This is a genomic window from Gordonia sp. Z-3 (assembly GCF_036233855.1).
Lineage (GTDB): Bacteria > Actinomycetota > Actinomycetes > Mycobacteriales > Mycobacteriaceae > Gordonia > Gordonia tangerina.
Genome location: NZ_JAZARS010000020.1, coordinates 57,672 through 111,682 on the forward strand (window position 1 = coordinate 57,672; position 54,011 = coordinate 111,682).

Genomic DNA, 54,011 nt, shown 5'->3' on the forward strand with positions numbered 1-54,011 from the left:
CGGTCAGCGTCTCCAGGCAGCCGACCACCTCGCGGGTGACCTCCCGGGACTCTACGGCCTCGGTTACCTCGTCGAAGGTCGACGGGATGCCGGCCAGGCCGTAGTTGACGTCGCGTCGGGTTGCGGCCGTCTCCGACCGCACCCGGTCCACGGCGCGGCGGTGCGCGAGGGTGATCAGCCAGGACAACGCCGACCCGGCATGGGGATCGAACGACTGCGCCGATCGCCACACCTGCAGGAACACCTCCTGGGTGGTCTCCTCGCTGAAGCCCGGGTCACGCAAGACGCGCAACACCATTCCGTACACGCGGTCACACGTCAGGTCGTAGAAGCGCGCGAAGGCCTCGGAGTCGCCGGTCGCGATCCGATCGAGCAGGGCCGGCAGCACGGCCACGTCGGATGCGGGATCTGCGGTCACCGCGCACACTCGGTCGTCATCGTCGAACAGCCTAGTAGGCGCGCGGCCGACCCTCAACGACTTGGTGGGAGACAGTCGACCGGGCGCCGACCGGCCGGGTGCGAGCAGCATCATGGTGTCGACCCCGCCCGTGTCCGTGGTGGCAGCGGCAGAAAGTAGGACGTGCGCTGCTGATACTCGGGATAGCCGGGTCGTTTGCTCATCGAACGCTCCAGCAGTCGCGCCCCGGTCGCGAAGACAAGGAAGTAGGTCATCGCGACCGGCGACAGCACGGTCAGGACCCCGGGCCAGCTGCTGGCTGCGATCAGCCACACACCCCACCACGCGCTGGAGTCACCGAAGTAGTTGGGATGGCGCGTCCATGACCACAGGCCGCGGTCCATGATCTTGCCCTTGTTCGACGGATCGGCCTTGAATCGACGCAACTGCGCGTCGCCGACCGCTTCGAAGGTGAAGCCCACGAGCCACAGCGCCACTCCGGCCACCAACACGACCGTCCACACGCCTTCGGTGGGGCCGACCACCGCCGACACCTGGATCGGCAGCGACACGAACCATTGCGCGACGCCCTGGGTGGCGAAGATCTTGCGGGCCACGATGCCGATCTCGGTGCCACCGGAGCGTTCGAGCATCTCGGTGTAGCGAGGGTCCTCACCCTTGCCGGCCGACTTCTGGAACATGTGCCAACTCAGCCGCAGGCCCCACACGGACACCAGGGCAGCGAGCAGCCAGCGGCGGGTCGCATCACCGGGTCCGAGGATCAGCGTCAGCCAGGAGATCCCGACGAAGCCGAGCCCCCACGACACGTCCACCACGTTGTAGCGACCGATCCGATGGCCGATCGCCATCGTCACTGTGTGCAGCACCACCAGGAACACCACCGTGGCCGCGGTGATGATCCCGAAGGCCGCCCACGACGAGGTGCCGGCGATCATCGCCGGGCCTGTCGATCGGGGGCGTCCCGGGTGAACACCAGCTGGTGCACGTCCAGGTAGCCGGCCCGGAACCCGGCCTCCGAGTACGCAAGGTAGAACTCCCACATGCGCCGGAACGTGGTGTCGAAGCCGAGTGCGGCGACCTCGTCGCGGCGCGCGGTGAACCGCTCCCGCCACAGGCGCAGCGTCTCGGCGTAGTGTCGGCCCATCGCCCGCCGCTCGGTGAGCCGCAGCGAGGTGTGTCGTCGGGTGACCGCGTCGAGGGCCTTCAGCGACGTCAACTGGCCGCCGGGGAAGATGTACTTGTGCACCCAGGTGTAGGTGCTGCGGGAGGCGACCATGCGGTCGTGCGGCATGGTGATCGCCTGGATGGCGACCCGTCCGCCCGGAGCGAGCACCCGGTCGATGGTCTGGAAGTAGATCGGCCAGTACTTCTCGCCGACTGCCTCGATCATCTCCACCGACACCACGGCGTCGTACTCACCCTGCACCGCGCGGTAGTCGCACAGGTCGATCTGCACCCGGTCGGCCGCGCCGGCCTGGGCGACTCTCTGACGGGCGAGGGCCTGCTGTTCCGACGACAGGGTGACCGAGCGGACCGTCGCGCCCCGGGCGGCGGCGCGCAGGCACAATTCGCCCCAGCCGGTACCGATCTCGAGGAGGCGGGTGCCCGGTCCGACGCCGGCGGCATCCAACAGCCGGTCGATCTTGCGGTGCTGGGCGGCCTCCAGATCCGACCACGGCGGACGGGTGCCGCGGTCGAGGTCGGCGAACAGCGCGCTCGAGTAGGTCATCGTCTCGTCGAGGAACAAGGCGAAAAGCTCGTTGGACAGGTCGTAGTGCCGGGCGATGTTCCGGCGGGTGTTCTTCGCCGAATTATCCTCCGATTCCGGATGTTTCGGCAGCACGATGGAACGGAGAGTCTGCAGGGGACGCGGCACCAGTCGCGCCACCCGGGTGGCGAACGGGGTCAGGACGCCGACAAGGTCGTCGGTGGTCCAGTCGCCGGCCATGTACGACTCGCCGAAGCCGATCAATCCGCCGGCCCCCACCCGCCGGGCGAAATCGGCCGGCCGACGAATGATCATCCGCGGCAACACCCGATCGCCGTGGTTGCCCAGGACGGCGCCGTCGGGCAACTCCACCCGGACGTCGACGCCGCGCACCGCGTGACGGAACAGGCGCGCGGCCGCCGCGCTGCGGATGGCGGTGGATCGTCCCCGCGGCGGCGCAGCGACATCGGGCCAGCGTGCCGCCTCGGCGGGCGTCAGTTCGGAGACGGCGTCGGTTGCGCTGTGGTCGGCGGAGTCACCGGAGAGGTCACGGAGCGGAGCGTTCATCGTCGTCCTTTCGCGAGACGGGACACACCGGATGTGGTGCATCCGGCAACGGTCAGAGAAGTGTGGTGCGCAGGGCGCGCGATGATGGGGAGCCGTCGCAGCCACAGCCGGATTCCGTGTACCCGAATTCGCGCGGACACCACCAGGGGGGCCAGCGGCGCGCGTACCTGGGTCCGGACGATCTCGGCGGTGGTGGCCGGCCGGGCCCGGCCGGCCACGGATGCGGTGAACGGGTCCTGTCCCTCACGGTGCAGGGTCACCGACACCGCCACCCGGCCGTCGGCACCCGGTGACGGCACATGCAGTTGGTAGGTGCCGTCCACGTCGTTGAAGGGGGAGACGTAGAACTCCTTGGGCACCAACGCATCACCGTGCTCGTCCGGGAGCACCACATAGCAGTGTCGTTCACCGTAGGTGTTGTGCACCTCGGCGACAACGACGTCCGGCGTCCCGTCGGGACGGTGGCACCAATACACGCTGAGCGGATTGAACACATGCCCGGCCACTCGCGGTGACAGTAGCGCCACCACCGGGCCGGTGGGTGGTGCGATGTCGGCGGCGGCGAGCTGGGCGTCGAGCCGGCTGCGCAGCGTGTCATCGGGCCTGCTCGGTTGTGGAAAGTGGTCGGCGGGACGAAAGCGTGCGAACGGCCGCAGCCAGCCTCGGGGGTGCGGTGGGTGATCGACGTCGATCAGCCAGGCGACGCTGCGATGGGTGAAGGCGTGCCGAATCGGGGACGTGCGGGCGTGCCGGATGCGGGTGCGGACGATCGCCGGGGTGCGGGGTAGGTCGCGACCCACCTCCGCTCGGCCCTCGGGGACCGGGAGTCGGCGGCGTTCGCGGGCCCGCAATTCAGGGACCGACTGGGTTCTGGTCATACCGACACCTCGGGCTCGGTGGCCGGCCAGGTCGCGCCGAGATGGTGCGCCGCGCGCAGACCGGAGACGGCTCCGTCTTCGTGGAATCCCCACCCATGATAGGCGCCGGCAAACGCGATGCGGTCGGTGTTCGCGTCCGGGAGCAGCGCCTGGGCGGCAACCGACTCGGTGGTGTACACGGGATGTTCGTAGGTCATCTCGTCGATCACGGTGGATTCGTCGACGAGGTCGGTGCGGCCCATCGTCACCAGCATCCGGGGCTGATCGGTCGGCAGCCGCATGAGACGCGTGAGGTCGTAGGTGACGGCGACGTCGGAACCGTCCGGGCGGATCTGATAGTTCCACGACGCCCACGCCCGACGCGCACGCGGTAGCAGGGACGTGTCACTGTGCAGCACTGCGTGTTTGACGGAGTAGGGGATCGCGCCCAGGGTGCGCTGTTGCGCAGCGGTCGGCCTGGTGAGCATCGCCAGTGCCTGATGCGGGTGGGTCGCGACCACCACAGCATCAAAGGATTCGTGACCGGCGTCGGTGGTGACGCGGACCGCGTCGTCGTCGGAGGCGACCGCCCGCACCGGGGTGCTGCGGCGTACGGCGCCACCGGTCACGTCGATCCGGTCGGCGATCTTCGCCACATACTGCGCCGACCCGCCGACCACGGTGCGCCAGGTCGGTGAGCCGAACACCGAGAGCATGCCGTGGTGTTCGAGGAAGGTGAACAGGTAGCGGGCCGGGTACTCGGCAGCGACGTCGGCGTCACAGGACCACACGGCCGCCACCAGGGGCACGAGGAAATTGTCCACGAAGTACGGGGAGAAGCGTTCGCGGGCGACGAATTCCGACAGCGGCTCGTCCGAATCGGGGGTGTCGAGGAGGCGACGGGCGCTGCGGTGAAAGCGGGTGACCTCGCCGAGCATCAACAGATAGCGCCCACGGGTGAGGTTGCGCGCGCTGGGGAACAGGCCACCCAACCCGAGGGCGCCGGCGTATTCCAGACCGGTGAGCTCCGAGCGCACCGACATCGACATGTCGGTGTCCTGAGTCGCGACATCGAGATCAGCGAACAGCCGCAGCAGCGTCGGATAGGTGCGGTCGTTGTGCACGATGAACCCGGTGTCCACCGGAATCACCTGCCCGTCGGGCATCGGCACATCGTGCGTGTGGGCGTGCCCGCCGAGGCGGTCGTCGGCTTCGAAGAGGGTCACGGTGTGCTGGTCCGCCAACAGATGTGCGGCGGTCAGGCCCGCGACACCACTGCCGATCACCGCGACTGATCGGGACGAAGTTGTGGTCATGTGCGGTGTTCGGCACCGGGCCCCGATCGGATGGGTCACGCGCGCTGTGACCTGCCACCGAGCTGGTCGGTGTGGTCATCGCCACCCATTCAGTACGTCGGTCGTTGTGCGGGCGTGCCGGCGCTGTCGGTGGAGACGATGGTGGCGCCGAGCGGCAGCAGAGACACCGGCACCATCTTGAAACTCGCGATACCCAGTGGGATACCGATGATGGTCAGGCACATCGCCAGGCCGGTGACGATGTGGCCGATGGCCAACCAGATGCCGGCCAGGATCAGCCAGATGATGTTGCCGATCATCGACATCGCACCTGCGGTGGGTTTGCGGACCACCGTGCGACCGAAAGGCCACAGCGCGTAGTTGGCCATCCGGAAGGACGCGATGCCGAACGGGATGGTGATGATCAGGATGCAACAGATGATCCCGGCGACCGCATATCCGATCGCCATCCACACGCCGCACAGCAGGAGCCAGATCACGTTCAGGATGGTCTTCATCACGCCATTGTCCGCCACCGGCCGACCCGGCGTCGAGGAGTCCGGCGACCGGGGGCGGCAACCGACGATCTGTTCGCAGGCCCGTTACCCTGTCGCCATGGTCGACCGGGGACGCGAAGCGGTGTGGGCGGTGCTGACCACCGTCGTGCTCGTCCTACGCATGCTGGCGACCATCGCGCTGGTGTTGCTGGCGATCGGGTGGGCGGTAGCCGCGGTCGGTGACAGCGTGAACAACCAGTTCCTGTGGCCGGCCGTCATCACCGGGGCCGTGCTGCTGTTGAGCACCTACGCTTACAGCTTTCTCCGCGCGCGCCACCCCCGGCGCAACGGGTGGATTCCGTGACGAGCACTCAGACCGTACGCCCCAGCGTCGCCAACAGCCGAGTCTGCCGATCGGCGTCCGAGGCCACCTCGACGCCGGGCTTGCACACGCCCTCACCGTAGAGCGCCGGCCCGAATCCGGCTGCCGCGGTCTCCATCAGCGTCAGCTCATCGTCGGTGAAGCGCAGATCGTGGCCGACCGCGCTCGCCACATCCCAGCGGTGGGCGACCATGTCGAATCCATAGAAACGCAGCAGCGTCTCGCCGATCGTGGTGGGTCCGAAGTGGCCGTCGAAGGGGTGGTCGCCGACGGCGGGATCGTCGAGTCGGGTGGCGACGGCGGAGCGGTGGATGTGCCACGCGGCGGCCGGGTCGTCGAGGTCGGGGCGCCGGCCGAGGTCGATGCCGTGGCCGTCGAAGAAACTGCGCTGTGTGTCGATGACGTGGGCGACCACGTCGCGCGCAGTCCACCCGTCGCATGGTGAGTCCGCCGCCCAGCCATCGGCCGGGATGGTGTCGAGAACGGCGGCGAAACCGTCTGCGAGTGAGCGATAGCGGGCGCCCAGATCGGTGCCGGAGTCGTGTGCATTGTCGGTGGTGGCGGTCATGATGGAACAGTAACCAGACCGACCGGAGCGGGGATTGATGAAATCCGACAGTTCGGGGCAGCCCGCGGGGACCCGGATCGACGACATCGAACGGGCCCACCTCGTCGACCCGGCGGACACGTCGTTCGCGATCGGCCGCTGGGCGCCCACGCCCGATGTCGCCGACCTGATCAGGCGGTTCTGGGTGCCGATCTGGTCGGTGCCGCCCGGTGCGGAGGCACCGCAGCGGGTCCTGCAGTACCCGGTGTGTCTGGTGGTGGTGACCGCCGAGTATTCGCGGTTCTACGGCGTGACCACCGGCCTGTCGGAGACCGTGCTCTCCGGCGACGGATGGGCGATCGGGACGATGCTCGCACCCGCGGCGGGTGGGCTGATCACGGGCGGCTCGGTGGTGCAATGGACCGACCGGTTCGGTGATCTCTCGGAGGTCGGCGGATCGGCAGCGGTGACCCTCACGAGGGACGTGCGGGCGGTGATGGCGCCGGACCCGCACGATCCGGGTCGACAGCACGACGCCACTGACCTGGCGGAAGCGTGGATTCGTGGATTTGCCCCGGTCGACGACGATGGGCTGCTGATCAATGCGATCGTCGACTATGTCGAGGGCGACTCGTCGGTGACGTCGGTGACCCAGATCTGCGACCGCTTCCACGTCACCGAACGCAGCCTGCAGCGCCTCACCCGGCGCCGACTCGGACTGACCCCGAAGTGGCTGATCCAGCGCAGGCGCCTACGGGAGGCGGCCGAGCGGTTACGCAGCGCCGACGCCACGCTCGCGGTGATCGCGGCCGAACTCGGATACGCCGACGAAGCCCACCTGGTGCGGGACTTCCGCACCGTCACCGGGATGACGCCGGGCCGGTTTGCCGCTCGATTCTCTTAGAGAGATCTGGATCACGCTACGCTTACTGGGACGGGGGTCGTGTTGCCCCCACCACTCCGGGCGGCACGATCGGAGCAGATGAGACCGATTACGGAGGGCCGATGAGCGATTCTGTCTCGGCGTCCTCCCGTGTCCGCAGGGCCTACGAGGACTTTCTGTCCGGCATCACCCCCGCCGACGACTCGGTGCGTTCGCTGGTGCGGGACTCCTGGGCGCGATCGGTGAGTCGGGGTGTCAACCCGGGTGAGGCCGTCCCCGACAACGACACCGTCGCGATGACGGCGTCGGAGTTCGCCGAGTATCGCGCCGCGCACCCGATCACCGCGGTGCGTCCGCTGGTGCAGTCGCTGATGCTCGACGACATCGCCGACACCGGTGTGGTGGTGGCGCTCACCGATCAGTCCGGCCGACTGTTGTGGGTCGAGGGCGCCACCGACGCACGCGACAAGGCCGCCGACATCAACTTCGTCGAGGGCTCACTGTGGAGCGAGGAAGTGGTGGGCACCAACGCTCCGGGCCTGGCGCTGGCCGTGGATCGCGGGGTGCAGGTGGTGGGCCCCGAACACTTCGCCGGGCCCGTCCAGCAGTGGAGTTGCGCTGCTGCGCCGGTGCACGATCCCATCACCGGACACGTCATCGGTGTCATCGACGTGACCGGCGGACGCGAGGTCGCTGCGCCGTTCGCGCTGGCCGCGGTGCGTTCGGTGGTGGCCGCTGTGGAGCGCGAAATGCAATCCCGTGCGGTCGATCTCGCAGATCGAGCCACCTTCTCGCCGGCGCCGGTCGGAGCTCGACTGTCGGTGCTCGGTGCCGGTGGCTACGTGTGGCGAGCGGCCGGCGGCGAGCGTGGTCTGTCACGGCGCCACGCCGAGATCCTCCTGCTCCTGCAGGCGTTCCCCGAGGGACTCAACACCGAACAACTCGCGCTGCTGCTCGCCGAGGACGGGGTGGACCCGGTCACCGTTCGCGCCGAGATATCGCGGCTGCGTAGGGATCTGGGGACCGACGTGGTGGCGTCCCGGCCGTATCGGCTGACCGTCGAACTGATCTCGGATGTCTCCGAGGTTCGTGACCGCATCGCCGGCGGCAGCGACCTCGGTGGGGTCATCGACCTGCTCGGTCGCGGCGGATTGCTCGCCGAGTCGTCGGCGCCGGGTGTCGTTGAATTGTTCGAGGAACTCCGTGAAGACCTGCGGTCACGATTGATCGCGCAAGGTGATGTCGGCGCGTTGCGCAAGTGGACGTCGTCGACCCATGGTCGTGACGATCTGGTCGCATGGCGGCGACTCGAACACCGGTTACCCGCCGGACACCCGGACCGGGCCGTCGTCGGTGGACGAATCCGGCTGCTGGACAAGCGGTACGGCGTCTGAGGCGGACCGCACGTCACGCCCACTCGACGGGAAATGGCGCCCAGTCGACCGTCGCTGCTCGCCTCGGCTCAGCCGTCGCGGTGCGCGTGCAACACCACGTCGTGGGTGTGCGCACCACCGCCGGCGGCCACGCCACGTTCGCGGGTCTCGTTGGTGCGGATCGTCCACCCGTCGCCGAGGAGCGCCGCGACGTCGGCGGGCTGGAAGTAGTCGTCCGGGTTGCGGCCGTGTGCGCGCACGCCCTCGGCCTCATGGGAGACCATCAACAGTCGGCCGCCGGGGCCCACCGCGTCGACGATCCGGCGCATGGTGGCCTCGTCGGTGCGGGCGATCGGGAAGTACTGCAGCGACACCAGGTCGAAATCCCGGCCGGGGACGTCGTCGACGGTGAGGTCGGCCCGCAGCCAGGTGGTCGCCTCGCGGGGGTCGAGTTCACGAGACCGGTCAATGGCCACCTGCGAGATGTCGACGGCAATCACCTGCCAGCCCCGGTCGGCGAGCCAGCGGGCATCGGCGCCCTCACCGGAGCCGACGTCGAGTGCGGTGCCGGGATCGACGTCGGAGATCTCGGCGATCAGGGCCGGATTGACGTCGGCCGTCCATAGACGGTCGGCGCTGCTGTACCGCTCATCCCATTCGGCTGCGCCGTCCATGTCGCCGTGTGCGTGCTGGTCACTCATACTCCGACCGTACTTGTCACCCTCGCATGGGAACATATGTTCTATGCGGATCGAGCGCAAGGAGAGGCCGGAGGCCACGATCCTGCATGCCGACCTGGACTCCTTCTACGCGTCGGTCGAGCAGCGCGACGACCCGCGCCTGCGGGGACGGCCGGTCCTCGTCGGCGGCGGGGTAGTGCTGGCGGCCAGCTACGAGGCGAAGGCGTTCGGGGTGCGGACGCCGATGTCAGGGCGGGAGGCGCGGGCGCTGTGTCCCGATGCGGTCGAGGTGCGGCCCCGCTTCGACGCGTACTCCGAGGCCAGCCGCGCGGTGTTCGAGATCTTCGACGATGTCACTCCCATCGTCGAGGGTATCTCCGTCGACGAGGCATTCATGGACGTCGGCGGCCTGCACAGGATCAGCGGCACTCCGCTGAAGATCGCCGCTGACCTACGCAAACGTGTCGCCACCGAGGTGGGGCTGCCGATCACCGTCGGTCTGGCGTGTACCAAGTTCCTGGCCAAGGTGGCCAGTGCGGTCGCCAAGCCCGACGGGTTGCTGGAGGTGGCGCCGGGCACCGAACTCGAGTTCCTGCATCCGTTGCCCGTCCGGCGCCTGTGGGGTGTCGGTGCGGTGACCGAGGGCAAACTCGCCGACGCCGGCATCCGCACTGTCGGGGATCTCGCCTCGTTCGGAGAGCACGGACTGTGTGGCCTGCTCGGCGGGAGCGTCGGCCGGCATCTGTACGCGCTGTCGATGGCGCGTGACCCGCGGCGGGTCGAGACGGGACGTCGGCGCCGGTCGATCGGTTCCCAGCGTGCGCTCGGGCGTCGACCGAAGAACGAGGCCGACATCGAGGCCACGCTGGTCGCTATCGTCGAACGCCTCGGCAAACGCCTGCGCGGCGCGGACCGTGTCTGCCGCACCGTGGTGCTGCGGCTGCGGTTCGACGACTTCGGGCGGGCCACCCGCTCCCGGTCGTTCCTCGAATCCACCGACCGCACCGACATCATCATGGCGGTCGCGCGAGGCCTGCTCGACGAGGCGATGCCGCTGATCCGGGAGCGCGGGTGCACGCTGATCGGGTTGTCGCTGACCAATCTCGACGACCACGACAGCGTCCAGCTGAGCTTGCCGTTCGAGTCCGACCATGCCGCCGACCTGGACATCGCGATGGACGCACTGCGCAACCGGTTCGGCAGGGATGCGGTGACCCGGGCCGTGCTCGTCGGACGCCACCACGGTGACGATGCGCCGATGTTGCCGGACTGAGGGTGTGGTGCGGGGGTCTCGATACGCGGCCTCGCCCAGGGCTCGGACGCTACTCGACCAGCGGTTGGTTCGGTTGATCGAGGGGGTGGTGCGGGGGTCTCGATACGCGGCCTCGCCCGGGGGCTCGGACGCTACTCGACCAGCGGTTCGTTCGAGTAGGTGACGAGCGCAGCGAGGAGTGGTGTCTTTCTGCTGATCGAGTAGGTGACGAGCGCAGCGAGGAGCCGTATCGAGATCACCTCGCGTCCATGCACAAAACGCGCAAAAGACGAGTTATGCGCGCAAGCGTGATTGTGACCTGTATTACCCGCAGAGTGCTCTTGTAACGGCCGCGACCACGAGTCCGCACACCTCCGGCCGTCCCCCACGCAGAAAGAGCTTGGCAATGTTGGTAGCACTCGGCCTCGGTATGGTGGCCACCTTCATGTTCCTGATCATCACCAAGAGGGCGACCCCGGTGGTCGCGCTGATCCTGGTGCCGGTGGCGTTCGGTCTGTTCGCCGGCGCCGGCCTCGACATCAGCGACATGATCGTCGACGGCATCGAAGACCTTGCGCCCACCGCGGCGATGCTGTTCTTCGCGATCATCTTCTTCGGCATCATGATCGACGTCGGACTCTTCGACCCGATCATCCGATTCATCGTCCGCGCGGTACGCAACGATCCGGCGCGCCTGGTGGTGGGTACCGCGGTATTGGCGATGCTCATCTCCCTCGACGGCGACGGCTCCACCACCTTCATCGTCACCACCGCAGCACTGCTGCCGCTGTATCTGAAACTCGGTGTGAGTCCGGTGGTGTTGACGGTGGTCGCGGGCCTGGCCAACGGCACCATGAACATTCTCCCGTGGGGAGGGCCGACGGCACGGGCGGCGAGCGCGCTGGGCATCGACACCAATTCGGTGTTCCTGCCGATGGTTCCGGCACTCGCCGCCGGACTGATCGTGGTGTTGTTGTTCGCCTTCCATCTCGGTGTGCTGGAACGCCGTCGTATCGGGCAGATCGAGATCCGCGAGTCGGTGCTGGCGCCGCGCGACGAGGTGTTGGTAGCCGCCAGTGGCGGGTCGGGGACCGACGTGCCCCGCGGTGGCCGCGCCGGGCGAAGCGGTTCGGTCACAGGCGGTTCCGGCGACTCCGGTGACTCCGACGACTCCGAAGCGGCGACTCGCGACCTGCCCACCGCACCCGACGGCGCACCCGCCGACCCGGCGGCCTCCGCCTTCACCGGCATCCTCGATCCGAACCGGGACACGCTGCGCCCCAGACTTTTCTGGGTGAACGCCGGTCTCACCGTCGCACTGCTGGCGGTCCTCGGTCTGGACCTGGTGTCGATCCCGGTGTTGTTCATGATCGCCTCCGGTATCGCGCTGGCCGTCAACTTCCCCCATCTGAAGGATCAGCAGGCGGCCATCACCCGGCACTCGACGAGCATCGTGTCGGTGGTCGCGATGGTGCTGGCCGCCGCGGTACTGACCGGCGTGTTCAGCGGAACCGGCATGGTCGAGGCCATCGCGCACTGGTTGGCCTCGGGTATCCCCGACTGGATGGGACCGCACATGGCCGTCGTCATCGGCGTGCTGTCGATCCCGTTGACCTTCCTGATGAGCAACGACGCCTTCTATTTCGGTGTGCTGCCGGTGCTGTCGGAGACCGCGACCCGCTACGGCATCGATCCCGCCGAGATGGCTCGTGCCTCGATCACCGGTCAGCCCTTCCACATGCAGAGTCCGCTCGTGCCGGCGATCCTGTTGCTGGTGGCCCTCGCCGGCGTCGGACTGGCCGATCACCACAAGAAGGTGCTGTGGCGGGCCGCGGCGGTGTCGCTGGTGATGCTCGGCGTCGGCTGCCTGATCGGCGCGATCCCATTCTGATCTGAGCCCACCTCACCGGCGAATAGGCTGGCCGTATGCGATTGCGAATGCAGGTACTGCTCCTGCAACTCGCCGTCATCGCGGTCAGCCTCGCCGTCGGTTTCGGGCTGGTGCTCTCCGGCGCCGACGACCGGGTCCGCGACGAGTACGCGCAACGAGCGCTCGCCATCGCCCAGTCGGTGGCCGCCGACTCGACCATCATCGACGAGGTCGCCGTATGTCAGGGCGCCGTCCTCGACCCGGCACAGCTGGCGGCCGGTCCGCTGCAATCCGAGGCCAACGCGGTGCGGCAGCGCACCGGCGCGTTGTTCGTCGTCATCGGCAACGCCTCCGGCATCCGGCTGGCTCACCCCGACGACGACCAGCTCGCGCAACATGTCTCCACCGACCCGTCCAACGCCCTGGCCGGCAACGAGGAGGTGACCACGGACCGCGGGACCCTCGGTGAATCGGTGCGGGCCAAGGTGCCCATCGTCGACGACGGCCGAGTGGTCGGTTTTATCAGCGTGGGCGTGTCCACCGAGCGGCTGGCCGCCGAGACCCGTCGCGACATCGCCGCCACCGCGATCATCGCGCTGGTCGCGCTCGGGGTGGGGGCGCTCGGATCGATCCTGCTCGCCCGGCGCTGGCGCCGGCTGACCCTCGGCTTGGAACCCGACGAGCTGACCGAGCTGGTGCGCGAGCAGGGCGCAGTGCTGCACTCTATCTCCGACGGCGTGCTGGCCGTCGACAGCACCGGCGTCGTGCGCGTCGCCAACGACACCGCGCGACGACTGCTCGATCTACCCGACCCGGTCGGCACCGAAGTCGACGAGCTCTCGCTGAGCCCCCGGGTGCGGGGCGTGCTGGATCAGCCGACGCCCGACCCGGTCGCCGCGACCATCGGGGACCGGGTGGTGCTGGTCAGCTCGCACACCGTCGAAGCCGACGGACGCGACCTGGGGATGGTGCTGTCGGTGGTCGACCGCACCGACGTGGAGCACCTGACCCGCGAGGTGGATTCGATTCGTGCGATGAGCACGGTGTTACGGGCGCATCGACACGAGACGGCGAATCGGATGCATGTGCTCGCCGGCTTGCTCCGGCACGGACACACGGCCGAAGCCATCGATTACCTCGACGAGGTCAACGGCGTCGGCGGCCGGGGCGCGCGCCTGGCGGGCCTCGACAATGTGGGCGAGCCACACCTGGAGGCATTCCTGGACGCCAAGGCCGCCCATGCGCGCGAACGGGCGACCACCCTCACCCTCGGTGACCAGACCTGGGTGCAGGGCAGCTTGCGCGATCCGGTCGTGGTGACCACCGTGTTGGGTAACCTCGTCGACAACGCGATCGATGCCTCCGCGCGCCCCGAGACCGCCGGGCCGGGAGGCGATGGTCATGGCACCGTCGAGGTGGAGGTGATCACCGACGGGCACGACCTGATCATCAGTGTCGCCGATTCCGGTCCGGGTATCTCGTTCGACGACCCGGCGGAGATCTTCGCCGAGGGCGTGACCACCAAGGCGGATGCGGCCGTACCCGGCGGGCGCGGCATGGGGCTCGCGCTGTCACGGCAGATCGCCCGACGCATCGGCGGCGACATCTGGGTCGCCGACCCCGGCGGCGACGATGGCGGCGCAGTGCTCGTCGCCCGCCTGCCCGCGGTGTTGGAGACCGCGCAGACGGCCGACCAGGACGGAGAGGGAGACCGATGACCGACGAGTTGGGTGTGCTCATCGTCGACGACGATTTCCGAGTCGCCGCGCTGCACGCGAGCATTGTCGAGGCGGTGCGCGGGTTCCGGGTGATCGACCGTGCGGGCAGCATCGCGGCGGCGCGCTCCGCGTTGGCCAATCACGGCAGCGCCATCGACCTCGTGCTACTCGACGTCTACCTGCCGGACGGCTCCGGAATCGACCTCGTGGGCGAGTTGCCGTGCGACACCTTCATCGTGGGAGCCGAGACCGACGCGGGCGCGGTGCGTGCGGCGATGCGGGCCGGGGCACTGGCCTACATGATCAAGCCGTTCGATGACACCGAACTCGCTCGTCGGCTCGCCGGATACGTCCAGTACCGGCGGGTGCTGTCCGCCGACGTCGTCGATCAGCACGCGGTCGACACCGCGTTGTCGGCGTTGCGCTTCGGCACGCGGGCCGCCGAACGCGCCGATGCCGCGTCCCCCACCGAACATCGCATCCTGGAGTTGTTCGCCGATGCCGACGGCCCACTGTTCGCCGATCAGGTGTCCTCGGCGGTCGGGGTGTCACCGGCCACGGCGCGCCGACATCTCGCTCACCTCGTCACTGCCGGGCGGCTGAACATGGCGTTGCAGTACGGCAGCACCGGTCGGCCGCGCCAGGAATACCGGTTGCCCGGGTAGTGCCCTGCGATCGGCCTTGCGCCGGGATGTCGTCTGGCACGATGGAGGAGTCAAGGGGAACGAGGCCACACCCGGTAGTGCCATCGAAGGGGTCCTGATGACCGCAACTCGAACCGCCGACCACACCTACGACGACGCCGACCTGTCCGCCGACCTGCGGTGGTGGGATGCGGCCAACTACCTCACCGCTGCGCAGATCTATTTGCAGGACAACGTGTTACTGCGCGAACCGCTGACCGTCGAGCACATCAAACCGCGACTGCTCGGGCACTGGGGTACCAGTCCGGGGTTGTCCGCGATCTACGTCGTGCTCAATCGGGTGATCCGCGAGACCGACACGGACTGGCTCTACATCACCGGACCGGGCCACGGCGGTCCGGCGCTGGTGGCCAACACCTACCTCGAGGGCACCTACACCGACGTCTACCCGCACGTCACCCTCGACGAACGCGGCGTGCGCCGCCTGTGCCGCCAGTTCTCCACGCCCGGAGGCATTCCCAGCCATGTGAGCGTGCCGACACCCGGCAGTATCCATGAGGGTGGCGAACTCGGCTACGCCCTGGTGCACGCGGCCGGCGCCGCCTTCGACCATCCGGACCTGGTGGTGGCGTGTGTCATCGGCGACGGCGAGGCCGAGACCGGTCCGCTCGCGGGGTCATGGAAGCTCCCGGCCTTCCTCAACGCCGAACGCGACGGTGCGGTCCTGCCCATCCTGCATCTCAACGGCGCAAAGATCGCCGCCCCCACCGTATTCGGTCGAAGCGATGACGCCGACATCGCCGACTTCCTCGGCGGTCAGGGCTGGGCGCCGGTGTTCGTGGAGGGGGACGACCCACGCGCGGTGTTCGGCGACCTGAAAGCCGCCATCGATCACTCGCACAGTCTGATCCGCGAGATCCAGGCGGCCGCGCGGCACGGTGATCGTGCTGACGACATCCGATGGCCGGCCATCGTGTTGCGCACCCCCAAGGGGTGGACAGGGCCGTCCGAAGTGGACGGACGCCGCATCGAGGGCACCCATCGGGCGCATCAGGTACCGCTGTCCGGGGTGCGCGACAACCCCGATCACCTGCGCCAACTGGAGAGTTGGTTGCGGTCGTATCGGCCCGAGGATCTCTTCGACGACACCGGTGCGGTTGTCGAGGACATCCGAGATCTCGCGCCCCCCGGTGATCGGCGGCTCGGCTCGACGCCGTACGCCAACGGCGGCCGCCTGCTGACCCCGCTGAAACTGCCGCCCATCGCGCGCTATGCCGTCGACGTCGACAAACCCGGCGCCACCATCCATCCCACCACCACCGTCCTCGGCGAGTACATGCGCGACATCTACACCGAGAACACCACCCCGGATGGCGGTGGCACCTTCCGCCTGTTCTGCCCGGACGAGACGGCCAGCAACAAACTCGACGCCGTGTTCGACGTGACCGACCGGTGCTGGCAGCTGCCCACCACCGAGTTCGACGACGACCTCTCGTCGTCGGGACGGGTGATGGAGGTGCTCAGCGAGCATCTGTGCCAGGGCTGGTTGGAGGGCTATCTGCTCACCGGTCGGCATGGGCTGTTCGCCACCTACGAGGCGTTCGCGATGATCAGTGCGTCGATGGTCATCCAGCACACCAAGTGGCTACAGCACGCGTCGCACCTGAGCTGGCGGGAACCGGTGGCGTCGCTGAACATCCTGTTGACGTCGACATGCTGGCGCAACGATCACAACGGGTTCTCCCATCAGGGGCCCGGCCTGATCGACGCGGTGATGCCACTGGCACCCGACGTGGTGCGGATCTGGTTGCCGCCGGACTCCAACTCGTTGCTGTCGATCGCCGAGCACTGTTTCCGAAGCCGCGACCACGTGAACCTGCTGGTCGTCGACAAACAGCCGCACCTGCAGTACCTGTCGATCGAGGAGGCCGGGGAGCAGGCGGCGGCCGGCGCGTCGATCTGGGACTGGGCCGGAACCGAAGGGGACAGCGGCGATGACCCCGACATCGTGCTCGCGGGCGCCGGTGACGTGCCCACCCAGGAGATCCTCGCGGCGGCGCAACTGCTGCGGGAATGGGTGCCCTACCTGCGGGTACGGGTCGTCAACGTCATGGATCTGATGGCCCTGCTGCCACAGGCCGATCATCCGCACGGGATGACCGACGACGACTTCGCCGACCTGTTCACCGAGGACGGACACGTGGTGGTCGCCTTCCACGGTTACGCGCGCGCAGTACATCAGCTGTTGCACGGCCGGCCCGACGCCGACCGGTTCCACGTGCGTGGGTTCGCCGAGCAGGGCACCACCACCACACCGTTCGACATGGTGGTGCTCAACAAGATGAGCCGCTACCACCTCGTGCTCGAGGCGCTGCGCCGGGCGCGACGTGTGCCCGAACGCAGCGCGGAGCTCGCCGAGCACTGCCGTGGCCAACTGGCGCGCCACCACGAATACGTCCGCGAGCACTTCGAGGACCTCCCGGAGATCCGGGACTGGACCTGGGCCTGAGCTCCCGTCGGGAATGCGCGACGTCCCGACGTTGTCGATGATGATCGGGTGTGACGCCGACTCGGCCGTCATCGGTGTGAAGGGAGTGGCGCGGTGGTGGTGCGAACGCGGCGGTTGAGCGACTGGTTGCGGACCGAGACCGGCAGCGCCGCGCTGCTTGTCGCAGTCACGATCGCGGCGCTGATCTGGGCAAACCTGCCGTCGGACAGTTACGCCGAGCTGTGGCACACCGAGGTGGGCCTGAGCTTCGGTGCCCACGGCGTCGACATGTCGCTGCAGCACTGGATCAACGACGGCCTGATGGTGCTGTTCTTCTTCGTCATCGGGCTCGAGGTGCGCCAGGAGTTCTCCGTCGGATCGTTGCGCGACCGCCGTCGGGCGATGGTGCCGTTGGTCGCCGGGGTGTCCGGTGTGGTGGCGCCGGCGGTGATCTACCTGTTGATCGCCGGACGCGATGCCGCCGACGGCTGGGGTGTGGTGGTCGGCACCGACACCGCCTTCCTGCTGGGTGCGCTGGCCATCCTCGGCCCGCGGCTGTCGAATCAGCTGCGAGTGTTTCTGCTGACGTTGACCGTGGTCGACGACTTCCTCGCGGTGTCGATCATCGGCGTGGTGTATTCCGACGACCTCGATGTGGTCGCGTTGTTGATCGCCGTCGCCGGTCTCGTCGGGTTGTGGTTGCTGTCGCGCACCACGGTCTGGCGTAGCGCCCCGTACGTCACGCTCGTCGTGGTGGTGTGGGCGGCAACGCTGGCCTCAGGTGTGCATCCGTCGCTGGCCGGGATGGCGGCCGGTCTGCTGGTGCCGGCGCGCGCCACCGAGCGCGGACATGTCGAGTCGGCCAAGGCATTGTTCCGCGACTACTGGCAGTCGCCGGAGGCCACCGTCGCGCGGACGGCCCGCAGCGGACTGGCCCGGTCGATCTCGGTCAACCAACGTCTGCACGACGTGCTGCGGGCACCGGTCTCGTTGTTCGTGGTGCCCGTGTTCGCGCTCGCCAACGCCGGCATCGCACTCGGCGGGGGAGTCTTCACCGACGCGTTGGCCTCGACCATCACGTGGGGTGTCGTCGCGGGGTTGGTGCTCGGCAAGTTCCTCGGCATCTCGGTCGGGACCTGGCTGGCGGTGCGCGCGGGTCTCGGTCGGCTGCCGGAGGGTGTCGGGCGGGGCAGTGTTCTCGGCGGATCGGCACTGGCCGGCATCGGCTTCACCGTGTCACTGCTCATCGTGGGGCTGGCCTTCACCGACTCCACCCAGGCTGCAGAAGCCACCGTCGGCGTGCTGTTGGCGATGGTGCTCGCGGGCGCGCTGGGCTGGCTGATCTTCACCCGGGCCCGCGTCAAATGGGGCGAGACGACCGCCGACCTGCCCATCACCCTCGAGCCGCCGGTGGATCCCGAGGTCGACCATGTCCGCGGACCGGTCGACGCCCCACTCACCGTGGTCGAGTTCATGGATTTCGAATGCCCGTTCTGCGCGAAGACCACCGGCATGTGGAACGACGTGCACGCGCACTTCGGCAACGAAGTCCGCTACATCGTGCGGCATCTGCCGATCTACGAGTACCACCCGCACGCCTACCTCGCGGCACTCGCCGCAGAGGCCGCCGGCGAGCAGGGCAGGTTCTGGGAGATGCACGATCTGCTGTTCGCCAACCAGGCCGAACTGTCCTCCGAGCATCTGGTGGGCTATGCCGAGCAGCTCGACCTGGATATGAGCCGGTTTGTGCTCGACCTCGAGAGTGCCGAACTCGCCGGGCGGATCAGCGACGATGAGCGCAGCGCAGAGGCGAGCGGTGCCCGTGGGACCCCGACCTTCTTCCTCAACGGACGGCGCCACCGCGGCCCGCACGACGCCCGCACCGTGATCGCAGCGCTCGAGGAGAATCGCGACGCACAGTCGGCGGCGCGGCGGCGGTCGTAGTCGACTGCCGCCGGGCCCCGAAGATGTGGAAGGGCGTGTAACCTGCTCGCGCCCTCATGGCCTGCGCCGCTATGGTGACCTGCATGACGATGAACGTGGACGCCACCAACCCGGAACTGGTCACCGTGGGGGTGCCCACGCACTGGTACAACCTCGCGGCCGAACTCGAGAAGCCGATCCCGCCGCATCTGCATCCGGGCACCAAGGAGCCGGTGGGCCCCGAGGACCTCGCCGCCCTGTTCCCGGCCGGGTTGATCGCGCAGGAGGTCTCGACCGAGGCATACATCGAGATCCCCGAACCGGTGCGGGAGATCTATCGGATGTGGCGGCCGTCGCCGCTGATCCGCGCCCGCCGCTTCGAGGAGGCGCTGAACACGAAGGCACACATCTACGTGAAGTACGAGGGCGTCAGCCCGGTCGGTAGCCACAAGACCAACTCCGCGGTCGCGCAGGCGTACTACAACAGCGTCGACGGGGTGCAGAAACTGACCACCGAGACCGGCGCCGGGCAGTGGGGCAGTGCGCTCGCCTTCGCGGGCGCCCAGTTCGGTATCGACATCGAGGTGTGGCAGGTCCGCGCGTCCTATGACTCCAAGCCCTACCGCGGTCACCTCATCCGCACCTACGGCGGAACGCTGCATCCCTCGCCGTCGGATCTGACCGAGGCGGGTCGCGCGATGCTGGCCAAGGATCCGAACACCACCGGCAGCCTGGGGATGGCGGTCAGCGAGGCCGTCGAGGTGGCCGCCGCCGATCCGGACACCCGCTACGCGTTGGGTAGTGTGCTCAACCACGTGGTGCTGCACCAGAGCGTTATCGGCGTGGAGGCGGTCGAGCAGCTCAACGCCGTCGAGGAGGGCGCCGACGTCGTGTTCGGATGTGCCGGTGGCGGCTCGAACTTGGCCGGACTCTCGTTCCCCTTCCTGCGGGAGAAGATCCACGGTCGGTCCAACCCGCGCATCGTCGCGGCGGAACCCGCAGCGTGCCCGTCCATCACCCAAGGCGAGTACCGCTACGACCACGGCGACGTCGCCGGCCTGACCCCGCTGCTCAAAATGCACACCCTCGGTATGGATTTCGTGCCGGACCCGATCCATGCCGGTGGCCTGCGTTACCACGGCATGGCGCCTGCGCTCAGTCACACCGTGGAGCTCGGTCTGGTGGAGGGCGTGGCGATCAGCCAGCATGATGCGTTCAGTGCGGGTGTGCAGTTCGCGCGGTCGCAGGGCATCGTGCCTGCACCGGAGTCGACGCATGCGATTGCCGCTTGTGCTGCCCACGTCGCCAACAGCGACAAGGAGGAGGTCGTGGTGATCGGGTTGTCGGGCCACGGTCAGCTCGACCTGCCGGCCTACGCGGAATTCCTCGACGGGAAGTTCTGACGACCTCGTGTGACCGCCGGGAACCGATGCGCACCGTCGGAGTCGACCTCGCAGCGTCCCCGACGCGCACGGCGGTCGCGGTCATCGAGTGGGCCGACGGGACCGCGCGACTCGTAGAGCTGACGATGCCGGCCGACGATGCGCGGATTCGCGAACTCGTCGCGGGCGCCGAACGCATCGGCATCGACGCGCCGTTCGGTTGGCCTGATGCGTTCGTCGATCTCGTTGTGGCACAACATCACGGCAATCTCTCCGCCGGACGTGGGCTCGACGACATCGATCGCCGGCGACCGCTGGCCTATCGTCGGACCGACCGCGCCATCGCCGCAGCGAAGCTCGGCAACCCGCTGAGCGTCTCGGCCGACCAGATCGCTCATGTCGCCTTCCGCTGCGTCGGACTGCTGGCCGACCTGGGCATCGCCGACCGTGTCGACGGCTGGGCGGTGGAGGCGTATCCGGCTGCGGCGCTGAAACACTGGGGGTTGACGCATCGCGGATACAAAGGTGTTGCGCGTCGCGATGTACTCGCGGTGTCGTACGAGTCGCTGGTCGCGCGGGCCCCGTGGTTGGACCTGAGTGGTCACCGTGAGTTGCTCATGTCCGATGACAACGCCTTCGACGCGGTGATCACCGCGCTGATCGCGCGGGCCGCGGCGCTGGGGCGTACTCGGCTCCCGGATGGCGCGGACCTCGAGGTGGCGGCGCGGGAGGGATGGATTCACGTGCCGGAGTGCGCTTTGGGCGAGCTGGCGTGACGAGGTGGGTTCGGGTTGTCTGGTCTCGATACGCTTCCTCGGCTGGCGCCTCGGATGCTACTCGACCAGCAGTGAAGTGCGCTTCGTCGGCTGGTGCCTCGGACGCTACTCGACGAGCAGTGAAGTGCGCTTTGGGCGAGCTGGCGTGACGAGGTGGGTTCGGGTTGCCTGGTCTCGATACGCTTCCTCGGCTGGCGCCTCGGACGCTACTCGACCAGCAGTGAAGTGCGCTTCGTCGGCTGGCGCCTCGGACGCTACTCGACCAGCAGTGGGTTGCGGTGAGGCGACCATCGATGGGTTGCGGCGAGCCGACCCGCGATGGGTTGCGGAGTTCTCGTTGGATGCGACTACCGGAGGTCGAGTCGCATCAGGACTCGCGGGAAGCGGTTGAGGACCGAATCGGTGTCTGCCGCCCACTCGAAACCGCCGTCCTCGAACAACTTCCGCGTTCCCACGTACGCCATCGTGAGATCCACCTTCGCGCCGCGGTTGTCCGCCGGATAGCCCTCGACGGCCGGTGCGCCGTGGTCGCGGGCGAAGCCGACGGCCCCGGCCAACAGTGCGTGGGAGATGCCCTGTTTGCGATGGCCGGGGCGGACCCGGATGCACCACACCGACCACACGTCGAGATCGTCGACGTGGGGGATCTTGCGGTTGCCGGCGAAAGTGGTGTCGGCGCGTGGGGCGACCGCCGCCCACCCGACCACGTCGTCGCCGTCATAGGCGAGCACACCCGGGGCAGGCTTTCTTCGACACAACTTCCGCACGTACTCGCCGCGTTCTTCGCGCGCGAGCTCCTGGTTGAGCTTGTTCGGTATCCGGTAGCTCAGACACCAACACACGTTGGCATCCGGGCGTTTGGGCCCGATGACCGCGCGCACATCGGCGAAACGGGTAGCAGGGCGGACCTCGATGGGCATGGGTTCCACCCTGGTCGGGTCGGGAGCGGAGCGCAAGGCCAGTTGCACAGGGTCGAAGGCGATCTCAGATCGACACCGCCAGCTTTCCGCGCACCTGCCCTTCGGTGAGGTAGTCCATCGCCTTCGCGGCCTCGGACAGCGTGAACGTCCGGTCCAGGGTGGGGCGCAGTGTGCCGGCCTCGACCATCGACCTCAGCACGGCCAGGTCGTCGGCGCTCTCCTTGGCGATGATGCCGACCAACCGGTGCTTGACGAACGGCGACAGCAGCATCGCGCCGAGCTGACGTTGGATGCCGCCCAACAGGTTTCCACCGCCTTCGCCGCCGACGATGACGAGGGTGCCGCGCGAGGTCAGCAGGCGTCGCAGGGCCGAGACTTCTCGATTGCCCGCGATGTCGAGGATGACGTCGAATGGGCCGGCGGAAGCGTCGATGTCGTCGCGGGTGTAGTCGATCACCTGCGCAGCGCCCAACGACCGCACCCATTCGGATTTCGGACCGCTGGCCACGGCCACCACGTCGGCGCCGAACGCCGCGGCGATCTGCACGGCATACGAACCGACACCGCCGGATGCGCCGATCACCAGCACGCGATTCCCCGAGATCACCCGACCCGCGTCACGCACGGCCTGCAGCGCGGTCAGTCCCGACACCGGAAGTACCGCAGCCTCCTCGAAGGAGACGCCGGCGGGCTTGCGACCCAGGCGCTTGACCGGCACCACCGCGTACTCGGCCATCGACCCGCCCGCCGTACCGATCACCTCGTCGCCCACCGACCAGGCGTCTACGTCCGGGCCGACCTCGGCGACGACTCCGGCCAGGTCACGGCCGGGCACCGGCCACCGGGGGCGTCGCAGGCCGAGACCGAGGCGTGCGACGTAGGGCGTGCCCGTCATGAGGTGCCAGGTGCCGCGGTCGAGGCCGGCGGCATGCACCCGCACCAGGACCTCGTCCCGTTTCGGTACGGGTCGATCGACCTCACCCAGGCGCAGACAGTCGCTGGTGCCGTATTCGTGCTGGGTCATGGCCCTCATCGTCGCTCCAAGCTTACGCTGTAAGTCGATGGGTCAACGGTACGGCGTACGCCATAGGAGGGTCAAGGGCTGGTTGCGTGACTGTACGCAGGTGGGCGCGATCAGAGGCCGCATCAGCTGCGGAAGAACTCCAAAAAGTCGGCGTTGATGGTGTCCGCCTCCGTCGTCGGCATTCCGTGCGGGAATCCCGGATAGGTCTTCAGTGTGGCGTTCGGCAAGAACTCCGCGGATCGCACCCCGGCGTCCTGGTAGGGCACGACCTGATCGTCCTCCCCGTGCAACACCAGCACCGGGATCTCGATCTTCTCGAGATCCGGGGTGAAATCGGTCTGCGAGAACGCCACCACCCCGTCGTAGTGCGCTTTCGCACCGCCCATCATGCCCTGGCGCCACCAGTTGGCGATGACGCCCTGTGACGGCTGCGCACCCTCGCGGTTGTATCCGTAGAACGGTCCGGCGGCGAACTCCCAGAAGAAGTCGGCACGACGCTGCGCGACCTGCTGCTGGATATCGTCGAACACTTCCTTCGGCAGTCCGTCGGGGTTGCTGTCGGTCTTGACCATGATCGGGGGCACCGCGCTGATCAGCACCGCTTTGGCGGCGCGGTCGACGCCGTGCCGGGCCAGATAACGTGCGATCTCGCCGCCGCCGGTGGAATGTCCGACGTGAATCGCGTCGCGCAGGTCCAGGTGCTCGACGACGGCACGCATGTCGTCGGCGTAGTGGTCCATGTCGTGGCCGTCGGCGACCTGGGTGGAGCGACCGTGCCCTCGACGGTCATGGGCGACGACCCGATACCCGTGCTCGACGAAGAACATCATCTGTGCATCCCAGTCGTCCGACGACAACGGCCAGCCGTGACTGAACACGACGGGCTGTCCGGAACCCCAGTCCTTGTAGAAGATCTCGACGCCGTCCGAGGTGGTGACCGTGGGCATGGCAGTGCTCCTTCGCGAGAGGTAGTGGTCTTTTGACCAGCGCGTTCAGTGTGCGCCCGCTACGTCCTCCGCGGTCCCACTCGCTGCGCCACAAACACCCCCATTTGCGACCTCCGGATCACCCGGCGACTGCCCGGGTGGATGAGAAGCGTCGCTGGTACTTGCGTGGGGACACCCCGATGCGGGCGACGAAGGCGCGTCGCATGACCTCGGCGCTGCCGTAGCCGGCGGCGTGCGCTGCTGCGCTCACGGTGAACCCGGCGTGCAGTTTGTCGCGGGCGACCGCGAAGCGGGCGTCGGCGATGTAGCCGGCCGGGGTGGTGCCCAACTCCTCGCGAAAGAGTCGGGTCAGTTGTCGCGCGCTGACATTGACGTGTCGGGCGAGACTCGCGACCGTGTGCGGGACATGCAGGTTCGCGTGGATGTGGTCGGTGGCGCGACGTACCAGACCGGTGCGCGGAGCGGGGCCGGCAAGTGACGCGGAGAACTGCGATTGTCCGCCACCTCGTTGCATGTAGACCAGTAGGCCCTGCGCAGTCCGCCGAGCGACCTCGGCACCGTGATCCGCCTCGACGAGGGCCAGACTCAGGTCGATTCCGGCGACCACACCCGCCGAACTGTAGAGGTCACCGTCGCGGACGTAGATCGCGTCGCGGTCCACCCGCACCGCGGGGAAGCGGTGTGCGAGGTCGGCGGTGAACTTCCAGTGCGTCGTCGCCGACCGGCCGTCCAGTAGCCCGGCCTGGGCGAGCACAAACGAACCGGTGCACACCGACGCGAGGCGGCGAGTGCGTCCGGCGAGGTCGGAGACCGCGGCGATCAATTCCGGCGTCACGAACAACGGCGGCGCGATCTCGCTGCCCGCGATCATCACGGTGTCGAACCTTCCCGACCCTGTCACCGCGGCAGTGCTGACGCGCACGCCGATCGACGTCGTCACGTCACCACCCGCCGGAGACATGACGACGACCTCGTAGTCGCCACCGAACTGATTGGCCTCCACGAACACCTCTGCGGGTCCGGAGAAGTCGAGCATCTTCGCGCCGTCGAAGACGACGATCCCGATCCGGCGGTGGGTGCGCGTGCGGGGGAGGACACTCTCCATGAGGCGAATCTATGTCCTCGGTGACGTGGATGTCGTCACGAACGTACTCGTCAGGTTGGGAGTATGAGTGTCCGACAGCCGTGGATCGCCACGTGACGATCGTCGAGATGGCACCACGAGGCGGTCTGCAGGACGAGTCGGTGACGCTGTCGACCGTCGAGAAGCTCGACCTCGTGCGACGCGCGGTGGGTTCGGTGGGCGCACCGTCGAGGTCACGAACTTCTTGCACCCGAAGAAGTGCCGGCGATGGCCGCCGCCGAAGACGTGGTGGCCCGACTGCCGGACGCCGACGGCGTCACCTACAGCGCGCTGATCCTCAACGAACGCGGATTCGACCGAGCGCTCTCCGCCGGCGGCGAGCTGACCAGATCGTTCGTCCCCCTGATATTTGCAGGCCCCCTCTGAACTCGCGGAGGAGTTGGCGATACCCGGGGGACGAGTGATCCACCGGCCGGGCGGGCGGCGGGCCGGCGCGGTTCCGGCAGGTACGCTCGACCCATCATGGACGGAGTCGATGTCATCGTGTCGCACTGGGCGGTCGCGCGTCCCGAACTGGACGTGTCGGCACTGAAGGTGTTCGGCCGACTCCACCGCAGCTTTCTCGTGTACCGGGCGCGGATCGCGACGACATTCGAGGAACACAACATCAGCGAGGCCGGGTTCGACGTACTGGCGTGCCTGCGTCGCGCCGTACCGGATCACCGGTTGACCGCGGGACAGCTCGCCGAGCAGACGCTGGTGACCACCGGCGGTCTGTCACTGCGGGTCAAGCGACTCGAGGATGCCGGCTTGGTGGTGCGATCCAAGGACCCGCACGATGCGCGCGTGGTCTACGTCGAGCTGACCGCGGAGGGCTCGGCGCTGGTCGATCGCGTCGCCGACGAACACTTCGCCAAGCTGCAGACGATGCTCGGCGAACTGTCGACAGACGACGCCGCAGCGTTGGCCCGTCTGCTCGGGCAACTCGAACTCTCGTCCCGTGCGGCAGTCCTCGGTGACGGCCTGGATCCCGGTGAATCCGACCCGATCACCGTCGGCTGACGAAAAATTCTCAACCAATTTCGCGGAGCACGTGACCGCCGACACATGCAGTGTGACCTGCATCTCTAGCATTTCCACGGTGTAAATCGCCCGTTACAAACGCTTGTCCTGCGGCTTCCGCCCTTGACCTCTTTGCGCTAAGGCTTTAGAAATGTCTTAGCGCAAAGATATCTAGTCAAGCGCGCAGCCCCGAACAGTCAGTGGAACGGACCGAAGCATGTCGCTCCTCGCGAACACCTCAGCAGTCGCGGACCCCGCCGCAATCGGCGCCGACCCCGCCGATCTCGTGGACCGGATTCACGTTGCGGGCCGATGGGAGATCGGTACCGGCGAGAAGATCGAATCGATCGATCCGGCAACCGGGCGAGTGTTCGCGACCTTGCACGGCGCAACCGTCGACACCGTGGACACCGCAGTGCGCGAGGGTCTTTCGGCCGCCCGGGCCAGTGGGTGGGCGACCATGCTGCCGCACGAACGCGCCGCTGTGTTGCACCGGATCGGCAACGCGATCGACACAGCGCGCGACCGCATCGCCGCCCTGCAGACACTCGACACCGGCAAGACCCTCACCGAGACCCGGGCGCTGGCCGCCAGCGCCGCCAACACCTTTCGCTACATGGCCGCCGCCCTGGAGACCATGGACGGCACACTGACCACCCCGCGCGGCCCGTGGATCACGATGTCGACCCACCGTCCGATGGGCGTGGTGGGTGCCATCACCCCGTGGAACTCGCCGATCGCCTCGGACGCACAGAAGCTCGCGCCGGCACTGGCCGCGGGAAACGCCGTGGTGAGCAAGCCGCCGGTGTGGGCACCGTGGGTGACCCTGCTCCTGGCGCGGCTGTGCGAGGAGGCCGGCCTGCCTCGCGGCGTGCTGTCGGTGCTGCCCGGGCCCGGCCGCACCGTCGGCGAGGCGCTGGTGCGTCATCGGTTGATCAGCAAGATCAGCTTCACCGGCGGCACCACCACCGGCCGTCACCTCGCGCACGTGGCCGCCGACAAGCTCATGCCCATCACGCTCGAACTCGGGGGGAAGTCGCCGACGATCGTCTTCGACGATGCCGACATCGAACGTGCCCTGCAGGGTGTGCTGTTCGGCATCTTCTCCTCCAGCGGCCAGAGCTGCATCGCCGGATCGCGGGTATTTGTGCACCGCAGCATCTTCGACACCTTCACCGACGAACTCGTCGTCCGCGCCGAACGATTGCGACTGGGCGAGGGCACCGACCCTGCCACCGACGTCGCGCCCATGATCTCTCGATCGCATCGTGACTCGGTGGCGGCCATGGTCGACGACGCCGTGGCCGCCGGAGCCCAGGTGCGTTGCGGCGGAGCAATTCCCGACGATCCTCGACTCGATAACGGAAACTACTATCCGCCGACCATCCTCACCGGCGTCACCAACGGCGACATGATCTGCCGCGAGGAGATCTTCGGGCCGGTCGCGGTGGTGATCCCGTTCGACGACGAGGCCGACGTGATCGCCCAGGCCAACGACACCGACTACGGACTCGCCTGCGGCATCTGGACCGACGACTACCGCCGCGCCATGCGCATCGGGGAGGCGATCGACGCCGGCACCGTCTGGGTCAACACCTACAAACAGTTCTCCATCTCCACGCCCTTCACCGGCCTGCGCGACAGCGGACTGGGCACCGAGAAGGGACGCGACGCGGTCCGCCAGTACTGCGATCAGAAGAGCATCTACCTCGATCGCAGCGACGACCCCATCGCCTGGGGCGTACCCCGATGACCCGACACCCACCACAAGAGAGGAAACGCATGTCCACCCCTGTCGACACCGCGACCCAATCCGCCCACCCCTACAGCCCCGCCTACGCCGCTGCCGGCTTCGGATTCGTCTCCGGCGCTTTGTCCGTCGACGAGCATGGGCACGCCGTCGCGGGTGTGGAGCCCGCGCTCGACGCGGCCATCGCCCGACTCACCGAACGCCTCGCGACCATCGACATGAGCCTGGGCGACGTCGTGAAGACCACTTATTTCGTCACCGACGTGACGCTGCGGGACGCCGCCAACCGCCACTACGAGAAGGTCTTCGCCGCACCTCGACCGGCCCGCTCGTTCGTGGAGGTCGCCGCACTCCCGTATGGCGCGACGGTCGAGATCGAAGCCGTCGCGCACGTCGCCTGAACCCCCAACGCACGCACCCACCGAGAGGACACATCATGACCGCACCCGAGAAGACCACCGTCGACCTCGAGGCCCAGATCGACGCCGCCATCGCCAGCCGCGACACCCGCCACGAGGACTGGGACACCCTGGGATTCCAGGCGGCCGCAGGCGGTGACCGGTTCAAGCGGGCCCAGATCCGCTACATCGGTTCCGGAGCCACCGGCAACCACGACGGCGACAACCGCACCCTGCCCTCGGAACACTTCACCTTCTCCAACATGCGCCTGCCCGCCGGCGCCGTCGGCCCCGAGCACACCCACCACGACGTCGAAGAGGTGTTCTTCGTCCTCGAGGGTGAACTCGAGGTGGCCGTGCACGATGTGGAAGACGGCACCAAGAAGGCGGTACGCCGCCTCGGCTATCGCGATCTCATCCGCGTCCCCGCCGGCGTCCCGCGCAGCCTCGCCAACGTCGGCGACACCGACGCGCTGTTCTGCGTGATCATCGGCGCCAAGAAGCCCGAACTGCCCACCTATCCGCCGAGCTCGGAGATGTACGGCGTCACGCGCTGACCCGTTCGCACCGACCGAATTCATCGAGAAGGATCACCGATGAGCGCAGGAAACTCCAGAGTTCTTAGCGTCCAGCAGAAGACGTGGGAAGCCGCCGGCATCACCAGCGTCAGCCTCGTCGACCCGACGGGCGCTCCGCTGCCGACCTGGGAGCCGGGCGCACACATCGCCCTGCACCTACCCGGCGGCCTGGTCCGCGAGTACTCCCTCTGCTCGGACCCGCAGGACAGCACCCGCTGGACCGTCGCGGTGCTGCGTGCCGAACAGTCCCGGGGCGGTAGCACGGTGGTTCACGACCGATTGTCGGTCGGTGCGGAGATCGAGGTGGAGGGCCCGCGCAACGCATTCGCCCTCGACCCGGACGCCGACGAGCACATCCTGGTGGCCGGTGGGGTAGGCATCACCCCGATCGTCGCGATGATGCGCCACCTCCACCGTGACGGCTACGCGTGGCGGATGCTGTATGCCGGACGTTCCCGGCGCACCATGGCCTTCGTCGACGAAGTGGCCGCCCACGGCACAGCCACCATCCACGCCGACGACGAGACCGGCGGACTGCCCGACCTGGCGACTGCAGTCGCCACCGCGAAACCCGGTGCGGTCGTGTACTGCTGCGGACCGGCACCGCTGCTCGACGCGGTCGCCTGCCACGTACCGGACGGCGTCACCCTGCGCACCGAACGGTTCGCGGCTCCCGCCGCCGCGGCGCCGTCGGGCGACGACACCGCGTTCGACGTGGTGCTCGACCGCAGTGGGCAGCGCATCCCGGTCGGCCCCGACATCTCCGTGCTCGACGCCCTGCTCGACGCCGGCGTCGACGTACCGAGTTCGTGCACCGAAGGCATCTGCGGCACCTGCGAGGTCGGCGTCGTCAAGGGCGACGTCGACCACCGCGACTTCTTGCTCAGCGAATCCGAGCACGCCGCCAACACCACCATGTTCCCGTGCGTGTCCCGTTGCCGCTCGGCCGAACTCGTCCTCGACATCTAGAAGGAACATCGTGCTCTACTCACTGATGCCCGCTCTCACCGCAGCACCGGTCTGTCGACTGCGCAGCCTGCGGTCGGTGGCACTGGCCGTACCAGACCCCGCGGCGTCGGGCGCGTTCTATCACGAGGTGTGGGGGCTGACCACCGTCGAGGAGGACGGCGACCGGTTCTGGCTGCGCGCCACCGGCACCGAACATCATGTGCTCGACCTCCGCGCCGGTGACGTGAATGGCCTCGGCGGCATCAGTTTCGCCGTCGCCACACCCCGCGAGGTCGACGACGCCGCCCGCGCACTCGAACAGCTCGGTGTGCCGCTTCTGCGCGAGCCCGGGCTGCTCGACGATGCCGGCGGCGGCTACGGCCTGCAACTGGTGGATCCGGAGGGGCGCGTTGTCGAACTGTCCGCCGACACCTTCGCGGTGTCCGCACAGGAGCCCGCCGGACGTCGCGCCGTCCCCCGCAAGATCGCCCACGTGGTGCTCAACACCACCGACATCGAGCGCACCGCCCGCTTCTACACGCAGGTCCTCGGCATGCGCGTCTCCGACTGGTCCGAACGTCAGATGGCGTTCCTGCGTTGCAACTCCGACCACCACGTCATCGCGCTCAACCAGGCGCCCTGGCCGTCGATCAACCACGTCGCCTACGAGATGACCTCGCTGGATCACTTCATGCGCGGCATCGGCAGCCTCAAAGCCCACGGCATCGCCCCACAATGGGGACCCGGGCGGCACGGACCCGGCGACAACACCTTCTCCTACTTCACCGACCCGGCCGGACTGGTGTGCGAATACACCTCCGAGGTCGCCCAGATCGACGAGGACGCATGGCTGTGCCGTACCTGGCGTCGCACCCCCGAACTGTCGGACACCTGGGGCACCGCCGGCCCGCCCACCAGCACCATCCGCTCGGCGATGGCCGGGGTGCCCGACCTGGGTGCGCGGGCGCTGGTTACCCCGGACGACGCCGACTACTTCTACGGCGCATCCGAGATGGCAGGTGTCTCATGAGCACCGCCGCCGTCGCCACGTCGATTCGCGACCGCCTGCACGTGGTGGAACATGCCACCCACCGCGAGATCCGGTGCGCCCACACCGTGGTGATGCTGCACGGCATCGGCGGCTCGGCCGCATCCTGTGCGCCCCTGGCCGATCGGCTGGCCGCCGCCGGGATCTCAGCGTGGTGCGTGGACGCACCGGGCTACGGGGCATCGCCCGATCCATCCCCGACCACCGATGTCGTCGCCGACGTCATCGACCTGATCGACAGCATCACCCCCGACGCGCCCGTCGTGCTGCTCGGAACTTCGTGGGGCGGAGTGATCGCCATGTCCGCCGCGCTGCGCCGACCCGACCGGATCGCCGCCCTCGTGATCGCCGACAGCACCCGCGGATCCGGCACCACCAGCACCAAAGCCGCCGCCATGCGGGACCGTATCGTTGAACTGGCCGAACGCGGCGCCGACGCGGTCGCCACCGCACGCGCCCACCGACTCACGGCACCCACCGCAGACCCGACCGTGGCGGCCTCGGTACGCCGGTCGATGGCCGACGTCCGCCAACCCGGCTTCACCGCCGCCGCGGAGTTCATGGCCGCAACCGACCTCGGACCCGAACTGACGCGGATCGACTGCCCGACACTGGTACTGGTCGGCGCACACGACACGATCACCGGTGTCGACGAATCACGTCTGCTCGCCGACACCATTCCCGGCGCCGAACTGCATGTCCTCGCCGACGCCGGGCACGTGGCCATCCAGGAACGCCCGGATGCAGCAGCCGACCTCGTCGCCGACTTCGTGCGGGGCCTGTCATGAGCGCCGGGACGGTGGTCGTGACCGGTGGCGGACGCGGGCTGGGACGCAGCATCGCCGGACGCTGCTGCCGCGAGGGTCATCGTGTCGTGATCGCCGAACGCGACGCGCAGACCGCCAACAGCGCCGAGAGCGATCTGCGCGCAGCCGGATTCGACGTATCTGCGGTTGTCACCGACATCGCCGACGTCGCTTCGGTGCGTGCGCTGGCCGATCGTCTCGACCGCGACGGCGACCGGCTCGTCGGTCTGGTCAACAACGCCGCGATCGCCGACGGTGTCGGCGGTGCAACGTTCTTCGAGCTCGCCGACGACGAGTTCGGACGGCTGACCGACGTGAACGTCCGCGGCACCTGGTTGGTCACCAAATACCTGTGGCCGCAGCTGTCGGCAGCACAGGGTGCGGTGGTCAACATCGCCTCCGATGTCGCCATGTACGGCTCGCCGCGCCTGGTGCACTACGTGTCGTCGAAGGCGGCGGTGATCGGGATGACCCGGTCGATGGCCCGCGACGCCGGCCCCCACGGTGTGCGCGTCAACGCGGTGGCCCCCGGGCTCACGCGTGTCGAGGCCACTGAGACCGTGCCCGATGAGCGCTACCGCACCTACGCCGACGGCCGAGCTCTGACCCGGGAACAGACTCCCGACGACGTCGCCGGGGTCGTGAGGTTCCTGCTCTCCGACGACGCCGCCTTCGTCACCGGGCAGACCATCGTGGTCGACGGCGGATTCATCTTCCGCTGAACAACATTGCGACCCAGATCACCGACCACCCGACCAGCACACCACCAGACGATCACACCGACAGACGAGGGAGAAGCCATGGATCTGCAGCTCGCCGGCCGCAGCATTCTGATCACCGGAGCGAGCTCCGGGATCGGTTTGGCCACTGCGCGCATGCTCGCCGACGAGGGAGCCCGTCTGGCGCTGTGTGCTCGCGACGAACAGCGACTGCGCGAGGCCACCGCCGACATCGCCGCACGCACCGAGGTGGTCTACGCGGCGTGCGACGTCACCGACCGCGGCTCCGTTGACCGGTTCGTGGCGGCCGCCGTCGCGGAGTTCGGTGGCATCGATGGGGTGGTGTGCAACGCGGGCCGGTCGCTGATGCGCACCCTCGACGACACCACCGACGACGAGATCCGCGACGAGTTCGACCTCAAGATCTTCGGTGCGCTGCACGTCATCCGGTCTGCACGCAAGGCTCTCGCGACGTCGGATGCCGGGTCGGTGGTCGTGATCAACGCGATCCTGTCCCGGCAACCAGAACTGCGCCTGGCCGCCACCGCCGCCGCCCGGGCGGGCTTGCTCAACCTGTCCCGCTCGCTCGCCGGCGACCTCGCCGGCGACGGCATCCGGGTCAACTCGGTGTTGCTCGGCCTCATCGACACCGGGCAGTGGCAGCGCCGATTCGCCGAGGGTGACACCACCGCCGACTTCGCCGAATGGAGCGCGGAGATCGCCCAGGATCGCGGGATCGCGTTGGGTCGCTTCGGTACCGCCGAGGAGCTCGCCTTCCCGGTGACCACCCTGCTCTCACCCCGCAACAGTTACATGACCGGCGCCGCCCTCGAGGTCGGCGGCGGCGTCCACCGCTACGTCTGACCGTCCGCCGCCCAGGAGAACACCATGACAGACCAGCCCACCAGCCACCGCGCCACCGGCGGCGACGTCCTCGTCGACGTGATGCGCCGCCACGGCATCACCCATGCCTTCGGCGTCGTCAGCATCCACAACCTACCGCTCGTCGAAGCGGTCGACCGCGACCTCACCTTCGTGGAGATGCGGCACGAAGCGGCCGCGGTCAACGCCGCCGACGCTTTCGCCCGCGCCTCGGGTGGTATCGGAATCGCTCTGACCAGCACGGGAACCGGTGCCGGCAACGCAGCCGGGTCGATGGTCGAGGCCCTCACCGCCGGCAGTCGCGTTCTGCACATCACCGGGCAGATCGAGAGCGAACATCTCACGCCGGGACGGCCCGAGGTCAGCCGCGGTGTCATCCACGAGTTCCCCCGTCAGCCGCAACTGCTGGACGCGATCTCCGCCCATGCTGCGACGATCACCGACGCCAAGGACGTCGCTGCCGAACTCGAGGCGGCGATCGCACGGATCCGCACGGCGCCGTCGGGACCGGCGAGCATCGAATGGCCGTCCGATCTGCAGTATCTCGCCACACCGGACATGCAGCGGCCCAGCGACATTCACGCCGCCGAGGCCGTGCGCCCCGACGAGGACGCCGTTGCCCGGGCCGCCGAACTGTTGCGTACGGCGCGATCGCCCCTGATCTGGCTGGGCGGCGGCGCTGCCGGCGCCGGCGACCAGATCGCGCGCCTCGCACAGCGGCTCGGCGCAGGCATCCTCACCAGCAACAGCGGTCGCGGCATCGTGACCGAAGACGATCCGTTGGTGATCGGCAACTTCGCGACCACCCCCGCGGTGCGGGAACTGATCGGCGATGCCGACGTCCTGCTCGCCGTCGGAACGCATTTCCGCTCCAACGAGACCGCTTCCTACAGTTTGGAACTGCCGCGGCGACTGATTCAGATCGACATCGAACCGGCTACCGTCGGCCGAGTGTATCCGGCCGAGGTCGGGATCGTCGGCGACGCCGACCTGTCCGTCCGAGCGCTGGCCGAGAATCTCGCGGACATCCGCCCGTCTGAGTCCTGGACCGAGCGGGTCACCGCCGTACGAGAGCGTGTGCGTGCCGACCTCACCGGCTACGTCGGGGGATACGCCGAGATCTGTGACGCGATTCGCGCGGCGTTGCCGCGCGAGTCGGTGATCGCTCGCGACGTCACCATCCCCTCGAGTCAGTGGGGCAACCGGCTGCTGTCGATCCACGACCGCGCCACCAACGTCTTCCCCCTCGGCGGCGGCATCGGTCAAGGGCTCGCGATGGGTATCGGCGCCGCCCACGCCCGGCCTGACGTGCCGACACTGGTCATCGCCGGCGATGGTGGCCTGGCCGTGCACCTCGGCGAACTGGCCTCGCTCGCCGGGTCCGGCGCACACGTCGTCGTGCTGGTCTTCAATGACGGTGGATACGGAGTCTTACGGAACATGCAGGAGAAAAACGGTTTCCGACGCTCCGGTGTCGACCTGCACACGCCGCGGTTCGACCTGCTGGCCGCCTCCATGGACCTCCCGTACCGGTTGGTCCAGGGGCCCGGCGTCATCGCCGCCGCCCTCGACGACGCCATCGCCCACCGCGGACCGTCGCTCATCGAGATCGATGTCGAGGCGGTCCATCCCACGCCCGGCCCGTTCGTTCCGCCGGTCCACGTCCCGGAGGCGCGGCCATGATCGCGGCACAGCGCTGGTGGACAGACGGCGCACAAGCCGCCGTCGAAGGCGGCGAACCCACCCACGTGTTCGCCGACGATGCCGACGTGGCCGACGCCATCCGGCTGGCCGTCGCCCACCCGGACACCGTCCTGAGCCTCATCCTCGCCGAACCCGCCACTGTCACCGACGATGTCGCGGCATTACTGCCCGAGATCGAGGTACCCACCCTCGTCCTGGCATCGGCGCCGAAGGCCGATGCCGATCTCACTGTCGCCCAACAGCTCGCCGGCGAGATCGACAACGGCGTCTTCGTCGTCATCGACGGGGCCCCGAAACCGGTGCAGACCCAACGGCGGGAGTCCTTCGCCGAGTGGACCTCGTCGTTCGTCGCCATCGCCGAAGGTCTCGCCGCACGCGACGGCAAACTACTGACCCCACCCACCCCACTGATCGAACCCACCCCACTGATCGAAGGAGCACTCCGATGATCACTCGCCCAGCCCGCGAGCCCTATCTCGAAGTCCACCAAACCCATCCGGACGCCATCACACCGTACGAGCGCAAGCTCGCCGGATCGCTCACCGAGATCTTCACCGCCGGTGCCGCGACGCTGACCGAGGTCGTCGACGGCCTCAACACCCTGGGACTGCACGGACCCGACGGCGGCCCCTGGACCGAAGAGAACTTCCGCGCCGAGATGCGTCGATTGGGGAACTGACATGACCACCACCGAATCCGCCACCGCACCAACAGCCACGGCCACCACGCGCGCCGCTCGCGGCCGCCCGACCTTCGCCGTCGGCACCCGCCGCCACCTCGACGCCGACGAGATCGCCGCCACCGGCCTGCGGAACCGCTGGTATCCGATCCTCCCATCGCACATGGTCGACGCGGGAGCCACCGTCCCGGTCCGGCGACTCGAGGTCGACTGGGTGCTGTTCCGCGACGCCCGTGGCGTGGTGCACATGCTCGAGGACCGTTGCCCGCACCGCAGCGCACCGCTGTCGGTGGGCCAGCATCTCGGCGACCGCATCGCGTGCGCCTACCACGGCGTGCAGGTGGACGGCGACGGCACGGTCGTCTCGGTGCCGGGCATGCCCGGCTGCGCCCTCGAAGGCCGACGAGCGACCGTGTCGCTCAAGGTGGTCGAGGCCGCCGACACCATCTTCGCCTACATTCCGCTCACCGCCGAGTCGGTGCCGACGCCGTTCGTGCTGCCCGACCGGCTCAGCGACCCCGAGGTCAGTTGGTTCCCCAACTACGCCGAATGGGGCGGCCCGTGGCGGTTCTACATGGACAACGTGCTCGACCCGATGCACGGCGCCTTCCTGCACCGCAACTCGCACTCGATGTTCGGCGGCGACACCTCGGCCCGATTCCGCATCCGCGAGACCGACCGCGGCTTCTTCTTCGAGAAGACCGATCAGCGTGGCGTCAACTTCGACTGGGTCGAGTTCGTCCGCGGCTCGATGGATTACGTCGACCTGGAGATCCCGTACGGCCCCGGCGCAGGTCCGGGCGGTGTGTTCGGCATCGTCGGAATGAGCACTCCCATCGATCGCGAGTCGTCGGCGATCTTCCACTGGCGCACCCGCCGGGTGAGCGGCTGGGAACGCGAGACCTGGCGGTTCCTGTTCCGCACCACTTTGGAGGCCAAGCACTGGGAGGTCCTCGAACAGGATCGTGAGGTACTCGAGGCACTCGCCGACGACGCCGACCGCGAAGAGCACCTGTACCAGCACGACCTCGGGGTGTCCCGTATCCGGCGCATCTACCGGGCCGACGCCGTCGCCCAGGCCGAGATTCTCGCGAAGGCGAACGCATGAGCGGCGACGACACGATGCTGTTGACGGTGATCCTGCGCCACGACCAGTCGCAGAACCTGGAACAGCTCCAGGGCCGACTCGACGATGCCGACTGGTGGCACGGATTTCCGCCCGAGGGCTGCGACATCGTGTCCTGGGTGGTCGCGATGGGCATCGGGCAGATCGTCACGCTGCGATTGCCGGCCCACCGGCTGCCCGCGGTGAACGTCGAACTGGAACGCCGTGCGTGGGGCACCTTCACCACCGACTTCCACCCGACCTACGACTTCCTCCCGGTCCGCGAACGGCTGACCCGCGAATCCGACGAACGCCGGCGGGGGAGCGCAGCATGACCCGCATCGGACATCCCGCGGTGGCCGAGCCACCACGACCGGACATGTTCAGCAATGCCCGCATCGTCGGCGACCAGTTCTTCCTGTCCGGGATGCACGCCGGCAGCCCGGACGGCGTGGTCGGCGGCGCCGACACCTACGCGCAGGCGGTCGAGACGTTCCGGCGCGTGCGTGACCTCACCGAAGCGTGCGGCGCCACCGTCGACGACATCGTCGTCCTGCGGATCTACCTCACCGACATCGCCGACAAATCCGCCGTCGGACGTGCCCGGAGCACGGTGTTCTCCGGCGACTTCCCGTGCTCGACCCTCGTCGAGGTGTCGGCACTGGTGGAACCAGGCCTCAGAGTCGAGGTCGAAGCCCAGGGATTCCTCCCGACCGCCGCATCTGCGGCGCATTAGAATCACTCACACGGCGTCAGCCCACGCCGTCGACCCCGAGGACGCCATCATGAGCGGACCGACACAGAGTTCTGGCCCCACACCCGTCATCACCCGGCCCAACTGGCCGGTGCTCATCCTTGCCTTCGTCGCCGTCGTGCTCGACGGGTACGACACAATCGCGCTTGGACTGTCCGTCCCGGCCCTGTCCGACGACTGGGGCGTGGCCCCGTCGCACTTCACGCCCGCGCTGTCGCTGACCAGCCTCGGCGTGGCGCTCGGCTACATCGCCGTCGGTCGTCTCACCGCGCGCTTCGGCTGCCGGAACGTGGTGCTGGCCGCAGTCGGCGTCTTCACCATCGGCTCGCTGCTGACCGCATGGTCGGGCAACATCATCGAACTCAGCGTGCTGCGGCTGGTGACCGGCTTCGGACTCGGCGCCGTGATGCCGGCGGCGGTCGCGCAGGCCACCGCCTTGAACCCGGCCCGGTATCGACAGAACATCGCCGTCTTCGTGACGATGGGCATCTCGCTCGGCGCCCTGATCGCCGGCCTCGTCGGCGCCCGGTTGCTGGGGTCGTTCGGCTGGGAGTCGGTGTTCATCGCCGGTGCGATCGCCTCGGCGGTGCTGTTCCCGCTGCTGTGGATCTGGCTGCCGGACGAACGGGCCGTCACCGGCGCCGCAGCGGCGGAGGCCAAGCATCACGCCGCGGTCGGTCGACTTTTCGACCCGCAGGTGCGTCTGCGCACGATCCTGCTGTGGGTGTTCTCGTTCCTGGTGTTCTCCGTCTTCTACATCTTCTCGTCGTGGCTGCCGACGCTGCTGACGAGCTACGGGTTCAGCACCAAGCTGGCACCACTCGGATCGGCTGCGCTGGGCGTCGGCAGCATCGTCGGTGCCGGTGTGCTGATGGTGGGCGCACTGCGGTTCCGGATGACTTCGGTGCTTGCCGGCACCACGGCCGTGGCTATCGTGTTCCTGGTGATCTCGGCCTTCCTGGGTGCCGACAAGGCGTTGCTGTTGCTGGTGTTCGGCGGTGTCGGGCTGGGCCTGCAGGCGGGCATGATCGGTCAGGCCGCGGTCGCGGTGTCGCTCTACCCGCAGGCGACGGCGGCGACCGGGGTCGGCTGGACGTCGTCGATGGGTCGCCTGGGTTCGGTCGTCGGTCCGATCGTCGGCGGCGCCCTGATCGGACTTGGCTACTCGGCCGGCACCATCGTGCTGATCGCCTGCATCCCGGTCGCGGTGGCACTCGCGGTGATCGTCGGACTCGGCCAGGTGCGAGTCGCTCGGGAGTCAGAAGTGCGGACCGAGCCGGTCGCGGCCACCGGCTGACCGGGGGGCGGGGCCCAGGTCGGGTCGGCCCCGCGAAAAGCGCCCCAGGAAAGCACCTCCCAGAGCGGAGCCATCAGCACTATGTCGATGGGTCTGTTCTGTCGGGTGCTTTTCTGGGGCGCTTTTTGTGGAACGGACGGGATCGGCGGCGGAAGCGGTCGGGGGCGATGGCGCTTGTGTCAGTCGAGGAGTTTCTTCTGCACCTTGCCCATGGCGTTGCGCGGCAGCCCGTCGACGAAACGGATCTCACGGGGCCGCTTGTGATGGGACAGTTCGGCGGTGACGTGGTCGATCAGTTCGCTGTCGGGAACCCGGGAACCGACCACATAGGCCACGATCCGCTGGCCCAGGTCGTCGTCCGGAACGCCGATCACCGCGACCTCATCGACGGCCGGATGTCCGAGCAGCACGGTTTCGATCTCGCCGGCACCGATCCGGTATCCGCCGGACTTGATGAGGTCCGTGGCGCGGCGCCCGACGATGCGGTGCATCCCGTCCGGGTCGATGACGGCGACGTCGCCGGTGGCGAAAAACCCGTCATCAAGCCAGGATTCGGCACTCTTCTCCGGCTGATTGAGGTACCCCGACGACATCATCGGCCCGCGCACGTGCAGGTCGCCGACGGTTTCGCCGTCATGCGGAAGGTCGTTGTCGCCCTCTCGGATTCGGGTGTCGACCCCGGCCAGTGGCAACCCGACCCAGCCGGGGCGTCGTTCGCCGTCTGCGCGGGTGCTGACCGTGATCATGGTCTCGGTCATGCCGTAGCGTTCGACGATCTCGTGTCCGGTGAGCGCGCGGATGCTCTCGAACACCGGTACCGGCAGCGGAGCACTGCCCGACACGAGCAGACGGGCCGACGAAAGGTGTTGTGCTGCCGACTCGTCATTGGCCACACGGGACCACACGGTGGGCACACCGAAGAACATCGTGGCGCCGTCGTCGATGGCCGCCGCGTACTTCTCCGGAGCCGGCTTCGCCGTGTGGATCAGCCGCCCGCCGCGACGCAGTGGCCCCAGTACGCCGAGGATCAGACCGTGCACGTGAAACAGTGGAAGTCCATGCGCCAGCGCATCATCGGATGTCCACTGCCAGGCGTCGGCGAGTGCGTCGAGCCCGGCGGCGATGGCCCGCCGCGAGATCGGCACACCCTTGGGCAGGCCGGTAGTGCCGGAGGTGTAGAGGATCAGGGCGGTCGACGACTCGGGCGGCTCGGGATGTCGATGCCATGAGCGGGCATAGCGGCGGACCGGGATCACCGGCAACGTGGCATCGTCGGGAGCTGCGCCGAGCCAGGCCTGCGCTCCGGAGTCGGTGAGGATGTGGTCGAGCTCGCGTGCGCCGGAGTCGGGTGGCACGGGCACCGCGGCGACGCCGGCGATGAGACAGCCGACGATCGCGAGAATCGTGTCGGGCGTCGGCCGGGCCAGAACGGCGAGGGTGTGCGCGCCGCCTATGCGTTCGGCCACCGCGGTTGCCGCCCCGACGAGATCTTCGCGGGACAGTCGGTCGTCGCCAACGACGATCGCATCGGACAGATTGGCAGCGGCGGGGGTCAGCGTCGGGAACAGCACGCTGCCAGTTTCCCAGACGATTGTTTCCCAGACGACGATTGGCCGACGGCGACGACGGCCTGATACGGTGATGTCACGTTCACGCGATGCTGTAACTCGCTTGTTGAACCAGAGGCCGGGTGATTACAGAAGCCCCCGGTCTTGTCCAAACTTCCAGTTTCGGGCCCGCACACTGTGGTGTGTCGGGCCCGAACTGTGTCATGTCCCGAACTGGATCGCCGCCCACTCGGCGAACGACTGCCACCCGACGGCCGGGAAGCGGTGATGGAGCGCCGGGATGTCTACCTGGTAACCCTCCCGGCTCAGGAAACCGAACATCGCGCTCATGTCGGGCGACGAGATCCGTTCCGGATCATACGATTCCGCGTTCACCTCGCGTGTCAACACCGACGACAGCGCGGCGGCCATCTGATCGGGGGTCAGCGAATCGGAGGCGATGTCGATGCGTTCGCCGACGTGGCTTGTCGGGTCGCGAAAGAGCTCGACGACGAACCTGCCGAGGTCCCGGCGGGAGAGCTGTTGCAACGGTCTGTCCGAAGGCATCGCGATGGGCAGGATGCCGGCGGCGGTCACCGCGTCGACGCTGCCGAGGAGGTTGTCGTAGAAGTACGTCGGCCCCACGATCGTGTGCGGGATACCACTGTCGCCGAGGGCCTGCTCGACGCGGTACTTGCTCTCGAAGTGCGGCACGCCGGTGCCGCGGTCGGCGCTGGCGACCGAGGAGAAGACGAGGTACGGCACGCCTGCGAGGCGGGCGGCGTCGATGATCGCGGTGCCCTGGGTGACTTCTGCATCGACCCCGGTCTCGAACGGTGTGGTCAACGCGAAGACGCCGTTGGTCTTGACGAACGCGTCCACGAGTCCGTCGCCGCTGACCATGTCGCCGGTCACCAACTCGATGCCGCGGGTGCTGAGTTCCTGCGCGCGTTTGGACTCGCGATCGCGCACCACGGCCCGCACCGGTAGGTCCGCTTCGAGGAGTCCGGTGGCCACCGCACCACCCTGACCGCCGGTGGCGCCGAGCACTACGTAGGTCATGAGTTCACGCTACCCGGGCCCGTCGGGGCCGAGACGGTATCAGCGTGGCTGTCCCCTGGCGAACCAGATGAACACCGACATGTTCGCCAGCCGGGACTGTCGTCGCCTGCTACGACGCGGCGCGGTGACGGTCGACGTACTCTGCGACCGCCCGACGAATGATTTCGGCGAGTTTGACGTGCTCGGCGTCAGCCAGCTGGACCATCGCTTCCCGCAGATCCTCGGGTAGGCGGACGGAGGTTGTCGGGGTCTTACCCTTGGACGCGGTGCCCTTTGGTGGCCGGCCGTGGCGGAGAACGGCCAGGTCTGCGACTTCGACGTCCCCGACCACTTCCTCCGCCGTGGGCGCGTTCGTGGCGTAGTCGTCAGCCATCGCGGCGTAGTCATCGTCAGTCAGCTTGCGGCCCATGGATTCTCTCCTCTCACGATCGCTGTGTTCCGTAACTCGGAACGACAAGGTGTTCGATGCCGAGGTTGGTGACCAGGCTCTTGCGCAGCATCATCGCGTGGAATGCGACAGCGATCATCGGGTCGACGATATCGACGATATCGACGATGACCTCGATGAACGGGCCGCGCTCGACAGCCGGTCCAATGTGGAGGACCGGGCGAGTTCCCACGCGACGCGCGGTCAAGACGACACGTAGTGCCGGGTATTCAACCACGGCGCGGATCTCATCATCGGCGATCCCGTGCTGCCGGGCGCTGGGCGTGATCTCGATCCGCACATCAGAAGTGTACTGCACTTTCTATGTAGTGCGATACACTTTTTAGATCAACTGTCAGCATCGGGGTCGCCGAGACCTTCGCGGGCCGAAACGTCACCGCCGGCAGATCGCGGGAATTCACACGCGATTTGCCGGCGGTGATACCCGAAAGTGTTCCCTTCCGGTGCGGCAAGTCGTTGACCTGCCGTTTTCGGCGGAGGATGGGGGATTCGAACCCCTGAAAGTGGAGATACGTTGTGATGCGTTTGGGTGCAGAAATAGCGTTTGACCATCACGTTTTAGATCGCCGGACGACATCTAGATACACTACGTGCATCCAGATACATCGGCGGTGATGCATCGTTCGATGCGCCAAGCCGGGGCCTCGGGTGGCCGCGCGTCGGCGGCCGGGGACCTCGACAGGCAGGGACCGCGGCGGCCAGTCACCACGACGAGGTGTCTAGAAGGCGGTGGACCCGCGTCGAGGCGGCGCGGAAGGCGATCTCTGACCTACCTGCGATAAGGCTGCATGACCTGAGACGTACTCACGCAAGTCTGCTCATGTCGCTCGGTGTACCTGTCAAGGTCGTATCGGGGCGACTTGGGCACGCGTCCGCAACAATTAAGTTGGACGTTTGCTCGCATGTACTGCCCGGTCAAGGTCGAGCGGCGGCTGAGTTGCTCGCTTCCGCTGTCAGGTCGGCCGGGGCTGCTGGGGCAGTCGTGGTCCGCCATGGGGTGGAATAGTCGCCAATGGAACCGACAGCTATTGCCGCGACCGCTGCTGTGGTACCTGCCGCCGCTGCATGGGGAGCGCTGGCTAGCAGCGCGCATCGCGCGAAGAAGGATTGGCAACGCGACACCACACTGCGTTCGGCTGTCCACGTGTTGCAGCTATGTCAGCGTCGACACAATCGTGAGCACGAGTTGTTTGACGACAAGGAACTCACTGTCGGTGAGGTTGACGTTGCCTACTCGGAGCTACACGCGATTACGGACGAAGTCGAAAGGGAGTTGATCTCCGTGAGGCTGATCGCCGATCGAAATGTCGTGGACGCCATGGACGCGGTGTACAACCTGATGGTTGAGCTCGATTTTCATGTGACCGATTTTCGCCTTGACCTGTGGCGGCTGTCGAAGCCGTCCCCGCTTGCGCCGATCGAACCGACGCCGCGGCGGCCGTACGTGGGTGCGATGTTCTGGCTGAGTTCGCTCCTCAATGGAACCACTGTGGGCCGGCGTCTCAGCGATGCCGTGGACGTGTATGTCACTTCCTGGTGGCAACGCATGGATCGGCGGGCGCGTGCGTGGCAAGCGAAACTTCTGTTGGGCTGATGCACAAATCGATGCATGGAGATCCAAAACCGCCCGCTACCGGCGTTGATGAAGGTAGCGGGCGGCTCTTCCGTGGCGGAGGATAGGGGATTCGAACCCCTGAGGGCTGTTAACCCAACCCGCGTTCCAGGCGAGCGCCATAGGCCACTAGGCGAATCCTCCACGGGGGATGATAGCGGCCAAGGGGGGTGCAACCCAAAATCGGCCGGGCAGCGACGTCGACGGTTGACCGGTTTGTCTGGCGAGGGGGCCTTCCCGCTACACTGGTCGGCGGATCCCGCGCGGCGTGCATCCTGTGAACTCCCCCAGGGCCGGAAGGCAGCAAGGGTCAACGGGCTCTCTCGGGTGCGCGGGGTCCCCATAGAAATCTCGAGACGAGCACCTGAGGCGCCGCCCACCGATGCCGGTGTCACGGAGAGGTCCCCGCGTTGAATTACCACTCGATGAGTGCCGACCAACTTCGCGAAACCCAATCCGACCTGCGAAAGCTCTACGACGCGCTGTGCGCGGCAGGTCTTTCGCTCGACCTCACCCGCGGCAAGCCGGCGCCCGAGCAGCTCGATTTGTCCAACGGGTTGCTGGCGCTGCCCGGTGACGAATACCGCGACGCCGCCGGCACCGACACCCGTAACTACGGCGGCATCGTCGGGCTGCCCGAGATCCGGCAGATCTTCGGCGAGCTGTTCGCCGTCGATCCCGACAACCTGATGGCGCTCGGCAACGCGAGCCTCGAGGTGATGCACGACCTCACCGTGTTCTCGCTACTGCGCGGAACGGTGGACTCGGACCGGCCGTGGAAGGACCAGAAGGTCAAATTCCTGTGTCCGGTCCCCGGATACGACCGGCACTTCGCGATCACCGAGACCTACGGCATCGAGATGGTCCCGGTGCCGATGCTGCCCGACGGCCCCGACGTCGACGCGTGCGCGGCGCTGACCGCCGACGACCCGTCCATCAAGGGCATGTGGGCAGTGCCCACCTACTCCAACCCGACGGGCGTCACGTTCAGCGAGGAGGTCACCCGCCGGCTCCTGGAGATGCCCGCCGCCGACGACTTCCGCATCTACTGGGACAACGCCTACGCGGTGCACACCCTGGTCGAGGCGCCTCCGACGCCGCTGCCGATTTTGGAGATGGCGGCGGCCGCCGGACACCCGAACCGCGTGTTCGTGCTCGGCTCGACGTCGAAGATCACCTTCGCCGGTGCCGGCGTCTCCTTCTTCGGTGCATCCACCGAGAACCTCGACTGGTTCAAGAAACACCTGGCGATCAAGACGATCGGCCCGGACAAGGTCAACCAGCTGCGGCACATCAGGTTCTTCGGCGACGCCGACGGCGTGCGCGCGCACATGGCCAAGCACCGCGAGATCCTGGCACCCAAGTTCCGGATGGTGCTCGACATCCTCGACGATCGGCTCGCCGACTCGAAGGTCGCGGCATGGTCGGAGCCCGAGGGCGGCTACTTCGTCAACCTCGACGTCATCGACGGCACCGCGCGGCGGGTGATCGAACTCGCCAAGCAGGCCGGGATCGCGCTGACCGCGGCGGGCTCGGCGTTCCCGTACAAGCAGGACCCGAACGACCGCAACATCCGGCTTGCGCCGACGTTCCCGACCACCGACGACCTGGCCAAGGCCATGGACGGCGTGGCCACCTGCGTGCTGCTCGCCGCCACCGAGTCATTGCTCGCCTCCAGCGATTCCTGACCCCACGAATCCCCCGACTGGACCGCGATGTTCTCGAAAACCCGCGAGGAGTGAAGCGACACCGGCCGGCATTGATCGCCGTCGGCTCCGTGCTCATCGGCCTTCTCGCCCTGTGGTTGCAGGACGTGATCGTCCCCTACACCACCCCTTTCTGGGGCTTGTTCGACAACCAGCTCGACCTCGACGTGTACTTGTCCGGCGCACGCACGGTGCTCGACGGCGAGAGTCTGTATGACGCCAAACTGCTCGGACAGATGGACTACACGTACGCGCCGATCTCGATCCTGCTGTTCACCCCGTTCACCTGGATCTCGTTCGAGGCTGCGCGGATCGTGTGGTCGGCCGGCATCGTCGTCGCGCTGTACCTGGTGATCATGCTCAGCTTCAAGAGCCTCGGGCGGAGCCCGACGTGGCCGTTGCGGGTGATCGCGCTGTCGCTGGTCGCGGTGGCATTGCTGTTGGAGCCGGTACGCACCACCGTCTGGTACGGACAGATCAACGTCTTCCTGATGCTGCTCATCGTCGCCGACCTCACTCGAGGAGAAGAGGCACGGCTGCGCGGGGTGGGCACTGGTATCGCCGCAGGCATCAAGCTGACCCCGCTGATCTTTGTGCTGTACCTGGCGGTGTTGCGCCAGTGGCGGTCGATGGCCGGGGTGCTGATCGGCTTCTTCGGCACGATGATCGTCGGGTTCGCCGTGCTGCCCCGCGAATCGTGGGTGTACTGGACGGGCACGATGTTCGACTCCGACCGGGTCGGGGCGCCGCAGACCGTCGGTAACCAGTCGATCCGCGGGTGGCTGGCCAATCTGTTGCACTCCGACGACCCGAACATCCTGCTCTGGGGGTTTCTGGCGGCGGGGGCGCTCGCGTTGGGCATGTACGCCGCGACGCTCGCGCACCGGCACGGGCAGGAGTTGCTCGCCGTGACGGTGGTGGGGATGACCGCGTGCGCGATCTCCCCGATGTCGTGGGGCCACCACTGGGTGTGGTTCGTCCCGCTCGCGGTGATCGGGCTGCATTTGTTGGCCACTCCCGGCCGCGGCGTCGTGGTGTACGCGCTGACGGCCGCCGGGCTGATCTCGATGCTGTTGATCGCCTTCTCCTGGCGCACCTACCTGGCCCATCCAATCTGGTTCGTCAACCGCACGGTGCCCGACGCCTATCTGATCGGGCTGTTCTTCAAACACGGGATCGACTGGCTGGAGTGGTTCACGGTCTACCCCTACAACGCGATCTTCCTGGGGACGGTGATCGCGACCATCGTTGTCTTACGGTCCGGTGACGACTCGGCGACAACGGTGGCGACGGCACCGTCGGAGACGCCACAATCCGTGCAGGGGCCACCTGTGGGGGAGTGAGGAGCACCGCGCATGGGATGCCGTGCATGGGTGGTCGCGTGCACGACGTCCGCAGTCGCGGCCGGGTTGATCGCGGGGACGGCGCCTGCGCAGGCCGGCGTGCGGACCCAGCCGATCGGGCAACACTGCTGGGGGCCGAGCCCACACATCCTCGACATCCCGTTCTATGGCGGTGCGAGTGTCCGGACCGACGCCCGCCGGCCCGGGGTGTTTGCTGTGTGGGGCCACAGTGCGTCGCTGAGCTCCTACCCGGTTGACACCTGGGTCACCATCACCCACTTACCCACGGGACATACGGAAACCTTCCATCGCCGCTGGTCGGCGCGCCTCGCCGATCGGCCCGGCTATCGCATCGACAACCTGCACGCCAGCGGGCCGCTGACGATCCGGATCCGGTCGGTGACCCACGGGCCGGTCCCGCTACCGGCGCTGACGTGCACTGGTTCGGCGGTCGCCTGAGCCTGTGGGGGAGCGCGCCCGGGTGTCGGGCTGCGCCGGTACTCTCGTCACGTGGCTCTGTATCGCACCTATCGCCCGGCTTCCTTCGCCGACGTCGTGGGCCAGGAGCACGTCACCGATCCGTTGAGTCGTGCGCTCGACGGGGGGCGCATCAACCATGCCTACCTCTTCTCCGGCCCGCGCGGGTGCGGTAAGACGTCGTCGGCCCGCATCCTCGCCCGCTCGCTCAACTGCGTGCACGGACCCACATCGACACCGTGTGGGGAGTGCGATTCCTGTGTCGCGTTGGCCCCGGGTGGCCCCGGCAATCTGGATGTGATCGAGCTCGACGCCGCCAGTCACGGCGGTGTCGACGACACGCGCGAGCTCCGGGACCGTGCCTTCTACGCGCCGTCGGAGTCGCGCTATCGCGTGTTCATCGTCGACGAGGCCCACATGGTCACCAACGCGGGATTCAACGCGTTGCTCAAGATCGTCGAGGAACCGCCCGAGCACCTCATCTTCGTGTTCGCGACCACCGAGCCCGAGAAGGTGCTGCCCACCATCCGGTCGCGCACACACCACTACCCCTTCCGGCTGCTGGCGCCGCCGGTGATGCGCAATCTTCTGGAAAAGATCTGTGCCAGTGAGAATGTGGTGGTCGCCCAGGATGTGTATCCGCTCGTCATCCGGGCCGGTGGCGGGTCGCCGCGTGACTCGCTGAGCATCCTCGACCAGTTGCTCGCCGGCGCCGGAGACGAAGGTGTCACCTACGAGCGGGCGCTGGCTCTGCTCGGTGTCACCGACATCGCACTGATCGACGAGGCCATCGACGCGCTCGCCGACGCGAATGGTGCGGCGTTGTTCGGCACGGTCGAAAAGGTTGTCGACGCCGGTCACGACCCGCGCCGATTCGCCGTCGACCTGCTCGAGCGGCTGCGTGATCTGATTCTGCTGCAAGCTGTTCCGGATGCTGCCGAGCGCGGATTGGTCGAGGCGCCCGGTGACCAACTCGCCCGGATGCAGCGTCAGATCGAGGTGCTCGGTCCGGCATCGCTGACCCGGTTCGCCGAGACGGCGCATGCCGCGCTCGGGGAGATGCGGGGAACCACGTCGCCACGTCTGCTTCTCGAGGTCATGTGTGCGCGGATGCTGCTGCCCGCCGCCTCCAGCGCGGACACGGCACTGCTGCAGCGCCTCGAACGCCTGGAATCGGGTGTGGTCGCGCCGGTTGGCAGTGCCACGCCGGCAGCACCTTCCGGCGGGCCGTCGACGCCGGCTGCGCCGACCGATACCGAGTCGGCGCCCAAGTATGTGCGGCCCTCGCAGCGTAAGGCCGCCGAGGAGGCAGCGGCAGCGCGCGCCGCGCATGAGGACACCTCGCCAGCAGCTTCGGCCACCGATGATCCGCCTGCGCTGACGCCCGAGACGCCGGTTGCCGACGATTCGCCACCGGCGGCAGACCCCGCGCCGACTGAACCCGCGAGGGCGGAGCCGTCGGCCGCCACGCAGACCCCGGAACCGGTGGTTCCGTTGTCCCCGGAAGCGGTTGCGCCGCAGGTGCAGAGCCCGCCGTCGGGCGCGCCGGACGTGTCCGTGCCGACCGCGCCCGATACGGCGCGCGCCGAACCGACACCACCAGCGCCGGAATCGACGTCGGCGACCCCGACGCCGCCCGCGCGCCCGGTTCCCACTCCGCCCAACCCGACATCCCCGCGTCCGCCGGCACGGACTGCGGCGCAGTCGGAGGCGCCGCCGCAGGCGACGTCATCGGCCGACGACGACATTCCATTGCCCGACGAACCGACCGACGACGACATGGCCCCGCCACCGGACTTCGACGAGCCGGTACCTGCGGCCGTCGACGAGCCTGCGCAAGAGCAGGATTCTGGGTTGACCGTCGCCGATGTCGAGGCCCGCTGGTCGGATATCCGGGCCGCCGCCCGCGGTATCACGCCGGTGCTGGAGGTGATGCTGTCGGGTGCGTCGATCGCCGGTGTGGACGGCACCACCGTGGTGTTCGGCCACGCCACCGAGATGCTCGTCGGGCGGCTGAGCAACGAACACGCGGGCAACCTGCGGGCGGCCGTGCAGCAGGTGTTCGGGCCGTCGGCCGACGCGCGATGTGTGCACTCGACCGGACAACCGGCCGCTCAGGCCGCGGTGCAGCGCGGCCGGGCCGACCGGTCGGCGGCACAGGCCGCACCGAAACGACCGACCTATTCACGGCCGAGTCGTGGGCGAGATCAGACGGCATCGCCGGCCGCAACCCCGGAGCCGGCACCAGAGCCCGAGGAGCCTGAGCCGCCACGGGCGGATGAGGAACTGACCGACGCCGAACGTGACGAGATGGTCGCTGACGCCCGCACCGGTTCGCCGGAGCGGCGCCTCGACCCCGACCAGGTCGCGCTGGAACTGCTCAAGTCCGAACTCGGTGCGCGGCCGTTGGAATGACCACGGATCCGTAGTACGAACCAGCGAAAAAAACGCGGTTCGTACTACGAAGTCGAGGTCAGGCGTCCCACCAGGGGCGCAGTGGAAGATCGTTGCCGCCCTTGTCGTCGAGTTTGGTGGCCAGGACATGGTGCAGTTGGACGATGTCGCGTTCGAAGCCGATGCGGCAACCGGCCATATACAGACCCCATAGGCGCGCGGTGCCCTCGCCGACCTCCTCGACAGCCTCATCCCAGTGCTCGACGAGGTTGCGGTTCCAGTCACGCAGCGTCATGGCGTAGTGGTCGCGGAAGTTCTCCTCGTGCACCACTTCCATGCCGCCGATGTCCTGCAGCTTGGAGATGATCTTGCCCGAGCCGGTCAGCTCGCCGTCGGGGAACACGTAGCGATCGATGAACGACCCTGCGCGGCCGCGTTTGTGGTTGTCGGGCCGTGTTATGCAGTGGTTGAGCAGCATGCCGCCGACACGCAGACGGTCCCGGATGAACGAGAAGTACGCCGGGTAGTTCGCGACACCGATGTGCTCGGTCAGCCCGATCGACGAGACTGCGTCGAAGCCGGTCTCCGTGACGTCGCGATAATCGCTGTGGCGCACCTCGGCGAACTCGGTGAGACCTTCGTCGATGATGGCCTTCTGCGCCCATTCGGCCTGTTCGGCCGACAGCGTCGCACCGATCACATGTACCCCGCGGCGTGCGGCATAACGGACCATTCCGCCCCAGCCGCAACCGATGTCGAGCAGGCGGTCACCCGGCTTGAGACGCAGCTTGTCGAAGATCAGCCGATACTTGTTCTCCTGCGCGGTCTCCAGGGTCGCTTCGAGCTCCGGGTACACCGCGCAGGTGTAGGTCATCGAGGGTCCGAGTACCCACTCGTAGAACGTGTTCGACACATCGTAGTGATAGTGGATGACCTCGGCGTCGCGGGTTCGGCTGTGCCGCAGGCCCTCGGTAAACCGCCGCCACCGGGGCAGTGCTTCCTGGGGCGGCGGAGCGATCGGCTTGAAGTGTTCGATACCCAGCGACCGCGCGACGTGCGCCAGGGTCAACGGGGACGGACGCACGAAATTGAGGTCCGAGGCCAACGCGCGCAACGCGCCGTACGGATCGCCCGGGTGGGCGCCGGTGAGTTCGAGGTCGCCGGAGATGTAGGCGCGGGCGAGTCCGAGGTCACCGGGCGCGGTGACCAGATATGTGGTGCCGCGCGATGTGGCGAGGTGCAGGCCGAATTCGGCATCTTCCGGGCCCGCCGAGCTGCCGTCGTAGGCGGTGATCCGGACGGTGAGCCTACCGCCCATCAGGGCCTCGAAGATCTGCGCCAATGTCATCTTGCCCGCCGCGGGCGCCGCGCCGTTGTGCAGCGAACTGTCCTTGAATGTGGTCATTGTCGTTTCACCGCTTTCGCATACAGGTCGAGCAGACGGCCCTGCGGGTCGTACCGCTTTTTGAGTAACCGATAGTTCTCACCGCCATAGAGCTCATCGAACTCGTCCGGCGCATAGAAGGACTCCGAATACAGCGATTTGTGACCATCGAGATCGGCCACCGTGCGTTCGATCAACTTGTTGGTGTGCCCCGGGTCGCCCGGGGTCACCGGTACCGCAGACCAGAAGCCGGCGTTGACGTAGGTACGTCGCGGCTCGAGGGGATACAGCGGCCACGGTCGGGTGGCATCGCTGTTGGGAAGGGCGGGCTCACGCAACCTCAACGGGCACAACCAGATCGGCTCGATTGGCACGTTCTGCAGAAACCATTCGAGGTAGGCGGTGGTGTTCTCGATCGGCACCTCGATGTCCTGGACCACACGCTCGCTGGGCGGCTCGCCCTTGCGGGCGTTGAGCTTGTCACCGATGTTGTAGCGGTGGTCGAGGGCGATCAACTTCCAGTAGAAGCTGCTGCGCAACAACTTCTTCGGCCAGAGACGGCGGATGCGCGCGTTCTGCGCACCGAAGGCGCGCGAGCACCAGAACCAGTCGGTGTCCCAGCGCCACAGGTAGTCGTGGATGGTCATCCGGTCACGGGTGACGCCGCTCGGGTGCTGGATGGACCGATAGAAGATGTTCATTCCGGTGTAGTCGCTAACCGGCCCGGGTTCATCGGTTTGGCGGCCGAGAGTCAGATAGCTTTCCTCGGCGGTGAACACGACCCCGTCGAGGTAATCGACCCGCTCGCCGTCGTAGGAGCCGTCGACGACGACCTGCGCCATCGTCTCCTGGAGGTCGGTGAGTCGACCGAAACGGACATGTCGCAGCGCCACATACGGCGCAACCTCTTCCAGTTCGATCCGAAGCCGGACCGAGTAACCGAGCGTGCCATAGGAATTGGGGAACCCGAAGAACAGATCGGCATGCTCGTTGGTGGGGGTGGCGGTGATGATCTCGCCTCCGCCGGTGAGGATGTCGATCTCGAGGACCGATTCGTGCGGCAATCCGTTGCGGAACGAGGTGCTCTCGATGCCCAACCCGGTGACCGCGCCGCCCAGGGTGATGGTCTTGAGTTGTGGCACCACCTTGGGGGCCAAGCCGTACGGCAGGGTCGCGGCGACCAGATTCTCGTAGGTGCACATGCCCGCGACGTCGGCGGTCTTGGCGGCCTTGTCCACCGAGATCACGCGGTCCAGACCCGACACGTCCAGCCCGGGGTGCGGATTCTCGGCGCGTTTGCGAAACAGGTTCGACGTCTTCTTCGCCAGGCGCACTGTGGCGCCCGGCGGAATCGCGCGATAGCTCGTCAGAAGGGTCGCAACACCCTCGTCGAATGCCTGCGCCCCCATCTCCAACCGGTCCGAGCTCACTTGGATAGCCTAGGACGTGAGTTTGCCCCCCGCCAATCAGTTCGAAGGAGAACACGCCGTGGGTCAGGTTTCCGCAACGCAAACGCTCGACATCGCCGCCGCCCCCGATGTGGTGATGGCCGCGCTGGCCGACTACAACGAGGTGCGCCCGGCAATCCTGCCCGCGAACTACCGCGACTATCAGGTGCTCAGCGGTGGGAACGGCGACGGCACCGTGGTGCATTGGATTCTGCAGGCCACCGAGAAGCGCCAGCGCGACGTGAAGGCGACCGTGAATGTGGTGCCGGACACGGTGACCGAGAACGACGAGAACTCGTCGATGGTGACGACCTACGTGGTGGCGAAGTCGGGATCCGGGAGCCGTGTCACCACCACCACTACGTGGACCGGCGCCGGCGGCATCGGCGGCTTCTTCGAGAAGACGTTCGCGCCGAAGGGGCTGAACAAGATCCAGGCCGAGCTGCTCGGCAATCTCAAGAAGCGTCTCGAGAGCTGACCCGCCGCCGCCGACGACGACCCGTTCCGCCGCTGTCGGCGCGGGACGGGGTCGACGCGACCCGGGTGGTGCTACGGCTCGGCCCGGCTCACACAGTCGCCGACTGTCTGCTGGCGACGCCGTCGCTTGGTGATCTGACCATCGATGATCTGGCTGATCGGGCGGCGCGTGGTGAGATCGTCGACGCCGACGGCCGCCGCGTCGGCCTAGACGATCCGGCCCGGATGAACACCTCGGTGTACCTGTACCGGGATCTGCCCGACGAGACCTCGATCCCGTTCGACCTGCCGATCCTGTACCGCGACGACGCCATCGTCGTCGTCGACAAACCGCACTTCCTGGCCACCATGCCGCGCGGACGTCACGTGACGCAGACCGCGCTGGTTCGGCTGCGGCGCGAGCTCGGCTCGGACCTGGTGTCTCCTGCGCATCGGCTCGACCGGCTGACCGCCGGGGTGTTGCTGTTCACGCTGCGACCCGACGTGCGGTCGGCCTACCAGGCGTTATTCGCCGAACGTCGCGCCGACAAGGAGTACCGGGCGTTGGCGCCGGTCCGAGCCGACCTCATCGATCCGGTGACCATCAGCAACCGGATCGAGAAGACCGCGGGTGATCTGCGGGCGCGGGTTGTCGACGGTGAGGCCAACGCGTCGAGCACCATCGCTCTGCTCGACCAGACCGTGTCGGGCGGGATCTATCGTCTGCAGCCACACACCGGCCGGACCCATCAACTGCGAATGCACATGGCACAGCTCGGCGTCGGGATCGTCGGCGACCCCCTATATCCCGATATCCGTCCCGACCTGGCGGAACTGCCGGACCATGGAGACTTCACGCAACCGTTGCGGCTCGTCGCGCACTCGCTGGGCTTCGACGACCCGCTGACGGGGGAGCGTCGGGAGTTCGTGTCGGGGCGGTCGGTTGCCTGAGTGCGGGTGGGCACTGTTCGCCGATCGAGTGACTGAGGCGGGGGCGCCTTGTCGGTGGTCGAGTAGCCGAGGCGGGGGCGCCTTGTCGGTGGTCGAGTAGCCGAGGAGCCTGCGACGAGGTGTATCGAGACCACGTCACCTGATCTGTAAGGAAGGTTAGGTGAGGTGGCGTCGCTGACTGGCGTCGTGGGCGCTGGGTCGGGACGGTTTCGGGTCAG

53 protein-coding genes, 1 tRNA gene and 1 other RNA gene (1 of these 55 only partly in view) are annotated in these 54,011 nt (G+C 67.7%); 36 read left to right on the top strand and 19 right to left on the bottom strand.

The genetic code is table 11. From position 1 onward, the window contains the following. The 6 genes from sigK to VX037_RS20515 form a co-directional block, all read right to left on the bottom strand. Positions 1-532, bottom strand: the 5' portion of a protein-coding gene (gene sigK / locus VX037_RS20490; protein ID WP_442903721.1) for an ECF RNA polymerase sigma factor SigK. 155 nt of this gene lie to the left of the window's left edge; 532 of the gene's 687 nt are visible here — the first part of the coding sequence; the start codon lies at positions 530-532; its stop codon lies beyond the left edge, outside the window. Beyond that, positions 529-1,353, bottom strand: a complete 825-nt coding sequence (locus VX037_RS20495; RefSeq protein WP_328715676.1) for a DUF1295 domain-containing protein — start codon at positions 1,351-1,353, stop codon at positions 529-531. Before VX037_RS20495 ends, sigK begins: the two co-directional genes overlap by 4 nt. After that, positions 1,350-2,693, bottom strand: a complete 1,344-nt coding sequence (locus VX037_RS20500; RefSeq protein ID WP_328715677.1) for a class I SAM-dependent methyltransferase — start codon at positions 2,691-2,693, stop codon at positions 1,350-1,352. Before VX037_RS20500 ends, VX037_RS20495 begins: the two co-directional genes overlap by 4 nt. Next, entirely contained in the window at positions 2,690-3,571 is an 882-nt protein-coding gene (locus tag VX037_RS20505) for a DUF1365 domain-containing protein (RefSeq protein ID WP_328715679.1), read from the bottom strand. The genes VX037_RS20500 and VX037_RS20505 overlap by 4 nt, the downstream gene beginning before the upstream one ends. Next, on the bottom strand, positions 3,568-4,866 hold the full coding sequence (locus tag VX037_RS20510; RefSeq protein ID WP_328715680.1) for an NAD(P)/FAD-dependent oxidoreductase: 1,299 nt from the start codon (positions 4,864-4,866) through the stop codon (positions 3,568-3,570). The genes VX037_RS20505 and VX037_RS20510 overlap by 4 nt, the downstream gene beginning before the upstream one ends. An 89-nt stretch (positions 4,867-4,955) precedes the next feature. Then, positions 4,956-5,363 (bottom strand): YccF domain-containing protein, encoded by a 408-nt coding sequence (locus VX037_RS20515; protein WP_328715682.1) that lies wholly within the window; start codon positions 5,361-5,363, stop codon positions 4,956-4,958. A gap of 97 nt (positions 5,364-5,460) precedes the next feature. On the opposite strand from VX037_RS20515, the gene VX037_RS20520 reads away from it, so the two are divergent. Then, positions 5,461-5,706 carry a hypothetical protein gene (locus VX037_RS20520; protein WP_328715683.1) on the top strand — a complete coding sequence of 82 codons (246 nt, stop codon included), beginning with the start codon at positions 5,461-5,463 and terminating at the stop codon, positions 5,704-5,706. 7 nt (positions 5,707-5,713) lie between these two features. On the opposite strand, the gene VX037_RS20525 is transcribed toward VX037_RS20520, so the two are convergent. Next, positions 5,714-6,292, bottom strand: coding sequence for a maleylpyruvate isomerase family mycothiol-dependent enzyme (locus VX037_RS20525; protein WP_328715685.1), 579 nt, complete (start codon positions 6,290-6,292; stop codon positions 5,714-5,716). Between the two features lie 37 nt (positions 6,293-6,329). Here VX037_RS20525 and VX037_RS20530 point away from each other — a divergent pair, with 37 nt between their 5' ends. Further along, positions 6,330-7,175, top strand: a complete 846-nt coding sequence (locus VX037_RS20530; RefSeq protein WP_328715686.1) for a helix-turn-helix domain-containing protein — start codon at positions 6,330-6,332, stop codon at positions 7,173-7,175. Positions 7,176-7,276: 101 nt separating this feature from the next. Then, on the top strand, positions 7,277-8,548 hold the full coding sequence (locus VX037_RS20535; RefSeq protein ID WP_328715688.1) for a GAF domain-containing protein: 1,272 nt from the start codon (positions 7,277-7,279) through the stop codon (positions 8,546-8,548). Positions 8,549-8,616: 68 nt separating this feature from the next. Here VX037_RS20535 and VX037_RS20540 read toward each other — a convergent pair whose 3' ends face one another. Beyond that, entirely contained in the window at positions 8,617-9,228 is a 612-nt protein-coding gene (locus tag VX037_RS20540) for a class I SAM-dependent methyltransferase (protein ID WP_328715689.1), read from the bottom strand. Between the two features lie 43 nt (positions 9,229-9,271). On the opposite strand from VX037_RS20540, the gene dinB reads away from it, so the two are divergent. The 8 genes from dinB (at position 9,272) to VX037_RS20580 (ending at position 21,260) form a co-directional block, all read left to right on the top strand. Then, positions 9,272-10,480: a DNA polymerase IV gene (dinB, locus tag VX037_RS20545; RefSeq protein ID WP_328715691.1), complete on the top strand. Its 1,209-nt coding sequence runs from the start codon at positions 9,272-9,274 to the stop codon at positions 10,478-10,480. A gap of 385 nt (positions 10,481-10,865) precedes the next feature. After that, a complete protein-coding gene (locus tag VX037_RS20550) occupies positions 10,866-12,350 on the top strand; it encodes a CitMHS family transporter (protein WP_328715693.1) in 1,485 nt (494 codons plus the stop codon). A gap of 35 nt (positions 12,351-12,385) precedes the next feature. Continuing rightward, positions 12,386-14,047 (top strand): sensor histidine kinase, encoded by a 1,662-nt coding sequence (locus tag VX037_RS20555; protein WP_328715695.1) that lies wholly within the window; start codon positions 12,386-12,388, stop codon positions 14,045-14,047. Then, positions 14,044-14,712, top strand: coding sequence for a response regulator (locus VX037_RS20560; RefSeq protein ID WP_328715696.1), 669 nt, complete (start codon positions 14,044-14,046; stop codon positions 14,710-14,712). The genes VX037_RS20555 and VX037_RS20560 overlap by 4 nt, the downstream gene beginning before the upstream one ends. A 97-nt stretch (positions 14,713-14,809) precedes the next feature. Then, entirely contained in the window at positions 14,810-17,200 is a 2,391-nt protein-coding gene (locus VX037_RS20565) for a phosphoketolase family protein (protein WP_328715698.1), read from the top strand. 93 nt (positions 17,201-17,293) lie between these two features. Next, a complete protein-coding gene (gene nhaA / locus VX037_RS20570; protein WP_328715699.1) occupies positions 17,294-19,123 on the top strand; it encodes a Na+/H+ antiporter NhaA in 1,830 nt (609 codons plus the stop codon). A gap of 83 nt (positions 19,124-19,206) precedes the next feature. Continuing rightward, entirely contained in the window at positions 19,207-20,505 is a 1,299-nt protein-coding gene (locus tag VX037_RS20575; RefSeq protein ID WP_328715700.1) for a TrpB-like pyridoxal phosphate-dependent enzyme, read from the top strand. Positions 20,506-20,531: 26 nt separating this feature from the next. Next, on the top strand, positions 20,532-21,260 hold the full coding sequence (locus tag VX037_RS20580; protein ID WP_328715702.1) for a DUF429 domain-containing protein: 729 nt from the start codon (positions 20,532-20,534) through the stop codon (positions 21,258-21,260). A gap of 347 nt (positions 21,261-21,607) precedes the next feature. Here VX037_RS20580 and VX037_RS20585 read toward each other — a convergent pair whose 3' ends face one another. The 4 genes from VX037_RS20585 to VX037_RS20600 all read right to left on the bottom strand — a co-directional run bounded on the left by VX037_RS20585 (position 21,608) and on the right by VX037_RS20600 (position 25,256). After that, positions 21,608-22,180, bottom strand: coding sequence for a GNAT family N-acetyltransferase (locus tag VX037_RS20585; RefSeq protein ID WP_328715704.1), 573 nt, complete (start codon positions 22,178-22,180; stop codon positions 21,608-21,610). A gap of 64 nt (positions 22,181-22,244) precedes the next feature. Beyond that, complete coding sequence (locus VX037_RS20590) at positions 22,245-23,204, bottom strand: NAD(P)-dependent alcohol dehydrogenase (protein WP_308203682.1); 960 nt, start codon at positions 23,202-23,204, stop codon at positions 22,245-22,247. 122 nt (positions 23,205-23,326) lie between these two features. Continuing rightward, positions 23,327-24,151, bottom strand: coding sequence for an alpha/beta fold hydrolase (locus VX037_RS20595; RefSeq protein ID WP_328715705.1), 825 nt, complete (start codon positions 24,149-24,151; stop codon positions 23,327-23,329). A 118-nt stretch (positions 24,152-24,269) separates the two neighbouring features. Then, positions 24,270-25,256, bottom strand: coding sequence for a GlxA family transcriptional regulator (locus tag VX037_RS20600; protein ID WP_328715707.1), 987 nt, complete (start codon positions 25,254-25,256; stop codon positions 24,270-24,272). 246 nt (positions 25,257-25,502) lie between these two features. Between VX037_RS20600 and VX037_RS20605 the strand changes: the two genes are divergently transcribed. The 17 genes from VX037_RS20605 (at position 25,503) to VX037_RS20685 (ending at position 38,965) form a co-directional block, all read left to right on the top strand. Next, positions 25,503-25,661: a hypothetical protein gene (locus VX037_RS20605; RefSeq protein WP_328715709.1), complete on the top strand. Its 159-nt coding sequence runs from the start codon at positions 25,503-25,505 to the stop codon at positions 25,659-25,661. A gap of 96 nt (positions 25,662-25,757) precedes the next feature. Next, on the top strand, positions 25,758-26,297 hold the full coding sequence (locus tag VX037_RS20610; RefSeq protein WP_328715711.1) for a MarR family winged helix-turn-helix transcriptional regulator: 540 nt from the start codon (positions 25,758-25,760) through the stop codon (positions 26,295-26,297). Between the two features lie 217 nt (positions 26,298-26,514). Next, entirely contained in the window at positions 26,515-28,050 is a 1,536-nt protein-coding gene (locus tag VX037_RS20615; protein ID WP_328715713.1) for an aldehyde dehydrogenase, read from the top strand. 29 nt (positions 28,051-28,079) lie between these two features. After that, positions 28,080-28,448 (top strand): RidA family protein, encoded by a 369-nt coding sequence (locus VX037_RS20620; protein ID WP_328715714.1) that lies wholly within the window; start codon positions 28,080-28,082, stop codon positions 28,446-28,448. A 35-nt stretch (positions 28,449-28,483) separates the two neighbouring features. Further along, a complete protein-coding gene (locus tag VX037_RS20625; protein ID WP_328715717.1) occupies positions 28,484-29,002 on the top strand; it encodes a cupin domain-containing protein in 519 nt (172 codons plus the stop codon). A gap of 39 nt (positions 29,003-29,041) precedes the next feature. Beyond that, a complete protein-coding gene (locus VX037_RS20630) occupies positions 29,042-29,992 on the top strand; it encodes a PDR/VanB family oxidoreductase (RefSeq protein ID WP_328715719.1) in 951 nt (316 codons plus the stop codon). Between the two features lie 25 nt (positions 29,993-30,017). Then, positions 30,018-31,001: a VOC family protein gene (locus VX037_RS20635; protein ID WP_442903724.1), complete on the top strand. Its 984-nt coding sequence runs from the start codon at positions 30,018-30,020 to the stop codon at positions 30,999-31,001. Next, positions 30,998-31,807: an alpha/beta fold hydrolase gene (locus VX037_RS20640; RefSeq protein WP_328715723.1), complete on the top strand. Its 810-nt coding sequence runs from the start codon at positions 30,998-31,000 to the stop codon at positions 31,805-31,807. Before VX037_RS20635 ends, VX037_RS20640 begins: the two co-directional genes overlap by 4 nt. After that, entirely contained in the window at positions 31,804-32,547 is a 744-nt protein-coding gene (locus tag VX037_RS20645; protein WP_328715725.1) for an SDR family oxidoreductase, read from the top strand. Before VX037_RS20640 ends, VX037_RS20645 begins: the two co-directional genes overlap by 4 nt. Positions 32,548-32,625: 78 nt before the next feature. Beyond that, positions 32,626-33,408 carry an SDR family oxidoreductase gene (locus VX037_RS20650; RefSeq protein WP_328715727.1) on the top strand — a complete coding sequence of 261 codons (783 nt, stop codon included), beginning with the start codon at positions 32,626-32,628 and terminating at the stop codon, positions 33,406-33,408. Between the two features lie 24 nt (positions 33,409-33,432). Next, on the top strand, positions 33,433-35,109 hold the full coding sequence (locus VX037_RS20655) for a thiamine pyrophosphate-binding protein (RefSeq protein WP_328715728.1): 1,677 nt from the start codon (positions 33,433-33,435) through the stop codon (positions 35,107-35,109). After that, positions 35,106-35,579, top strand: a complete 474-nt coding sequence (locus VX037_RS20660; RefSeq protein ID WP_328715729.1) for an alpha/beta fold hydrolase — start codon at positions 35,106-35,108, stop codon at positions 35,577-35,579. The genes VX037_RS20655 and VX037_RS20660 overlap by 4 nt, the downstream gene beginning before the upstream one ends. Further along, positions 35,576-35,809 (top strand): recombinase-like helix-turn-helix domain-containing protein, encoded by a 234-nt coding sequence (locus VX037_RS20665; RefSeq protein ID WP_328715730.1) that lies wholly within the window; start codon positions 35,576-35,578, stop codon positions 35,807-35,809. Before VX037_RS20660 ends, VX037_RS20665 begins: the two co-directional genes overlap by 4 nt. Position 35,810: 1 nt before the next feature. Further along, positions 35,811-36,917 (top strand): Rieske 2Fe-2S domain-containing protein, encoded by a 1,107-nt coding sequence (locus VX037_RS20670; protein ID WP_328715732.1) that lies wholly within the window; start codon positions 35,811-35,813, stop codon positions 36,915-36,917. Then, positions 36,914-37,249: a hypothetical protein gene (locus tag VX037_RS20675; RefSeq protein WP_328715734.1), complete on the top strand. Its 336-nt coding sequence runs from the start codon at positions 36,914-36,916 to the stop codon at positions 37,247-37,249. The genes VX037_RS20670 and VX037_RS20675 overlap by 4 nt, the downstream gene beginning before the upstream one ends. Next, positions 37,246-37,650, top strand: a complete 405-nt coding sequence (locus VX037_RS20680) for a RidA family protein (protein WP_328715735.1) — start codon at positions 37,246-37,248, stop codon at positions 37,648-37,650. The genes VX037_RS20675 and VX037_RS20680 overlap by 4 nt, the downstream gene beginning before the upstream one ends. A 49-nt stretch (positions 37,651-37,699) precedes the next feature. Continuing rightward, the gene (locus VX037_RS20685) at positions 37,700-38,965 is read left to right on the top strand and encodes an MFS transporter (protein ID WP_328715737.1); all 1,266 of its coding nucleotides are present in this window, start codon (positions 37,700-37,702) and stop codon (positions 38,963-38,965) included. Between the two features lie 179 nt (positions 38,966-39,144). On the opposite strand, the gene VX037_RS20690 is transcribed toward VX037_RS20685, so the two are convergent. From VX037_RS20690 to VX037_RS20705, 4 genes are all read right to left on the bottom strand, one after another. Then, complete coding sequence (locus VX037_RS20690) at positions 39,145-40,536, bottom strand: acyl-CoA synthetase (protein ID WP_328715739.1); 1,392 nt, start codon at positions 40,534-40,536, stop codon at positions 39,145-39,147. A 198-nt stretch (positions 40,537-40,734) separates the two neighbouring features. Continuing rightward, positions 40,735-41,574, bottom strand: coding sequence for an NmrA/HSCARG family protein (locus tag VX037_RS20695; RefSeq protein WP_328715740.1), 840 nt, complete (start codon positions 41,572-41,574; stop codon positions 40,735-40,737). Positions 41,575-41,683: 109 nt separating this feature from the next. Continuing rightward, the gene (locus tag VX037_RS20700) at positions 41,684-41,983 is read right to left on the bottom strand and encodes a CopG family ribbon-helix-helix protein (RefSeq protein WP_328715742.1); all 300 of its coding nucleotides are present in this window, start codon (positions 41,981-41,983) and stop codon (positions 41,684-41,686) included. 13 nt (positions 41,984-41,996) lie between these two features. Then, positions 41,997-42,302 (bottom strand): hypothetical protein, encoded by a 306-nt coding sequence (locus VX037_RS20705; RefSeq protein ID WP_328715743.1) that lies wholly within the window; start codon positions 42,300-42,302, stop codon positions 41,997-41,999. 732 nt (positions 42,303-43,034) lie between these two features. Here VX037_RS20705 and VX037_RS20710 point away from each other — a divergent pair. After that, positions 43,035-43,616 (top strand): hypothetical protein, encoded by a 582-nt coding sequence (locus VX037_RS20710; RefSeq protein WP_328715744.1) that lies wholly within the window; start codon positions 43,035-43,037, stop codon positions 43,614-43,616. A gap of 73 nt (positions 43,617-43,689) precedes the next feature. Here VX037_RS20710 and VX037_RS20715 read toward each other — a convergent pair. Further along, positions 43,690-43,778 (bottom strand) — tRNA-Ser (locus VX037_RS20715). 107 nt (positions 43,779-43,885) lie between these two features. Between VX037_RS20715 and ffs the strand changes: the two genes are divergently transcribed. The 5 genes from ffs to VX037_RS20740 all read left to right on the top strand — a co-directional run bounded on the left by ffs (position 43,886) and on the right by VX037_RS20740 (position 49,575). Continuing rightward, positions 43,886-43,980, top strand: an RNA gene (ffs, locus tag VX037_RS20720) — signal recognition particle sRNA small type. 64 nt (positions 43,981-44,044) lie between these two features. After that, entirely contained in the window at positions 44,045-45,322 is a 1,278-nt protein-coding gene (locus tag VX037_RS20725) for an aminotransferase class I/II-fold pyridoxal phosphate-dependent enzyme (protein WP_235721690.1), read from the top strand. A 50-nt stretch (positions 45,323-45,372) separates the two neighbouring features. Next, positions 45,373-46,683 (top strand): glycosyltransferase 87 family protein, encoded by a 1,311-nt coding sequence (locus VX037_RS20730; RefSeq protein ID WP_328715746.1) that lies wholly within the window; start codon positions 45,373-45,375, stop codon positions 46,681-46,683. A 12-nt stretch (positions 46,684-46,695) separates the two neighbouring features. After that, positions 46,696-47,142: a hypothetical protein gene (locus VX037_RS20735; RefSeq protein ID WP_328715747.1), complete on the top strand. Its 447-nt coding sequence runs from the start codon at positions 46,696-46,698 to the stop codon at positions 47,140-47,142. Between the two features lie 51 nt (positions 47,143-47,193). Then, positions 47,194-49,575 (top strand): DNA polymerase III subunit gamma and tau, encoded by a 2,382-nt coding sequence (locus tag VX037_RS20740; RefSeq protein ID WP_328715748.1) that lies wholly within the window; start codon positions 47,194-47,196, stop codon positions 49,573-49,575. 58 nt (positions 49,576-49,633) lie between these two features. Here the strand turns inward: VX037_RS20740 and VX037_RS20745 are convergent, their stop codons facing one another. Together VX037_RS20745 and VX037_RS20750 are read right to left on the bottom strand one after the other, a co-directional pair. Next, entirely contained in the window at positions 49,634-50,959 is a 1,326-nt protein-coding gene (locus VX037_RS20745) for a class I SAM-dependent methyltransferase (RefSeq protein ID WP_328715749.1), read from the bottom strand. Beyond that, a complete protein-coding gene (locus VX037_RS20750; protein ID WP_328715753.1) occupies positions 50,956-52,347 on the bottom strand; it encodes an FAD-binding oxidoreductase in 1,392 nt (463 codons plus the stop codon). Before VX037_RS20750 ends, VX037_RS20745 begins: the two co-directional genes overlap by 4 nt. Positions 52,348-52,426: 79 nt before the next feature. Here VX037_RS20750 and VX037_RS20755 point away from each other — a divergent pair, with 79 nt between their 5' ends. After that, positions 52,427-52,864 carry an SRPBCC family protein gene (locus tag VX037_RS20755; RefSeq protein WP_235721695.1) on the top strand — a complete coding sequence of 146 codons (438 nt, stop codon included), beginning with the start codon at positions 52,427-52,429 and terminating at the stop codon, positions 52,862-52,864. Between the two features lie 65 nt (positions 52,865-52,929). Continuing rightward, a complete protein-coding gene (locus VX037_RS20760) occupies positions 52,930-53,793 on the top strand; it encodes a pseudouridine synthase (RefSeq protein ID WP_235721696.1) in 864 nt (287 codons plus the stop codon). The last annotated feature ends 218 nt before the right edge of the window (positions 53,794-54,011 follow it).

Bases quoted from the DNA above. Each gene is read 5' to 3' on its own strand.
- VX037_RS20495 (WP_328715676.1), bottom strand. From the start codon at position 1,353: ATGATCGCCGGCACCTCGTCGTGGGCGGCCTTCGGGATCATCACCGCG.
- VX037_RS20500 (WP_328715677.1), bottom strand. From the start codon at position 2,693: ATGAACGCTCCGCTCCGTGACCTCTCCGGTGACTCCGCCGACCACAGC.
- VX037_RS20505 (WP_328715679.1), bottom strand. From the start codon at position 3,571: ATGACCAGAACCCAGTCGGTCCCTGAATTGCGGGCCCGCGAACGCCGC.
- VX037_RS20510 (WP_328715680.1), bottom strand. From the start codon at position 4,866: ATGACCACAACTTCGTCCCGATCAGTCGCGGTGATCGGCAGTGGTGTC.
- VX037_RS20515 (WP_328715682.1), bottom strand. From the start codon at position 5,363: ATGAAGACCATCCTGAACGTGATCTGGCTCCTGCTGTGCGGCGTGTGG.
- VX037_RS20520 (WP_328715683.1), top strand. From the start codon at position 5,461: ATGGTCGACCGGGGACGCGAAGCGGTGTGGGCGGTGCTGACCACCGTC.
- VX037_RS20525 (WP_328715685.1), bottom strand. From the start codon at position 6,292: ATGACCGCCACCACCGACAATGCACACGACTCCGGCACCGATCTGGGC.
- VX037_RS20530 (WP_328715686.1), top strand. From the start codon at position 6,330: ATGAAATCCGACAGTTCGGGGCAGCCCGCGGGGACCCGGATCGACGAC.
- VX037_RS20535 (WP_328715688.1), top strand. From the start codon at position 7,277: ATGAGCGATTCTGTCTCGGCGTCCTCCCGTGTCCGCAGGGCCTACGAG.
- VX037_RS20540 (WP_328715689.1), bottom strand. From the start codon at position 9,228: ATGAGTGACCAGCACGCACACGGCGACATGGACGGCGCAGCCGAATGG.
- dinB (WP_328715691.1), top strand. From the start codon at position 9,272: ATGCGGATCGAGCGCAAGGAGAGGCCGGAGGCCACGATCCTGCATGCC.
- VX037_RS20550 (WP_328715693.1), top strand. From the start codon at position 10,866: ATGTTGGTAGCACTCGGCCTCGGTATGGTGGCCACCTTCATGTTCCTG.
- VX037_RS20555 (WP_328715695.1), top strand. From the start codon at position 12,386: ATGCGATTGCGAATGCAGGTACTGCTCCTGCAACTCGCCGTCATCGCG.
- VX037_RS20560 (WP_328715696.1), top strand. From the start codon at position 14,044: ATGACCGACGAGTTGGGTGTGCTCATCGTCGACGACGATTTCCGAGTC.
- VX037_RS20565 (WP_328715698.1), top strand. From the start codon at position 14,810: ATGACCGCAACTCGAACCGCCGACCACACCTACGACGACGCCGACCTG.
- VX037_RS20575 (WP_328715700.1), top strand. From the start codon at position 19,207: ATGACGATGAACGTGGACGCCACCAACCCGGAACTGGTCACCGTGGGG.
- VX037_RS20580 (WP_328715702.1), top strand. From the start codon at position 20,532: ATGCGCACCGTCGGAGTCGACCTCGCAGCGTCCCCGACGCGCACGGCG.
- VX037_RS20585 (WP_328715704.1), bottom strand. From the start codon at position 22,180: ATGCCCATCGAGGTCCGCCCTGCTACCCGTTTCGCCGATGTGCGCGCG.
- VX037_RS20590 (WP_308203682.1), bottom strand. From the start codon at position 23,204: ATGACCCAGCACGAATACGGCACCAGCGACTGTCTGCGCCTGGGTGAG.
- VX037_RS20595 (WP_328715705.1), bottom strand. From the start codon at position 24,151: ATGCCCACGGTCACCACCTCGGACGGCGTCGAGATCTTCTACAAGGAC.
- VX037_RS20600 (WP_328715707.1), bottom strand. From the start codon at position 25,256: ATGGAGAGTGTCCTCCCCCGCACGCGCACCCACCGCCGGATCGGGATC.
- VX037_RS20605 (WP_328715709.1), top strand. From the start codon at position 25,503: ATGGCCGCCGCCGAAGACGTGGTGGCCCGACTGCCGGACGCCGACGGC.
- VX037_RS20610 (WP_328715711.1), top strand. From the start codon at position 25,758: ATGGACGGAGTCGATGTCATCGTGTCGCACTGGGCGGTCGCGCGTCCC.
- VX037_RS20615 (WP_328715713.1), top strand. From the start codon at position 26,515: ATGTCGCTCCTCGCGAACACCTCAGCAGTCGCGGACCCCGCCGCAATC.
- VX037_RS20620 (WP_328715714.1), top strand. From the start codon at position 28,080: ATGTCCACCCCTGTCGACACCGCGACCCAATCCGCCCACCCCTACAGC.
- VX037_RS20625 (WP_328715717.1), top strand. From the start codon at position 28,484: ATGACCGCACCCGAGAAGACCACCGTCGACCTCGAGGCCCAGATCGAC.
- VX037_RS20630 (WP_328715719.1), top strand. From the start codon at position 29,042: ATGAGCGCAGGAAACTCCAGAGTTCTTAGCGTCCAGCAGAAGACGTGG.
- VX037_RS20635 (WP_442903724.1), top strand. From the start codon at position 30,018: ATGCCCGCTCTCACCGCAGCACCGGTCTGTCGACTGCGCAGCCTGCGG.
- VX037_RS20640 (WP_328715723.1), top strand. From the start codon at position 30,998: ATGAGCACCGCCGCCGTCGCCACGTCGATTCGCGACCGCCTGCACGTG.
- VX037_RS20645 (WP_328715725.1), top strand. From the start codon at position 31,804: ATGAGCGCCGGGACGGTGGTCGTGACCGGTGGCGGACGCGGGCTGGGA.
- VX037_RS20650 (WP_328715727.1), top strand. From the start codon at position 32,626: ATGGATCTGCAGCTCGCCGGCCGCAGCATTCTGATCACCGGAGCGAGC.
- VX037_RS20655 (WP_328715728.1), top strand. From the start codon at position 33,433: ATGACAGACCAGCCCACCAGCCACCGCGCCACCGGCGGCGACGTCCTC.
- VX037_RS20660 (WP_328715729.1), top strand. From the start codon at position 35,106: ATGATCGCGGCACAGCGCTGGTGGACAGACGGCGCACAAGCCGCCGTC.
- VX037_RS20665 (WP_328715730.1), top strand. From the start codon at position 35,576: ATGATCACTCGCCCAGCCCGCGAGCCCTATCTCGAAGTCCACCAAACC.
- VX037_RS20670 (WP_328715732.1), top strand. From the start codon at position 35,811: ATGACCACCACCGAATCCGCCACCGCACCAACAGCCACGGCCACCACG.
- VX037_RS20675 (WP_328715734.1), top strand. From the start codon at position 36,914: ATGAGCGGCGACGACACGATGCTGTTGACGGTGATCCTGCGCCACGAC.
- VX037_RS20680 (WP_328715735.1), top strand. From the start codon at position 37,246: ATGACCCGCATCGGACATCCCGCGGTGGCCGAGCCACCACGACCGGAC.
- VX037_RS20685 (WP_328715737.1), top strand. From the start codon at position 37,700: ATGAGCGGACCGACACAGAGTTCTGGCCCCACACCCGTCATCACCCGG.
- VX037_RS20695 (WP_328715740.1), bottom strand. From the start codon at position 41,574: ATGACCTACGTAGTGCTCGGCGCCACCGGCGGTCAGGGTGGTGCGGTG.
- VX037_RS20700 (WP_328715742.1), bottom strand. From the start codon at position 41,983: ATGGGCCGCAAGCTGACTGACGATGACTACGCCGCGATGGCTGACGAC.
- VX037_RS20710 (WP_328715744.1), top strand. From the start codon at position 43,035: ATGGAACCGACAGCTATTGCCGCGACCGCTGCTGTGGTACCTGCCGCC.
- VX037_RS20735 (WP_328715747.1), top strand. From the start codon at position 46,696: ATGGGATGCCGTGCATGGGTGGTCGCGTGCACGACGTCCGCAGTCGCG.
- VX037_RS20745 (WP_328715749.1), bottom strand. From the start codon at position 50,959: ATGACCACATTCAAGGACAGTTCGCTGCACAACGGCGCGGCGCCCGCG.
- VX037_RS20750 (WP_328715753.1), bottom strand. From the start codon at position 52,347: ATGGGGGCGCAGGCATTCGACGAGGGTGTTGCGACCCTTCTGACGAGC.